The sequence below is a fragment of the Bradyrhizobium sp. SZCCHNS3016 genome (assembly GCF_032484535.1).
Lineage (GTDB): Bacteria > Pseudomonadota > Alphaproteobacteria > Rhizobiales > Xanthobacteraceae > Bradyrhizobium.
The window spans coordinates 319109-376555 of record NZ_JAUETE010000002.1 but is presented as its reverse complement, the minus strand read 5'-3'; the positions used below and the strand labels follow the sequence as shown (position 1 = coordinate 376555).

Sequence of the window (57447 nt, the reverse complement as noted above, 5' to 3'; positions counted from 1 at the left end):
GGCTCTCCGGCCGCCGCCGCGCGGAGATGACCCAGCGTCCCGACGTGAGCGCAGCCTCCGAGGCCTCCATGGCCGGCGCATCGTCCGAAGACGCGAAATTGCGCGACGTCTTGTGACCGGATTGCGCGCCTGCGGCGCTCAGGATCTGATCGAGGCCGATCGGCGTGAACGGCGACAGCTCTGCGCGCTGCTCCAGCACCTCGACCAGGCGGTCCGACCTGTCGCGCACGGCAAGCGCCGCGTCCGGTGCCACGGCATCCAGCGCCCTCAAATTGACGGCTGCGCCGACGAAGCGCGGCCGGACCCTGACCTCGGCATCCGGACGCGCGATGATCTCGATCTCGACCGCGCGCTCGAACAGCGGCAACTCGAATTCGCGCCCGCCCTGCCGCCACGATGACAGCGCGATGCCCCACAGGACCTCCATCGCCTGATCGGCGCGGGTCGCGGCGGCCATATCGCGCAGCCGCTGGTGGATCGCCATGGTACGGCGGCGCATGCGCTCGGTGTCGGCCCAGGCGGTCCATGGCCCGCTGATATAGCGCTCGATCCGCTGCACGAGGTCAGGGCGCTGCTCCAGGCGCAGCCGTCCGGTCCAGGCGCCCAGCGCCGGGGCCGGCGAAAAATCCTCGGGCCGTGCGTGGCGGGCAAAGGTGAGGCGGTTCTTCTCGATCTCGTCGACCGTGACCAGGATGCTCTCGTGCTGCGATGGACGACGGTCGGGGTCGGACGACGGCTCGACCCAGGTTTTGAGATCGTCGTCGATGGCGGGCGGCTCCGTCGCGGCGAGCGCCTCGACGGCGAGCCACACCGGGCCGTCGACGTCGAAGGTATTGAGCACCACGCCCGGCAGACCCGCCAGCTCCTCCTGGTCGAGCGTGAAGCCGTGATCGTCGGCGAATGGATGATCCGGCTGCCGCTCCGCCGGGGAGCCCTCGGCACGAATGATCTCGGTCAGACCGCCGAGCACGTCCTGCAACGGCTCGACGGCCGATCCCGTGCCGAGCACTTCGCTCGTCGAGAACGCCCAGGCGTCGGTCGGCGACTGCGGCTCCAGGGCCGCGGCGCCGATAGCACCAAGCAGCCGCATGCCGTGATCGGCTGCACTGTTCTGCGCCTTGCGATCGCCCGCGCCGGCCTCGTTGGGCCGCACATTCACCAGCTGGCTCATCGCGCAGATCCTTCTCTGAAGTCGGCCGCGACGTCGGCACGAGCGCGGCGAGAGGCTGACCGACAAGGATGGCCCTGCGCGTGATCACGGTGCGCCGGGCGATCGGAGAGTGGGTTCAGAGTGGACAAGCTTGCCTCGCTGCAACGTCGACGGAACTCCCGACTCGTTGCGGAGGCGTATGGCGAAGTGAGGTCACATCAATGACCCGACAGGTAGATGAATGTGACGATTCTCGCTCCCGTAGGAGAATCGGGAAAAAATCCCGGGTCATTCGATGAGGAAAATCGTGCGTAAGAAGTTTGTTGGTCTTGGCTTTTCGTGTAGCGCGGCGCGTGTGGCCGGCAACAAGCTTGGGTTGCGGACGAATACGCTGGAATGTGTCTAAGAATACTTCTAACGCTCAAGAAGAAATATCGGGACGCATGCCGAACGCCCGATCTCCCCGCCGCAGCGCGGCTGCGGTCCAAGTTCGGCCACTTACCTGCCGTGCATGCGGCTCGCTTGCGAGACAGGCGCCACAAGCATCGGTGCCGGCGTGCATTGCACTGCGTCGCTCCCTCCGCAGGTACCGTGATCGCATCGACGGAAGCGGCGCGGACAGGACGCGCGCGATGGCCCGACGAAGTCCGGGGATGTCGCTGGGTCCTATGCGGCGGCTCCCGGCCGGCGCTGCTTGAAACACCCTCGAAGCTGAAGTAGCTGTTGTCGCAATGACATCGACGTCGTCCAGACGTTTCCCCGATCGATGGGCCGGGACTGCATGGTGAGGCAACGGACGAGAGCTGCGGCCGCATGCGGTGCCATGCTGTTCACGCTGGTTTCCCTGTCGTCGCGCGCGCAGGCGCAGTCTGACGGCGCGGCAGGCCGTGAACCGGCAACGGTCAAGCTTTCTGCAACGCAACAGAAGCAGATCGGACTCCAGACCGCCGTGCTGGCTGCGGAATCCCATCCCGAGCAGTTTCGCGCCTACGGCACGGTGCTGGACGTCGGCAGGCTGACCGACCTGACCAACAACTACGCCAATGCCCAGGCGCAGCTGCAGACGGCGCAAGCGAAACTCGACGTCGCAAGGCTCGCATTCGAGCGCGCCCGCGACCTCGTGCAATCGGCGGCAATGCCGCGGAAGGACGCCGAAGCGGCGGAGGGCACGTTCCGGACTGATCAGGCCACCCTGGCTGCCGCGGAATCGCAAGTGAAGACCCTGATGGCGACGGCGCGGCAGGAATGGGGCGCGGTCATCGGAAAGGGCATCATCGAGCGCTCGCCGCAGGTCGTGCAATTGATCGAACGCGAGCAGCTGCTGGTGCAGGTCACGCTGCCGCCCGGCGTGACTCTGGCCGGGCCGCCGCGCGGCGCGCTGGCGCAGGCGCCCACCCGCAGCGCCAACATCGATCTGCGCTATTTGTCGGCTGCGCCGCGAACGGATCCGCGCATCCAGGGCGTGAGCTATTACTTCGTCGCCGCTGGCGACAGCGGGCTGCTGCCGGGGATGAACACCACCGCCTACGTGCCCTCGGGCAAGTCGTTCGACGGCGTCTTTGTCGAGGACACCGCGATCGTGCAATGGCAGGGCCGCTCGTGGGTCTATTTGCGCGCCGGTCCCGAGCTCTTCAAGCGCCATCCGATCCGCACCGACCAGCCGGTGTCCGACGACGACTATGTCGTGCAGGACATTCCGTCGGGCTCCGAGATCGTCCTGCGCGGCGCGCAGGTGCTGTTGTCGGAGGAGGCCAAGAGCGAGCTTCGCGGCGGCGGCGACGATGATTGACGGCGTTCGCGGCGCCGCGGCCGGCCCCCAGGCGGCGCTGATCTCGTTTGCCATCCGCTTCCGCGGCATCGTGCTGGGGGTGGCCTGCACCATTGTCGGCTACGGCATCTTCTCGCTGGGCAGCGCCAATTACGCGGTGTTTCCCGAATTCGCGCCGCCGCAGGTCTCGATCCAGACCGAGGCCCCCGGGCTCAGTCCGGAACAGGTCGAGGTGCTGGTCACGCAGCCGATCGAAATCGCGATCAACGGTCTCGCCGGCGTCGAGAGCATGAGGTCGTCGTCGATCCAGGGCCTGTCCGTCATTTCGGTTATCTTCCAGCCCGGCACCGAGGTCTTCCGGGCGCGGCAATTGGTGACCGAGCGACTCGCGGTCGTCGCCGGCAGCCTGCCACAGGGCGTGCGGGCGCCATCGATGACGCCGCTGGTGCCGGCGGCCGGCACCGTGCTGGCGATCGGGCTGACCTCCGAGCAGCGCTCGCTGATGGATCTGCGCACGATCGCCGATTGGACCGTGAGCCGACGGCTGCTGGCCGTCGCGGGCGTGGCGCAGGTCACGACCTATGGCCGGGACATCCGGTCGCTGCAGGTGCAGGTGCGGTCCGACGACCTTGTCCGCTTCGGCGTCGGCATGAACGACGTCGTCGCCGCCGCGCGCAAGGCCACCGGCGTGCGCGGTGCCGGCTTCGTCGACACCGCCAATCAACGGGTCATCCTGCAGACACAGGGCCAGTCGCTCACACCAGAGCAGCTGGCCCGGACGGTCCTGCTGCACCAAGGCGGCGCCAGCGTGGTGCTCGGCGACGTCGCGACGGTCGTGAACGCGCCGGAGCCGCCGATCGGGGGCGCGCTGATCAACGGCCAGCCCGGCATCATGATGATGATCAGCCAGCAGTTCGGCGCCAACACCCGCAACGTCGCGGCGCGCGTCGAGGCCGCGCTGCGGGAGCTGCGCCCGGCGCTCGACAGCGAGAAGGTCAGGCTGCACGCCGATCTGTTCCGCCCGGCGACCTTCATCGATGCAGCGACGCAGAACGTGCTGTACGCGCTGCTGATCGGCGGCGCCCTGGTCATCATCGTGCTGTTGCTGTTCCTCTATGACTGGCGCACCTCCGTCATCAGTTGCACCGCGATCCCGCTGTCGCTGCTCTCGGCCGTGCTGGCCCTGCAGTGGATGGGACAGAGCCTGGACACGATGACCCTCGGCGGCCTCGCCATCGCGATCGGCGAGGTTGTCGACGACGCCGTGATCGGCGTCGAGAACGTGGTGCGCCGGCTGCGCGAGAACCGCGGCCTGCCGTCGCCGCGCAGCGAAGCGCGCGTCGTCTATGATGCCATGCTCGAGGTGCGCAGCGCGGTCGCCTATGCGACCTTCGCCGTGCTCCTGGTGTTCGTGCCGATCCTTGCGCTGCCGGGTCTCGCCGGCCGGCTGTTCGGTCCGCTCGGCATCGCCTACATCCTCGCGGTGGTCGCCTCGCTGATCGTCGCGCTGACGGTCACACCGGCGCTGTCGATGCTGCTGCTGGCCGGCCGGACGCCGCGCGAGGAACGCGAGCCGCCACTGGTGCGCTGGTCGCGCGGCTCCTACGAGACGCTGTTGCGGCGGCTCGGCCGGTTTCCCAAGACGGTCATGCTGACGGCCGTGCTGGTGACCGCCGGCGGCGCAAGCCTGGTGCCGTTCTTCGGCGGCACCTTCCTGCCCGACCTGAAGGAAGGCCACCTGATCCTCCACGTCTCGACGCTGCCGGGGACCTCACTCGACGAATCGCTGCGGCTGGGCACGCTGATCGCCGAGGCCCTGAAGGGCGTGCCGGAGGTCCGCAGCGTGGCGCAGCATGCCGGCCGCGCCGAAGCCGGCGTCGATACCGCTGGCACGCATTCGAGCGAGATCGAGGTCGACCTGAAGCCGGGGCTATCAGGCGAACAGCAGGAGCTGGCGCAGCAGCGCATCCGTGCCGCGCTCGCCAACTTCGCCGGCATCAACCTGTCGATCAAGACCTACCTGACCGAGCGCATCGAGGAAACGCTGTCCGGCTTCAACGCCGCCGTGGTCATCAACGTGTTCGGCCCCGATCTCGACGATCTCGAGCGTACGGCGCGCGACATCGCGCGCGAGCTCGGCGAGGTCTGGGGCGCGATCGACATCCAGCAGCAGTCGCCGCCGGGCATGCCGCAGGTCAACGTGACCCTGCGCCCGACCGATCTGCAATCCTGGGGCCTGGATGCGGTCGAGGTGCTGGAATTGATCCGCACCGCCTATCAGGGCGACGTGGTCGGCCAGGCCTATGAAGGCAACGTCGTCTTCAATGTCATCGTCAAGCTCGATCCCGACGCGACGGCACGCCCGACCGAGATCGGCAACATGCCGATCCGGACGCCGAGCGGGGCCTACATCCTCCTGAAGCAGGTCGCGGACATCTACGGCACCGCGGGGCGCTACGTCGTGCTTCATCGCAATGGGCAGCGCGTCCAGACCGTGACCGCCAACGTGGCCGAGCGCGACCTCGAATCCTTCGTGGCCGCGGCCAAACGGAAGATCGCCAAGGAGGTCAAGCTGCCGCCGGGCGCCCATGTCGAGTTCACCGGCGCGGCCGAGGCGCAGGCCAAGTCGCGGCGCGACCTGCTCGTGAACTCGCTGCTGGCGACGATCGGCATCGTGCTGCTGCTGTCCTTCGTCACCGGGCACTGGCGCAACCTGGTGCTGGTGCTGATCAACCTGCCCTTCGCCTTCGTCGGCGGCGTCATCGCCGTCGCGCTCACCGGCGGCGTGCTGTCGCTGGGCTCGATGGTGGGCTTCGTGACGCTGTTCGGAATCGCGCTGCGCAACTCGATCCTGATGATCTCGCATTACGAGCATCTGGTCGTCGTCGAAGGCCGCGCCTGGACTCTGGAGACCGCGATCGCCGGCGCCGCCGACCGCCTGGTGCCGATCCTGATGACCTCGCTGGTGACCGGCCTCGGCCTGCTGCCGCTCGCCCTCGGCGCCGGCGAGCCGGGCCGCGAGATCGAGGGACCAATGGCCGTGGTCATCCTCGGCGGGCTGTCGACCTCGATGGCGCTGAACCTGCTGGTGCTGCCGACCTTGGCGCTGCGCTTCGGGCGCTTCGCGCGCGGCGTGCAGGCCCGTGGAGACGTCCCGGCGAGCTAATCGTGGGCGTGAGCCGTCCGCGACGTTCGCCGCACGTGCCTGCTCGACGCGTCACCGCGCGGGCGCCACAAGTTGGCAGCCATGGGCCAGAAGCAGACATGTTTCGGGTACTAGGGTCGAGTTGATTCCGGACCAATACCGGAGAGGCGGCACTCGCGGACGCCGAGTTCGTTTTTCTCGCACTTTGCGGCTTTAACAATTGCTACCTGTTTTGCAAAAAATTCTTTGGACCAGTCCCGCATATCGGCCTTCTGGATCGCCTCCAACATGATCCCCCGCTGAGGATCGTCCCGAAGCGTTCCGATCACGATGCCTCGCCCCACGCCAACGTGGCCGCAACTATTTGGGTGGACGAAAATACTGATATACTTGGTATCGACCGGTCCCTTGATCACGCGATCTACTCGCGCTTTCATCAGTGTGATAATATGCCCTCCCGAGTCGCTCACATCCGTTTCGTCGTAGATGGTCGCTTCGACTGCGACCGGCGCGTCGACATCGGTGGGGACTTGCTCGAAGAAGATACCTATAAGCGATGCTGGTGTACCCGGCAGCGTGCAGGCCACAGCGCTGGCGCAAGCAACGAAATAGGCGAGCGAACAGAGGCCCCATTTACGTATATCGGAAATCCAATTGCTGATCATGACGCGATGGGTGCCAATTCTTGGTAATTTCCGCAATGGGCCAGAAGCGGCCACCTCTACGATGACGGGCGCATCGACCTCCTCAGGGATATGGTCAAAGAGCACACCAGTCTGTGCGCTCGCCACCGCGCAGGCCTCTGCCCGGTCGAATAAAAGACAACCAGCAATCAAGTAAACCGCGCCGAGCCCTGTCATCTTCCATGTACGCATATTCGCACCCTGATCGCTAATAATCGCGACACGATGCCAAGACTTCTCAGGTCAGCAATGGGTCACAACCTGCCCTCAAGCGGCCGAGGGAGGCCGTTCCGCCGCACCTCAGAAAGCTGATATCGGCGGCTCCCGCCCGAGCCGTCGCCTCTGGGCCAGAACCGGACATCTTGCTCGACTGCACCTTTCGCCTTCTTCAGCTCATTATCTGGTTCGGAAGGACGAAATAAGCTGCGTATACGATCGCAAGCAGAGCGCCAAGTACTAAGCACTGCAAGCCGATCAAGAGCCAAAACAATGCCGGACTGTCATATCCTGACAGTACAACGCCCACGCCCATCTGTACCTGCATCGTGCGATAGGCTATTGAATAAACGCCACTACGGATAATAAAGATGTCACCTGCATCTGGGTGCGGGCTCGCTGAAATTACGTCTGATCATCGGCCGAATACGTCAATTGCAGACCCAGCGAAATGCTAAAATTTGAACGAGCGATGAGGTCGGCTTGGGGTCATGAGCGGAATTGGTCGAAACGAGACTATCCCTGGACGGTTTAAGCTGCTGCATGAAAAGTGGTATGCTATGAGCCGCGGGCTATGACAAGCGGTCGGTTTCGATGAAGTATGCACAGAGAGTAGTGCTCCACGCACCATCTTGGGAGTCGTCGAAGCTTTCGGCCTTTGTTGAACAGTGCATCCAAGACAGAGTTATATTGGTCTGCGTTGTTGGGCCAGACTGCCGCAGAGTGGAGGACGTGATTGATGAACTGGTTGTCGGTCTCGGTGATGATCCTATCCGATTCATAAACACGACCTCGCATCCAAGCGAGTCGGTTGAAGAAGTACGATCGTTTGCGGAAGCTTGGACTTTGGACGTCGATACAAATCTGCCAGTGCAGGTAGTCACGCTGTAGCGGCTCTGCGGCCGCGACCTTCTCCTTGCTATCGAAACGTGTCTGCTTCGGGTCACGAGCTGCCTTCCCGAACGAGCTAGCGTCACGGCCAGTGTACCTCAGATAGTTGCCGACTTGATGCAGCGCCGCAAGTCGGCAGGCTCCAGGCCATTCACGGCCCGGTCGCGCGGCCCTGTCACGTCCGCAATTCGCCCTTCTCGGACCTTCCGGCCGCCGCCAAAGACGTCGGCCTGCTGGGCTTGAGCGGATATGCTTCTCGAGACTCGTGCGGGCCCGGAGCCAGGCGCGCACGACCGACAAGTCAACCTCTGATGCGATGCGCCCAAAATCTGATTTCACTCACCGCCTCAAGCACATCACCCTTGTCCAGTCCTCCCACGGAAAATATTCTACTTTCGTTTTTCAGAAAAACATGATTGACTATGCGCATCCCGTCCCGCCATGAGGGGCGCTTCGCGATCGTCACGAGACGTGGGTGCGGGATGCGGTGGGTGCATTGGATCGCAGCGCGAGCAATCGTGCGGACGAACGAGCCCGATGCGCCGGCGAAATCGTAGGGTCCTGGCCTCCCGGTGCTGAGGCCAAGCGGACGGTGACGATGATCCGTTCGTGACGGGGGCAAGACAGCCGGTCCCCGGGGAGAGGACGTATAAGCCGCCCAACCATCGCGCGGGGAATGCCGGGAGGCGGGCTCAAGCGGTGGTCGCAACACCAAGTGTTTTCATTCGTGACAGCAGCTCGTCAAGCGCCTCTGCTGGAGTTTTCCATCCTAGCGTCTTTCTCGGTCGGGAATTGAGCGCTGCGGCCACGGCGGCGATCTCGTCAGCATCGTAGACGCTCAGATCGGTACCTTTCGGGAAGTACTGCCGCAGCAGGCCATTCGTGTTCTCGTTCGTGCCACGTTGCCAGGGGCTTCTTGGATCGCAGAAGTAGATCTGAAGGTCTGTATCGATCTTGAGGTCACTGTGTTGAGCCATTTCGGTCCCCTGATCCCAGGTTAGCGAGCGGCGGAGTTCTTTGGGCAAGGTGACGATGGTGCGCGTGATCGCATCGCGTACCGCTTCAGCTCCGTGTCCGGAGAGCGCAGGCCCATCCTTCGTACGTGGGCCGTCGTCAAACCCCGGCAACCGTGGAAGGTGTAGGAGCATTGTAAACCGCGTGCTGCGTTCGACCAGCGTGCCGATTGCCGAGCTGGCGGAGCCGACGATCAGATCTCCTTCCCAATGTCCCGGCACAGCTCGATCCGCGACTTCGGCCGGACGCTCACTGATCATGATCTCCGGCGATATGAAGCCTTTGCTGCGCTTCCGCGTACGCGCTCGGGGCACGCGCAGCGCACGTCCCGTTCGCAAACAGGACGACAACTCGCGTTTCAGCGCTCCTCGGCCCTGAACAAAAAGCGCCTGGTAAATGGCTTCGTGGCTGATGCGCATCGCCTCGTCATCCGGGAAGTCGATCGGCAAGCGCCGGGCAATCTGCTCGGGACTCCACGCTTTCGTCCACCCCTGATCCTGGCTAGAGCCCGCACGACCGGCCTTCCGCCGAACGCCGCCTGGAGGCGCGACAAACCCTGCAAGCCGCTCTTCAACATAAGCGCGCAAGGCGGCGTTGCTTGCAAGCTTGCTCGGCTTAGGACGCCGGGCCGATCGATCTGCATGCCACTGGGCGGCCGTCGCCCGATAGGCCATCTTGCCGCCGTGCGTGGCTGCATTGCGATCGAGTTCACGGGAGATGGTCGAGGGAGACCGATTGAGGCGCCGTGCTATCTCTCGTACAGAATGGCGCTGCGCATTCAGCAGCGCAATCTCTTCGCGCTCAGAAAAGGAGAGGTGCCGTCCGGAGAGCGGCTTCGCTGAAGGTCGGAACATTGCCGGTGCCACGCCGCCCGCTTTTCGAAATAATCGGGGGCCGACAGCATCCGATAATCCAGCAGCCAGCGCAGCATTCTCGCTGTTCAATCCAGCGGCAATCCCACGCCAAAATTTCTGCTGTTCCGCACGCCCCGCAACTGGTGGGCGCCCCAATGATCCCAGCTTGCCCCGCGTTGACCGTTTCTTTCGAATGCCCATCGCAACCTCCTCATCGAGTGTTGCGACGACCAATTGAATCCACCGGGATGTCTCGGCTGAACCTGTGGTACCTGCCGCCTGCATTTTTTTCGCAGGCGGGCCATGGGGGCGGCCAGCTCCCGGCATTCCCTGCGCCCTCTTCGTCGATGAGGGCGAAACGACCCGCACAACTCGGACGCACGGAGCGCCGCGAGGCCGAATGACTGCGTTCTAAGAAGCACTCATCGCAGATGTCGGCGCCCGCAGCGTCGAGGCGGTGGAGAGACGATGGACGTCCCGCATGACAGCGCGCACAAACGCCACGGCTGTCGACCATTGGCCCGGTGGATTTCGGCGCCGAGTTGCCTCAGGCGTTCAGCCGGTCGATGTGCACCTTGCCGGCCTTCATCACCAGCGGAATGTGATCGCCCTGGCCGAGCAGGCACGAGACGTCGCGCAGCGGATTGCCCTCGACCACGAGCAGGTCGGCGAAGGCGCCGGGCACGATCCGGCCGAGCTTGCCCTCCATGCCCAGCACCTCGGCGCCGATCACGGTCGCGCTGGCGATGACCTCGCGGGGACCAAGGATCTCGGCGCGGATCCGGAATTCATCGCTCTGCAGGCGCTGGGAGGGTCCCAGGAGATCGCTGCCGAAGCCCATCTTGACGCCGGCGTCGCGGTAGATGCCGAGCGAGCGCAGACCGGCATCGCGGACATCGGCGATCTTGGCGACGCTCTCCGGCGGCAGGCCATACTGCGCGCCTTCATTGGCGAGCGCCTCATAGGTGACGAGCGTCGGGACGACATAGACGCCCTTCTCGGCCATCAGGCGCGCGGTCGGAAGGTCGACCAGATTGCCATGCTCGATGGTGCGCACGCCGCAATGGACGGCGCGGGCGATGGCTTCCGCCGTGTAGGCATGCGCCAGGACGTAGGTCTGCCGCGCGCGGGCCTCGGCGACGATGGCGCGGATCTCGTCCTCCGAGTAGCCGAACGCACCGACGGGATCGGTCGGCGAGGCCACGCCGCCGGACGCCATGATCTTGATCTGGTCGGCGCCCATCTGCAGCTCCTCGCGTACCGCCTTGCGCACCGCATCGACGCCATCGGCCACCCGGGCCAACGCACCGACGCGCACGCAGCAGGGACAGGGTGCGTTGTCGGACAGGAAATCCGTGCGCGCCCGCATGTCGCCATGGCCGCCGGTCTGGCTGAGCGCGCGGCCGGAGACGAACAGCCGCGGGCCCTCGGTGAGGCCGGTGTCGACCGCCTGCTTCAGCGGATAGCCGGCGCCGCCGGCGTCACGCACCGTCGTAAAGCCCCGCCGCAGCATGCCCTTGAGCAGCAGCGCCGAGCGCAGGGTCACCAGCACGTTCGGCATCTGCACTTGCTGTGCGAGATTGAGTTCGACCGCGATCGCATGGACGTGCAGATCGATCAGGCCGGGCATCAGCGTCTTGCCTTGGAGATCGATGGTCTGGTCGACGCTGGTCTGCAGCGGCTTGTCCGACACCTCCTTGATCAGATCGTCCTCGACCAGCACGTGATGGCCTTCGCGCAGCTCCGGCTGCAGCGGGTCGAGCAGAGCGGCATTCTTGAACAGGATGGTCGGCATCAAGGTGTCCTCGATCGGAACGAAGCATACGTCAGCGCGCGGAGCGGGCCGGCGATGACGGTGTTCTCCCCTATCCTGTCCTGCGGCCTCGAGCCAGCCCGGGACGGAATACCTGTCTTCTCAGCCGATCGACATCAGGCTGGCATTGCCGCCGGCGGCCGCGGTGTTGGTGGAGAGACTGACTTCGGTGACCAGCCGGTCGAGATCGTAGCAGCCGTCGCTGGCGCGCGGCGTGACGAGCGGAACGATCGGTCCGGGGCGCGTGGCAAGGTCGCGACCGAGCGCGATCAATTCATCCGCCTCGCCGTCGGAAAGCACGGCCCCGAGATCGGGGAGAGCCCGCCAGCTATCGACGATCCGCAGGCGGCCGCGCAGCCGGCTGGTGAGCGGTCCCAACACGGCACAAGCAGGGCTGGCGCGTTCGACGAACGCGTCGTTTCCGGTCATCAGAATGACGCCGATCTGGACCAGCAACGCCTGCTCGCTTCTCGCCAGCGCAGCGACGACGCCGCGCGCGGTGATGCGATAGATGTTCTGTTCGCCGACGGGTCCTGGCAACTCGATCTCGAGCCCGGCCAGCACCTGGGGCCCATGCGCCTCGCATGCCAGCGCCGCCGCGGCATGTCCGCTGGCGCGCAACCCGTCGAGGTAAGAGCGCAAGACCGCGTCAGACTGCGACGCCATGAGCCGCTGGCGCGGCGGCGCCGCGAACAGCCGGCGCAGATACAGCGGACCGCCGGCCTTCGGCCCCGTCCCCGACAGACCGGAGCCGCCGAACGGCTGCACGCCGACCACCGCACCGATCACGTTGCGGTTGACGTAGATGTTGCCGGCCGCGCTGTGGCTCGAGGCGCGGGCAATTGTCTCCGTGATCCGCGAATGGATGCCGAAGGTCAGGCCATAGCCGGTGAGGTTGATCGCGTCGATGAGGTCAGCGAGCTGCTCGCGACGGTAGCGCAGGACGTGGAGGACGGGGCCGAACACCTCGCGCTCGACATCGAATATGTTGCCGATTTCGATGATGGTCGGCGCGACGAACGTGCCATGCGCCGCCTGCGGCGGCAGCGGCAGCCGCTCCACGGCATGGCCGCGCGCCTGCATCGTGGCGACATGCGCATCGAGCGTGTCGCGGGCCTCGCCGCTGATCACCGGGCCGACATCGACCGACAACGACGCGGGATTGCCGAGTTCAAGCTCGCGCAGCGCGCCGCGCAGCATCGACAGGATGCGGTCGGCGACGTCCGCCTGCAGGCAGAGGATGCGCAGCGCCGAACAGCGCTGGCCAGCGGAGTCGAAGGCGGAAGCGATGACATCGCCGACAACCTGCTCGGCGAGCGCCGAGGAATCCACGATCAGCGCGTTCTGGCCGCCGGTCTCGGCGATCAGCGGCACGGGCTGTCCATGGACGGTGAGGCGCTCGGCAAGCTGTTTCTGGATCAGCCGCGCGACGTCGGTCGATCCCGTGAACATCACGCCCTGCACGCTGTGATCGCCGACCAGCGCCGCGCCGACGCGGCCGTCGCCCGGCAGCAATTGCAGGACATCCGCCGGCACGCCGGCCTCATGGATGATGCGGACGGCCTCGGCGGCGATCAGCGGCGTTTCCTCGGCCGGCTTGGCCAGCACGGGATTGCCGGCCGCGAGTGCGGCCGCGATCTGGCCGGTGAAGATCGCGAGCGGAAAATTCCACGGGCTGATGCAGACCACGGGACCGAGCGGCCTGGGAATGTCGCCGTCGCGCAGCGCTTCGATCTCGCTCGCATAATAGCGCAGGAAATCGACGGCTTCGCGCACCTCGCCGACGGCGTTGGCAAAGGTCTTGCCCGCTTCGCGCACGATCAACCCGATCAGGACGAGGCTACGCGCCTCCATCGCGTCCGCCGCGGCGCGCAGGCATGTTGCGCGCACGCCTGCGCTGGTCGCGGCCCAGACCGTCCCGGCATTCACGGCCCGCGACAGCGCGACCTCGATCTCTGTCGCCGTCGCATCCCTGACCGCGCCGACGACGTCACGACGATCGGCCGGATTGCGAATGAGGCGCGCGCATGCGCACTCCGTCGCCCCGGACGGGACTGCCTTCCAGTCGCGGCGCTCGCTCGTTGCCAGCCCTGCGCCGAGACGCGCCAGCGCGCTCTCGTCGGAGAGATCGAAGCCGGCCGAGTTCACGCGGCCCGGGCCGAACAGGTCGGGCGGACGCCTGATCTTGTCGTGGGGGGCACCGGGGCGTTCCGACGCGCGAACGATGGCGACCGGATCTGCGATCAGATCGTCGACGGACACGGCCGGATCGGCGATGCGGTTGACGAAGGAGGTGTTGGCGCCGTTCTCCAGCAGCCGGCGCACGAGATAGGCCAGCAGCGTCTCATGCGAGCCGACGGGGGCGTAGACGCGGCATGGGCGGCCGAGCCGTGCCGGCCCGACGACCTCCTCATAGAGCGGCTCGCCCATGCCGTGCAGGCACTGGAATTCGTACTGGCCGCGCTCGTAGTTGGGGCCGGCCATCTCGACGATCGATGCCAGCGTGCGCGCATTATGCGTCGCGAACTGCGGGAACACGGCGTCGGGCGCGCCCAGGAGTTTGCGGGCGCAGGCGAGGTACGACACGTCGGTATGGTGCTTGCGCGTGAAGACCGGAAAGTCCTCCAGGCCATCGACCTGGGCGCGCTTGATCTCGCTGTCCCAATAGGCGCCCTTGACGAGACGCACCATCAGCCGGCGCTGCGAGCGCCGCGCGAGGTCGATGAGCCAATCGACGACGAAGGCGCAGCGCTTCTGATAGGCCTGGATGACGAAGCCGATGCCATTCCAGCCGGCAAGATCCGGATCGAGGCAGAGCGCCTCGAGCAGATCGAGGGACAGGTCGAGACGGTCGGCTTCCTCGGCGTCGATGTTGAGGCCGATGTCGTAGCGCCGCGCGAGCAGCACCAGCCGCTTCAGTCGCGGCAGCAACTCGTCCATGACGCGGCCGCGCTTGATGCTGACATAGCGCGGATGCAGCGCCGAGAGCTTGATCGAGATGCCCGGCCCTTCGTAGATGCCGGCACCGGCCGAATGGCGCCCGATCGCATGGATCGCCGTCTCGTAGGCCGCGAAGTAGCGCGCGGCGTCTTCCGCCGTCGTCGCCGCCTCCCCGAGCATGTCGTAGGAGTAGCGGAAGCCCAGCGCTTCCCACGGCCGGCCGTTGGACAACGCCGCGTCGATGGTCTGCCCGGCAACGAACTGCTCGCCCATCAGGCGCATGGCGAGCGTCACGCCCTTGCGGATGATCGGCTCGCCGCCGCGGGCGATGAGCCGCGTGACGGCCGAGGCCAGGCTATCCTCGCTCGTCGCGGCCGTCAGCTTGCCGGTGACGATCAGGCCCCAGGTTGCCGCGTTCACCAGCAACGACGGGCTGTGCCCGATATGGGCGCGCCAATCGCCGGTCGCGATCTTGTCCCGGATTAGCGCATCGCGCGTCGCCGTGTCCGGGATCCGCAGCAGCGCCTCGGCCAGGCACATCAGCGCGACGCCCTCCTGGCTCGACAGCGCGTATTCGTGGATCAGTCCCTCGACCCCGCCGGATTGCGCCTTGCCGCGCAGACGCAGGACGAGATCGCGCGCGAGATCGGCCGCTCGCGCCGACGATTCCTCCGGAAGCGCGGCGAGATCGAGCAGCGGCGCGATGCAGTCCGGCTCTGCGCGACGATAGGCCGAGGTGATCGCAGCGCGCAGCCCGATCTGGCGCTGAACCTGGGCATCGAACGCGGCGAACGGTCGTGGCGACGACTGCGACATGACCCGTCTCCTCTGAAGCGATCCCCGTCACTCGCCATGCTTACGCGGCGTTGGCGCACGTCGCGAGCGACGGATAGCGCTACCGCCCGATCAACTGATCGGCATAGTAGCCGATGGTCTTGCGATAGATCACCGCCCTGTTCCACTCGCGCATCGCCTCGAAATTGGCCGAGCCCTCGTCATAGGGCGCGCCCATCTTGAAGCCGTTGCTGTGCAGCAGGTTGGCGGTCGAGGCCAGCACGTCGGCGGTGGAGTGGCGCAGATCGACGCGGCCGTCGCCATCGAAATCGACGCCGTATTTGATGTAGGACGACGGCAGGAACTGGGTCTGGCCGATCTCGCCGGCGAAGGCGCCGACGAGGTCGCGCAAGGTGAGATCGCCGCGCTGCACGATCTTCAGCGCCGCGAGCAGCTCGCCCTGGAACAGCTCGGTGCGGCGGCAGTCATGCGCCAAGGTCGCAAGCGTGCGGATCACCGGCAGCTTGCCCATGTCGCCCTTGCCGAAATCGGTCTCCAGCCCCCAGATCGCGACCAGGATCTGGCGCGGCACGCCATATTGCTGCTCGATGCGCGACAGCAGCGCGGCGTGCCGCTGCAGCATCGCGCGCCCGCCATTGATGCGGCCGGCGCCGACGCGGGTCGAGACGTACTGCTCGAAGCTCTTGTTGAAGGTGTAGCGCTGGCGGCGGTCGAAGGCGAGCACGGCCGGATCGAGCGTCACGCCCGACAGCGCCTGGCTAATCGTGCCGCTTGAGACGCCGGCGCTCTGCGCCTCCGCCGAGACGCCCGCGATGAAGGTATTGAAGTCGCCGCCGCAGCGCGCGGCGAAAGCGGGAGAGGCAAAGGAGAGGATCGCGACGGCAACAAGGAATCGGACAACGGACATGAGGAGAAAGGTCCCTGCATGAGAGCATGATGACGGCAGGCCGGCGGCGGACGCCGTCACAATGCCTGATTTGGTGGTACCAGGCCAGCCGGTGAGCGACAGCCACCGAACCGCATCCTATCGTCATCTTTTTTTGAACGGTCGGCGGTCTCGTCGCCACTCATGCAGGGCGTGCCTCGTCCGACGTCGCGGCGTTTTCGCGCGCCGATCCAAGCACGCGTTCTGAAAACCACGAGCGTCGCCACTTTTCGGGAGAGGTCCCCATGACGATGATGTTCCGGCTCGGCACACTGGCACAGCTCACCTTGGTCGCGGCCCTGATGTGTCACGGCCTGGCGCCCGCGGCCGCTCAGCCCGGCGATGTGGCGGGCGCAAAGGATTACCCCGGGATCGGCCGCTTCGCCGGCAGCGTGATCACCGGCTATGTCGCCAAGGATTTCGATGCGGTGCGGCTGCAGGCGGCGCCGTTCAAGGCGGACAAGGCGACCGACGAGCGACGCCTGGAGGGTCACGTCACCCGCATCGCCTATCGCACCGCGCCGGGTCCCTCGATCCTCGAAGTGTCGCGCAATTTCGAAAACCAGCTCGCCAAGGCCGGCTTCGAGAAGCTCCTCGCCTGCGACACCGATGCCTGCGGCGGCATTCCCTTCACCGAGGCGATCGACCTGCTGCCGGTTCCGCAGATGTGGGCCGATGGCTTCGACTACCGCTATTTTGCCGGCCGCAAGGAGGCCGGCGGCCGCGAGACCTTTGCCAGCGTGCTGGTCAGCCAGAACAACCAGCAGATCTACGCCCAGCTCACCGTTGCCGAGCTCGGCGCGATGGAGAACAAGATGGTCAGCGCCGCCGAGATGGCGAAGGGCCTAGGCGACAAGGGCCACATCGCGCTCTATGGCATCTATTTCGACACCGACAAGGCCACGATGAAGCCGGAGAGCCGGCCGACGCTGGAGCAGATCGCGCAGTTGCTCGCCGGCCAGCCGCAGCTCAGCGTCTTCATCGTCGGCCATACCGACAACCAGGGCAGCTACGACTACAATCTCGATCTGTCGCGGCGCCGCGCCGAGGCGGTCGCCGCCGAGCTGGCGCGGAGCTACCGCATTGCGCCGGCGCGGCTGCGTACCGCGGGCGTGGGTTTGCTGGCTCCGGTCGGCAGCAATGCAACCGATGCCGGCCGCGCCCTGAACCGCCGCGTCGAATTGGTGGCGCCGTGAAGCGCAGGGCGATCGCATATGAGGATTGAGGCTCGTGCCAGATCTCTCCACTCCGTCATGCCCGGGCTTGACCCGTCATGACGACTTGGAAACAGACGGGCGCAAAACAAAGATCGCCATTGCGACCGCCCTGCCCTGAAGCGGGTGCCTGGGGCAAGGTGCCCTGGCGGACGTTTGATCCGGATCAAGACTGCGCCATCGTCGCTTTCTAAGCTGCTGAGAGGCAAAAGGAGATGACGCATGCTCGGAATAACCCTCTCCGCCCACCAGATCCGCTCGGCGCCACCTGAGGTGCGGCGCTGGATCGAGCATCAGGTGCTCGCAGGCCTCAGGCTCGGCCCGGAGGCGCAGGACGCGCCCACGCCCGCGCTCCCCGTGCCGGGCGCGCATCTCGTCGCCTGCACCGCCGACGACGCCGCCAATATCCTGGCGCAGATCCAGGGCGTGCTGCCGGCCGTCAACGTATTCTTCGAGTTCGGACGTCCCGGCATCGTGCTGGGGCAGCCCCCTGTCATGATGTTCCGCCTGATCGACCTCCTGTATCATACAAGGCTGCAGAACATCGGCCAGGTGATGGCGACGCTGGAGATGATCAACAGGGCGCTGATCGAGGCGAGGCGCGATCCCTCCGCACGCTTCTGCGGCTTCGACAATGAGGGCCATTGCCTGATCGTACCAGAGACCCAGCGCGCCATCGCCAGCGTCTGGCAGGCTGTGATCGCCAAACAGCACGGCGTCGCCGAGGGCGAGGCGGCGTGAGGCCGCGGCTCCGGTTTCAATGAGGCGTCATCCGGAGCGCGCGGGGGCCCGGAATGACGGAGCGAGATGTGCCGCGGGCGCCTCGTGCGCGCGAGGTCAGTGGACAAGAGAGGGCCGCCGGGACACTCCCGCCTCCTGTCCCAAATCGACGCGCCCGGCGCGGCGCAGCCATGCCCGCCCCGAGCGGCTCCGGCCTTGAGCCGGTCGCGGACGGTGCTACGATATCGTTGTCGTTCACGATCCCTCGGGAGATCGCCGATGCAGCACAATCAACGCAAGCGCCGATTGCTCCAGATCCCTCTGTTCCGCCTGCTCGCGATCAACCTCGCGCTCGGCCTCGGCATGGCCGTGGTGCTGGTCGGCGGATTGCTGCTGCTCGATCCCTGGGGCCTGCGTCACCTGATCTTCGCCGACCACTCGCCCGGCGTCGCGATCGGCCTCTTGCTCGGCTCGTTCTTCGTCACCTTCGGCTCGACCGCGATGGGCACCGCGATCATGGCGCTCGGCCGCAGTGATGATGAGGACGGTCCGAGCGGCGGCACGCGGGTGCATGCCCAGGTCAAGGTGCGGCGGCGTTAGAGTCGAACTGTTGCTGCACAGACGGTGCGCTCCCTCGCCCCGCTTGCGGGGAGAGGTGAAAAGCTGAGCTCGGCGCGAGATCCTCTCAATCGTCGCCTCACCAATGCCCCCTGCGCTTGTTCCAGGCGAACAGCACATCGGCAAACCGGTCGTAGCCGAAGCGCGTCAGCGGGCGCACCAGGCGGTTGCCGAACAGCGTGGCGAGCCAGCCCTCGCCGGGCGTCAGCGCCCACAGCAGCAGCGCCACGTCGGCGCCGGTGATCAGCTGCCCCTCCTCGTCGGTGGCGTGCAGGCGGCGGCGGACGTCGTCGACGTCGACACCGAACTCAGCCAGCGCCTGCGGCTCTTCGTTGATGTCCTTGAACACGACCCGCCCCGACTTCACCAGCGCCAGCAGCTTGTTGCGCTGCCAGTCGATGCCGGCGTCGCAGACCGGGCAGCGCGTGTTGTACCAGATGGTGAGTTGGGGCATCGACATGGGCTGCATTCGCGGCGGGGTGAGACGTCCACGATGAACGCACTTTCATCCGGCAAAATCGAGGAGTTTCGGGACCCCGCCGGCCGGTCCGTGATCGCTCTGGCCACCCCGCCGATTCCGCGAAAACCATATGACAAAAAAGTCAAATTCGGGCAGCGGATAAGCATTTTCTTGCATTGACCGGACCGGCCCCGCCGCCGTAAAGCGCCTCCATGGCGAAAAAACCCGGCTCCAATCCCAAAGGCGAATTCGCCTTCTTCAACGTGACCTACGAGGACGGCTCGCAGCGCTCCAACCGCCGCGTCCCGGCCGAGCTGCTCGGCGGCCTCGACGGCGACGAGCCGGCGCGCGGCTTCATCATGGAGCAGGACCGCGACATCGCAGAAAAATCCGGCCGCCCGCCGCTTCAGATCAAGTCGCTGGAGCGCGTCGGGGCGAAGAAGAAGTAGATCAGCCGCGCTGCCGTAGGGTGGGCAAAGCACGCAGCGCGTGCCCACCATCAGGTGCCTGCCGCGACACTCGGTGGGCACGGCGCGCCACACCGTCCCCAGCCTAACCACCGTACCAGCGCCTTTGCCCACCCTACGGCAGTGCGCTATGCCGCTTGCTTCTGGCGCTCCGGCAACAGAGCGCTGTCGCCAGCGTCCATCTCCCTCGGCCGGTTGATCAGGCTGACCAGCGTGTAGCTGATGATCAGCAGCAGAAACCACGAGCCGAGCTTGGCCGGCGACACCATGGTCCAGCCATGCGCCTGCTGCGGATAGAGCCAGACCCGCGTGAAGGTGCCGACGTTCTCCGACAGCCAGATGAACAGCGACACCAGGAAAAGCCCGAGCAGCAGCGGCATCGCGCGGTGCACGCGCCAGACCTTGAAGTGAACCGTCGCCGGCGCGAACAACAGCGCGGCCCAGCCGAACAGCACGAGCCTCAGATCGAGCCCATAGTGGTCAGTGAAGAAGTTCAAGTAGATGGCCGCGCTCAGGCCGATCAGCCCGCGCCGCGACGGATGGCCGGTGAAGCGAAAATCAAAGAGACGCCAGACGCGGCAGAGATAGCTGCCGATGCAGGAATACATGAAGCCGGAGAACAGCGGCACACCGCCGAGCCGGATGAGGCTCGGCTCGGGATAGATCCAGGAGCCGGTCGCGGTCTTGAACAGCTCCATCACTGTCCCGACGAGGTGATAGATCAGGATGATCTTCGCCTCCTCCCAGGTCTCGAGCTTTGTGGCGAGCAGCGCGGCCTGAACACCGAGCATGCAGAGAAAGAGGAAATCATAGCGCGCGAGCGGTGCGGTCGCCGGATAGAACTGCCACGTCAGCAGCATCAGCGCCACCGCGATGCCGCCAAACAAGCAGGCCCAACCCTGCTTCACGCCGAAGCGGAGGAATTCGTAGAGGAAGGTGGTCGAGGGCGTTTCAGCTGCGCGCGCGGCGAGACGTGCTTCAGCGGCGATGAAGGGACGCAGCGGCACCCAGATGGCGGCGGCGCTAGCGCGCGCTGCGGCCGATGAAAACGCGTCGTCATGCATGGGAATCGGCGTCCGGTGAGGCGCCGATTCCTAGCAGTCGATCGCCCAACGCCGTCTGCGCAAAGTTCGGCCTCTCGCGGCAAGGACACGGACATTTACGGACAAGACGTCGTGTCGGGCAACCAGGACACCACGGGGCCGCCTTTTTGCAGCGAAAGATTAGTGCACTTTCACCGTAACCTGTCTCGGCGATGCCTGACACTCCAACATCGCACTTTCGGCACGAAAGATTATTGCAGCCTCACCGTAACGTACTTCTACAGCATCTCCCCTATATGAATTGGAGAAACAATACCGCTCTTTACCAATTCCTGTACGTGACCATCGCCAACGTAATCTTCCGAACAGCCCAATAGCAGCGAGTGACGGGGCCTGCTAACCGCGACGTAAAGTTGATTTCTCCCCACAACTCCGGCTAAATCGAAGCAACTAAGATCAGGTACAATCACAACATCGAATTCAAGCCCCTTCGCCTCGCGCACTTCCGTGAAATGAACGTCGTTGCGCCTAGTTAGATCATCGCGACGCGACAATAGTGCTGGACGGTGATAGACATCCAAATCCGCACGCAATAGTTCATACCAGCGCCTAGCACTATCTTCGGACGACGTAATTACCGCCACGGTCGCATACGAATCAACGGCTTGCAGCTTCTCGACAATCAACTTTGACATCGAGCTACAATCCTTAAACGCATGCAGCGCGGCGGCGCATCCATTACCCAACACACATTTAATCTTATCATCCCCCAGCAGAACCGACCGCACTGCCGCACTGAATCGCTCTAGTTCAGATCGCTGACGGAAGTTCTTATCCAGAAAAACAGTAGAATTTCGCAGATTTCTGGGAACAAACGGAAATAGACGCTCAAAACCATCAACTCCCATTGCCTGAAGCTGCTGGTGACGATCACCGGACAGCGTGATTTGGTGGTAACTGTCGGTAACAACCATCCCCATGAGCAAAACCTCTGTTTCTCTAAAATCTTGCACTTCATCTATGAACGCAGCTGTCTTCGTACGCATCTGGTAAAGAAAAGACGGCGCATCTTGACGATCAAACCCGTCGGCAACCATCGCCGAGAGAACGATGAAGTTCACGAGATCAAGATCGGAAAAAGCTCGACTCTTCTCGTCCTCAACGGAAACTTCCGCCTGAAACGAATTTATCGTTTTCAACAACTCTTGCGCATCAACACCTTCACCTTCAAACGCCTCTGTTATGCACTCCGATAGATGCTTTGACTTAACCGAAGCTATGACAGAGTCCGCAACAGAAATCATACTAAGCAGCGATCGTCCAAGCGGAGAGACAATGCGCCGATCTCTTTCGTCGAGCATCTCCTTGAGCGCCTCACGCAGATCCTCCCGCACAACTCTGAGCGTTTCACGACTCATCCGAGATTCGATTTCTAGCTGGCGCGCCCTGTACTCCGCCTCCATTGCTGCATCGACCAACCTACTTGCAAGCTTATGCAGATTGAATCTCGTCTGAGATTTATCGATTTGAGCGTGCTTCAGCTCCTCGGCGACCAATCGAATAGCTTCACTAACTGCCGGTCGGAGACCCTTTTCCTGCGTTATGAAGCTAAGCAGGGTTTCCCCAATTGTTTTGGCAACGACGGCGTCCAATGCCAGTAACCACGCCAGCTTGGCGCGATAAGGCGAAACTGGCGCTTGGCTTCGCTTGAACTTCTTAGTCAAACCATATCGATTTGAGAGATCAGACCGAAAATCTTGAAAATCTCGTATCGGCAAGTGATCGAGCCCAAGCTCGGAAGCCGTCTCTTTTAGGTAGCGCCTTAGGCTATGACTGAGAACAAAGCCAACCATATTCGCGGGAGAAAAATCACGGGCAGGAGCCCCCCTCAGACCGTAGAAGGCCAACTCTTGGCCAGTCGCGAAATTTGCAAAGAACTTTAGTCGACCGAGCGCGATTGAGGTCTTACCCGAGCCTGCAATACCCTCCACGAAAGTAAGCCCTCTCGGCTTGTTTAGGGCACCTTCTTGCTTCGATGTTGTTCTGGTAAAGAATTGATGGCTAAGAGACGAGGTTTCAGAACTTCCTAAATATATGCCCTGCCATTTCTCGAGCCATACACTTGCCGATGGTAGAACCTGGGATACGGCGCTTGAAGCCTGCTTCCGCTCATCACTGACGAGCTCTCCTTCGGTCAACCCGCCAACAAAAGCTCGAAGATTTTCAACCGAGATCGCCTTCTTGTTCCCCAACAGCCTTAGCAGCATTAGTCGAAAGTTCGGTCGCTGCGTCGAAGACAGCAGACTCGTTGGGCCATCGAAGGTTCTGACTTCTGTGGCAACAAAGTATCGATACCCCCCGGGGGCCGACACCTCGCTTTCATCTCCTGGGTCCGCCGTGACAAGCGCTGAGGCAATCGGTGAGTTTCGCGCGAGAACATTGCAGCCGTCCTCGACAAAACCTACGTTTGCCTGAGAAATTCGGTACTCAAAGTTCTTTTTCGTTTTTCCGTTTTCGTCGATTTCCTCACCGATCACTGTCCTGCCGTAGCAATGTTTGGCAAGCTCCTCATATCCCTTACGTGTAGAATATTGTGATTCTTGGAGTGCTACTTCGACGTCTCGGTCCTGACGATCAACCATGGGCCTTCGGGTTAGGAGGGCACCTATAGTGGTTGATAGGCCGCGCGAAAGCTTTTCAAGAATACCGAACTCCTGCTTTGACGCTACTACTTCCGGCTTCTCCTGCTTTTTCGGAGTCTTTTGGACCGACATTCAATCCTCCAGCCGATTTTAGATGCGGAGCGCGCTACTGCGACCCCTGTATAGCCCTTCTACCCTTAGTGGACTCTAGTGATCTAGCACTACTAAATTGATGGTCCTACTTACGGACAAAAACGGCGGACCGTTCGGCCCGCCGTTTTGTTACCCTAGAAGCCCAAGCAGTGGCCGGGCGCAACAATACACGCTTTCAGTTATCCAAGAAGCTCCGCAGCTTCCTTGACCGGCTCGGATGCTTCAGCTTCCGCAGCGCCTTGGCCTCGATCTGACGGATACGTTCGCGCGTCACCGAGAACTGCTGGCCGACCTCTTCCAGCGTATGATCCGTGTTCATGCCGATGCCGAAGCGCATGCGCAGCACGCGTTCCTCGCGCGGGGTGAGCGAGGCCAGCACGCGGGTAGTGGTTTCGCGCAGGTTGGACTGGATGGCGGCGTCGATCGGCAGGATCGCGTTCTTGTCCTCGATGAAGTCGCCGAGATGAGAGTCCTCCTCGTCACCCACGGGGGTTTCGAGCGAGAGCGGCTCCTTGGCGATCTTCAGGACCTTGCGCACCTTCTCGAGCGGCATGCCGAGCTTTTCGGCGAGCTCCTCCGGGGTCGGCTCGCGGCCGATCTCGTTCAGCATCTGGCGCGAGGTGCGGACGATCTTGTTGATCGTCTCGATCATGTGCACGGGGATGCGGATGGTGCGGGCCTGATCGGCGATCGAGCGGGTGATCGCCTGCCGGATCCACCAGGTGGCGTAGGTTGAGAACTTGTAGCCGCGGCGATACTCGAACTTGTCGACCGCCTTCATCAGGCCGATGTTGCCTTCCTGGATCAGGTCGAGGAACTGCAGACCGCGGTTGGTGTACTTCTTGGCGATCGAGATCACCAGACGGAGGTTGGCTTCCACCATCTCCTTCTTGGCCTGACGGGCCTCGCGCTCGCCCTTCTGCACCGAGTGCACGATCTTGCGGAACTCGCCGATCTCGAGACCGGTGAGCGCGGCCATCGCCTGCACCTCCTGGCGCAGATCCTTGATGCGGTCCTTCTCGTAATGGACGAAGTTCTTCCAGCCTTTTGCGGAAAGCTTCGAGACGCGGTTGAGCCAGCGCGGATCGAGCTCCGAGCCCTGGTAGTTGCGCAGGAAGTCCTCGCGCGCGACGCCGTGGGAGTCGGCGAGACGCATCAGCCGGCTCTCGAACGAGACCAGCTTCTTGTTGATGTCGTAGAGCTGCTCGACCAGCGAGTCGATGCGGGCCTGGTTGAGGCGCAGCGACTTCACCTCGACGATGATCTCGTCCTTGAGCTTCTTGTACTTGCGCTCCTGCGACGGCGACAGCGACTCGCTCTGCAGCTGGTTGGCGATGTCCTGCTCCTGCAGGCGGCGCAGCTTCTTGTACTCGGATGCGATCTTGTCGAACGTCTCGACGACCTTCGGCTTCAGCTCGGCCTCGATGGCGGCGAGCGACATCTGGTTCTCGAACTCGTCGTCGTCCATGTCGGCTTCGGCCGCCGCCTCGCCGGGGTCCTTCTCCTCGGCGGGCGCGCCGTTCGGTGCGGCACGGAACGGGGTCGGCTGCTGCGGGGCGGCCGGCGGCGCGACCGCGGCCTGGACGTCGCCGCCCTCGGCCGGAGCGCCCTCGCCATTCACGGGCGCGGCGATCTGCGGATTCATGCCGCCCTTGGCCTCAGGGCCGGCATAGGTGGCTTCGAGATCGATGATGTCGCGAAGGAAGATCTTGCCTTCGTTGAGCTCGTCGCGCCAGATGATGATGGCCTGGAACGTCAGCGGGCTTTCGCAGAGGCCCGCGATCATCGCCTCGCGGCCGGCCTCGATGCGCTTGGCGATGGCGATTTCGCCCTCGCGCGACAGCAGCTCGACGGTGCCCATCTCGCGCAGATACATGCGCACGGGATCGTCGGTGCGCTCGCCGGGCTCCGACTTCTTGACCTCGGTGACGGCCTTCTGGGTGATCTCGACGAGCTCGTTGTCGGTCTCGTCCTCGCCGTCGTCCTTCTCGTCGGAGTCGTCGGCCTCCTCGGCCTCGGTCACATTGATGCCCATGTCGGAGAGCATCGACATGATGTCTTCGATCTGTTCCGGCGAGGTGGTGTCGGAAGGCAGGACCTCGTTGAGCTGATCAAAGGTCACGAAGCCGCGCTTCTTGGCCTGCTTGATCATCTTCTTGACGGCGGCGTCCGACAGGTCGAGCAACGGCGAAGGCGCATCGGCGGCGTCCTTCTCGGGAGCGTCGGCCGCCTTGTCGTCCTTTTCCTTGTCCTTCACCTGCAGCGTCTTTGCCTTCGTGGCCATTCATTGCTCCCGAAACGCGCCCGCTCCGCCCATGGCATCTTCGCCCTTGGCATCGCGGCGCCCGCCTGCTCTACTCAAACTGTTCTCGACGCGGAAAGGGCGGCGCACTTTTAACGTCGCCACCCCCTGAAGTCTGTCGCTGGTGTCGTCCCGTTTTCGGACCGGCGCGCGTTTCTTGCAAAAGCGATACCGGTTTTGCAATCGAATCCGGCGCCCGACATGCAGGCGCGGCGTCCGACAGCGAAACCAACCCATCTGCTGCAGAAAATGCCCCGGACCTCTTAAACTTCGATTAACCCTGTTTTTGCAGCCAAACCATGGATTTGGCGAGTCTTTTCGCGCGGACCTGATACCGCGCCGGCGGACCGGGCCGAAATGTGCTCAACTGGCGACTGGGCGCCGGGCGTCCAGTCTACACGTTGCGGTTGGTACGTCCGGACAGTTCCCCGAAGCCTTCGATCAGCGCTTCGGTACCGTCCATCTCGGCCATCCTGGCCTTCACGTCCCTCAACCAGCCCATGTTCGGCTCGCTCGGCTCCTCGCCCAGCGCCAGCTCGGCATCCTTCAATTCCCTAAGTAAGGAGTGCCATTGCCGATGCAAGGCAACAAGCTGATGCCAGGTCGCAAGAACGTCATCGCGCGCCGCCCCCGACTTGGTCGCCCACACCGCCGCGGTCGTGATCGCCCGCTCAACCCGTTGAAGAAGCTCAGAAAAGCCAGACTTCTCCAGATCGGCCCGCATCTTCTCGGCCTGCTCGTCCGGGTCCGGCGAATGGTGGTGGTCGTGGGCGAAGGCGGCGATGACGGCAGCGCGGAGTTTGTGCGCCTCGGGATGGGCCAGCTCCAGCGCGGCGACCTCCTCCAGGTGATCGTGCAGGAGCCAAGGGTGGTTGATCAGGCACTGCAGGATCAAGGCCTCCCGGCGCGAGATCGCCGAGCGCTGGCCGCGCATGATCGGGCTCATGGCGAGCTGCGGGCTGGCCGCCTGGTAGGGGCCGCGGGCCATCGCCGGGCCTGTGGATGGCGGTCCGCCGCGGCGGCCGCCCCCTGTGGATAACCGCCCCGATTGTCCGGAACCGGGACTGCGGGGGCCAAACCGCCGTCCTGATTCGGCACCGTAGCCGCGGCCAAAGCCCCGGCCGCCGTCCGGGGCGAACGCCCGGTACAACCGGTCGCTGAGGTCCTGCTTGTAGTAGCGCCGTACCACCTCGTCGGCGATGCCGCCGGTGAGCTGGCCGATCCGCGCCTCCAGCGCGGCGCGGCGCTCCGGCGTGTTGAAGCTGCCGCCCTCGACCTCGCGCGACCAGATCACCTCGGCCAGCGGCTTTGCGACTTTGAGCACCTCCTCGACCGCGCCGCGGCCGCCGGAGCGGACGAGGTCGTCGGGATCCTGTCCTTCCGGCAGCAGCGCGAAGCGGAGGCTCTTGCCGGGCTTGAGATGCGGCAAAGCAAGGTCCGCGGCACGATAGGCCGCCTTCTGGCCGGCGCGGTCGCCGTCGAAGCACAGGATCGGCTCGTCGACCATCTTCCAGATCAGCGAAAGCTGGCTCTCGGTGAGCGCGGTGCCGAGCGGCGCCACGGCGCCGGCAAAGCCGGCCGCCACCAGCGCGATGACGTCGACATAGCCCTCGACCACGATCAACGGCGCGCCATTGTGCGCGGCCTGGCGGGCGCTGGGGAGATTGTAGAGGTTGTCGCCCTTGTGGAAGAGCGGCGTCTCCGGCGAGTTGAGATATTTCGCCGGCACGTCCTTCTGCAGCGCGCGGCCGCCGAAGGCGATGACGCGGCCGCGGAGGTCGGTGATCGGGAACATCACGCGGTCTCGGAAGCGGTCGTAGGGCACCGGAATGTCGTCGCCACCGACCAGCAATCCCGCCTCGACCATGTCGGCCACCGGCACGCCCTGGCCGCCGAGATATTCCTTCAAGCCGAACCGATCCGGCGGCGCGTAGCCAAGCCGGAATTGGAGCTGCGTCTGCGGCAGGATCGCGCGATCGGCAAGATAACCGCGGGCGCGCGCGCCATGACGGGACGCCAACGTGTCAGAAAAGAACTTCGCCGCCAGCTCCATCACGTCGTACAGCGTCTTGCGCTGCCGCTCCTGGCGCGCCGCGTCGGGCGTCACCGCGGGCAGCGCCAGGCCGGCGATTCCCGCCAGCCGCTCGACGGCTTCGGGGAAGCTGCAGCCCTCGGTCTCCATCACGAAGTCGAAGATGTTGCCGTGCTTGCCGGACGAGAAGTCGTGATAAAAACCCTTCTGGTCGTTGACGTAGAATGACGGCGTCTTCTCCTGCTGGAACGGCGACAGCCCCTTCCACTCGCGCCCGGCCTTCTTGAGCTTCACGCGCTTGCCGACGACGTCCGAGACCGGAAGCCGGGCGCGCAGCTCATCGAGAAATTCCGGCGTGAAGCGGGCCATGAGCGGGGCGGAGGTCCTGTGGTGATGGCCTAGGCATATAGGCACCCGTGTACGAAATGTGAACTTCCTCCGGCTTGTCCGGGCTATTCACAGGCCAACTCGATCCTCCGGTCATTCCGGGGCGCCCGCAGGGCGAGCCCGGAATAACCGCGTGGAGAGACCGGGTCACGGCGCCAGGAAGCGCCCCGAGACGATGCGGCCGGCTTCGTCCACCGGCCAGTTGTAGACATAGGTCCAGGCTTGGCTGACGCTGCCGTCGGCCAGCGTCACGGCGAGGCACCGGCGCAGATATTCGGTCGGCGCGGTGAAGCCTTCGCCGCAGGCCTCGTACATGTCGAACTCGCGCAGCATCGGCTCGGGCTGGCGCAGCCGGAACAGCTCGCCATGGACGAGATCGGCCGCGTCATCGGACAGCACCAGGCCGGGATAATGCTGGATGCGGTAGAGCCGGGCGTGGCAGCTGGCCTCGGCGACGAAATCGGCATTGGCCGACAGCAGCCGCGCCATCGGATGGTCGAAGCCGCGCATCAGGGTGCCGTAGACGAAGAGCAGATCGGTGGTCATGGCCCGTCTATAGCGGCGATCGCCGGTGATGCGAAGCGGCCGGCCGCGCCCTGCTCCGCTCAGGCAGCCATGATCTCGTCGCTGACGACGTGAAATTTGGTCAGGGTCATCAGGCCAAACGAGGTCGACAGCGCGACGTCGGCGGCGTCCCGTCCGGTCGCCATCAGGATGCGACCGATGCGCGGGACGTTGTGGCGGGCATCGAACGTGTACCACCGGCCCGAGAGATAGACCTCGAACCAGCCCGAGAAATCCATCGGGACCGGATCCGGCGGCACGCCGATGTCGCCGAGATAGCCGGTGCAATAGCGCGCCGGAATGCCCATGCAGCGGCAGAAGGTCAGCGCGAGGTGGGCGAAGTCGCGGCAGACGCCGGCGCGCTGCTGATAGACGTCGTGCGCCGACTTCATGGCGTGGGCGTGCTCATAGCCGAAGGTGACGTGGCCGTGCACGAAGTCGCAGATCGCCTGCACGCGCGCCCATCCCGCCGGCGCACGGCCGAACAACGACCACGCGACCTCGGCCAGCTTGTCGGTCTCGCAATAGCGGCTCGGCATCAGATACAGCAGAAGCTCATCGGGCAATTGTTCGATCGGCAGTTGCTGCGCGCCGGGATCGTTTGCGTCCGGCCGCCCACTGTCGCGGACGATGGCGCTGCCATGGAAGGTGACCCCGCCGGCAGGCGCCACCAGGCGTCCACAGAGATTGCCGAAGCTGTCGTTGTAGAACTTGATCGGCACCTTCGGCTCTGTCGTGATCGTCTCGGTGCCGACGATGTCCGGAAAGCGCGACGGATGGATCGACAGCATGATCACCATCGGCGTCGCCGCCGGGGCCGCATAGGCGATCTCGAATCCAACCTTGATCAGCATGAAGCCTCCCTGCCTCGTTCGGGCGGCACGATGCGCCAGCCTCATCCAGCCCGGATCGTAGGCCCATTGCGAACTTCTGTCTTGTGAATGATCGCCAGAATCAGCATCGTTTGGGCGACCATCATGATGTCCGCCGGCCAAATCCTCATCTGTCTGCCCAATCCGAGATCGGTCTGCCGCTTCATGAAGCAACGAGAGGCAGCATGACCGTGTCCGGCACGAGCAACACTCATCTACTCCTTCAGCCAGACGAAGTTCCGCCTGTTTTCGAGCGCAACGCCGGTGGCGCGTCGGCATTGCTCTTCACGTGCGATCACTACGGCCGCCTGCTGCCGCGCGCACTCGGCGATCTCGGCCTGCCCGAAAGCGAGCTCGAGCGGCATATCGCCTGGGACATCGGCATTGCCGAGGTCGCGGAGCAAGTATCGCGGGCACTCGATGCGCATCTGGTGGCGCAGCGCTACTCACGCCTGGTGATCGACTGCAACAGGTCACCGAAGGCGCCAAACTCGATTCCGATGATCAGCGAGCGCACCACGATCCCCGGCAATGAGGGCCTGACGCATGAGGACGCCGAGCTGCGGCGGCGCGTCATCTTCGATCCCTATCACGACCGGATCACTGACGTGCTCGATGCGCGCAAGGCCGCCGGCCGGCCGACCATCCTCGTCTCGCTGCACAGCTTCACGCCAGTCTATGCCGGCATCGCGCGGCCCTGGCACATCGGCACGCTGTACCAGCACGACCGCGTGCTGCCGCCGCTGCTGTTGAGGGCGCTGCGGGCCGAGCCCGATCTCGTGGTGGGCGACAACCAGCCCTATGCGGTCGGCGATAGCACCGACTACACCATCCCCGTGCATGGCGAGGCGCGCGGGCTGATCAATTCCGGCATCGAGATCCGTCAGAACGAAATCGCCGAGCCCGAGGGCCAGCAGCGCTGGGCCGAGCGGCTGATCCGCATTCTCGGCGAGATCGAGGTCGAGCTGCGCAGCAAGGGTCTCGCGTAGATCATGATGCGATTCCACGGAATCGCATCATGATCTCATCTCTTTGTTTGAGCATGATCTCCGCGCAAACGCCTTCGGCGTTTGTCGCGAGGGAAAACCGGTTTCCACTTTTCCGGATCATGCTCTAGCTCGCTACTCCGTGATGTCGGAGGCGTCGTGATGCGCGAGCAGGCCGGCAAGCCGCCACAGCGCTGTCCGCAGATCGTCATGGCTCGGCAGGCCGAGCGCGAGCCGCACCGCATTCGGTGAATGGCCGTGCGCCACCGCGAACGCGCTCGCCGGTGTGATCGCGATGCCGGCGCGGGCCGCAGCGGCCGTCAAGGCTTCGGCGCGCCAGCCCTCCGGCAGATGCAGCCAGACATGGTAGGAGCGCGGATCGGCCTCGATGTGATGGCCGGCGAGGCACTCGGCGACGATCGCCTGCCGCACCAGCGCATCGGCGCGCTTGCGCCTGGTGATCTCGGCCGCCGTGCCGTCGGCGAGCAGCCCCATGCCGGCGGCCAGCGCCAGCGACGTCACCGACCAGGCCCCGGTGCGCACCGTGGCGGCGAATTTTTCGCGCATGCTTCCCGGCACGTAGAGAAAACCGACCGCAATCCCCGGCGCGAGCCGCTTGGCAAGGCTGTCGACAACGACGACGCGCTCCTCGGCCTGCGTCGCCAGCGAGACCTGATCGCTGAGGAAGCCGTAGACCAGATCCTCGATGATCATCAGCTCGTGCTTGCGCACCAGACGCACGATCTCCTCGCGCCTCGCCTCGCTCATCGTCAGGCCGAGCGGATTCTGCATCACCGGCTGGATGTAGATCGCGTTGAGCGCACTGCTGCGATGCGCCTTGGTCAGCGCGTCCGGGCGGACGCCCTCGCCGTCCATCGCGAGCGGCACCAGGGTCACGCCGAGCCGCGCCGCGATGCCCTTGATCATCGGATAGGTCACGGCCTCGACGCCGAGCCGGCCACCGACCGGCACCAGCGCCGAGATCGCCGCAGCCAGCGACTGCCGTCCGCTGCCGGCGAAGACAAAGTTCTCCGCGCGCGGGCGCCAGCGCTCGCTCGCGAAGAAGGCCGCGGCGGTGCGCCCGGCCTCGGCCAGCCGGCGCTGCGTGATCGGCGCCAGCACCGGCGCGAGCTTCTCCGGCCGCTGCCAGACCGCCATCGATTTCGCGATCATGGCCGCCTGGTCGGGCAGTGTCGGAAAATTGAACTCGAGATCTATGCGGCCGTCGAACGGCTCCAGCCGCAGCGAGGACGGCACCGGCACCGCCTCTCCTGCGACGAAAGTGCCGCGCCCGACCTCGCCCACGACCAGGCCCCTGCGCAACAATTCGGCATAGACACGGGCTGCCGTGGAGGCGGCAATTCCTCGCTCGTAGGCAAACTGGCGCTGCGGCGGCAGCCGGTCGCCGGCCTTCAGCCTGCCGTTGGCGATGTCCTCGGCGATGTCGTCCACCAGGACCGTATACGAAGCATTCATGCTATATTGCACCGAGAGCAATGTTTCGATTGCACCGAGATATGTACTGCGCGATTGCTCTTCGAACAACGCAATTGAAGAGCAATAGGTGACTCATGGCATATTCCCTGGCGCAGCGTTGGGCAACTCCGCAAGTTGCCCACGGAAAGAGCAATTTGCTCGGGGTGCCGCAACTCTGGCTGCAGCGCCTGTTCTGGCGGTCCGAACTGGCGATGCTCGATCGCGAACAGATGCGTGATTGCGGCCTTGATCCGGCGATCGTCCAGGAAGAGGCCAACAAGCCGTTCTGGCGCGACTGAAAACGAGACCTAAGAGGACACAGCCATGCCGACGCTTCCCTTCCATCAAGTCGACGTGTTCTCCAAGGTCGCCTTCAAGGGCAACCCGCTTGCCGTGATCGCCGAGGCCGACGGCCTCGACGATGCGGCGATGCGGGCGATCGCCAACTGGACCAATCTGTCCGAGACGACCTTCCTGTCACGCGCTCAGAATCCGGGCGCTGATTATCGCGTGCGCATCTTCACCCCGCAGCGCGAGCTGCCTTTTGCAGGCCATCCGACGCTCGGCTCGTGCCACGTATGGCTCGCGCTCGGCGGCCGGCCGAGGGGCGAGCATGTGGTGCAGGAATGCGGCGCGGGTCTCGTGCGCATCAAGCGTGACGGAGACCGGCTCGCCTTCGCAGCCCCGCCGCTCAAGCGCTCCGGCACCGTCGATGCCGAGCTGACGAGCAGGATCGCAGCAGCGCTCGGCATCCAATCGAGCACGGTGCGCGCCGTGCAGTGGGTCGACAACGGCCCGGGCTGGATCGGCGTGCTGATCGACTCGCGCCGCGCGCTGCTCGACATCCGCTTCAATCCGGCGGCGCTGCCGCAACAGCCGATCGGCGTGGTTGCGCCATGGGATCGGGCGCAGGATGGCCCGGAGGCCGACTACGAGGTCCGCGGCTTCATGTGGGGTGGCGGCGAGGACCCGGTGACGGGCAGCCTCAATGCAAGTCTGGCGCAATGGCTGATTGGAGCCGGAATTGCTCCGAAGCAATATGTCGCCTCCCAGGGCACGGTTCTCGGCCGCGCCGGCCGCGTCCATGTCGCGCAGGACGGCGAGACGATCTGGATCGGCGGTGACGTCGCGCCGGTGGTGAAGGGAACGATCAGCCTGTAACGCGACCGCCGCAGAACCTCGAGTCGGTCGCAGACCGGTCCGGTGTCAGCGCGGCCTCATTGTTCTCCCGGCGATGCGAAGCATCGTCCGGAGACGCGCCACGCGCGGCGCTCCTCACCAGGAGGTTTTTTGACTGCGCGGCGAATTTGCCCTCATCCTGAGGAGCCCGCCGAGGGCCGGCGTCTCGAAGGATGATGGAAGGAAGGCTGGGGCTGCGGAGGCGAGCTCGTCAGCGCGCCCGCGTCAGCGCCAGCCACACGCCGCCGCCGATCATGAAGCCGCCGGAGATGCGCGACACCAGCCGGGTCCGCCTGGCCGAAAACAGTTTTCGCGCACGGCCCGCGAGCAGCGCATAGATCGCGTCGGTGAGACCCGCAATCAACATGAAGGTGACGCCGAGCAAACCGACCTGCGGCACGTGATCCCGGCTCATGTCCATGAACTGCGGCAGGAAAGCGCCGAAGAACACCATCACCTTCGGGTTCGAGAGCAGCACCAGCAGCCCCTGCAGGAAAAAGCCGCCGCGCGGCGGCGGTGGCGGCGCCTCGCCCGCAGAGATCCCCTCGATCGGCGAGCGGATGAGCTGAATGCCGAGCCACACCAGATAGGCCGCACCGATCAGCCGCACCCATTCGAACCAATAGCCCATCGTGGCCATCAGCGACGTCAGGCCGACGGCGACGATGCCGATCGCGATCGCCAGCCCGGTCTGCACGCCGGCGATATTGATGAGCGCGGCGCGGGTCCCGTGGCGCAGACCGTTGGCGATCAGCAGCGTAACGACGGGACCCGGCAGCAGCGCGAGCCCGATACAGGCGGCGACGAAGGCGAGATAGACTTGCAGGGACATGAGGCGCCTCGATGCGAATGAGGCGCTCACTAATGCACGACATGTCTGCAGAGGGAAGCCCGCTTGTCCTCGCGCGATCCACACCGCAGCGCTCTTGACACGCAACCATTTGGTTGCCTATTCTTTCTCACATGGATGATGTCTTCAAGGCGCTTGCGGACGGCTCACGACGCGCCCTGCTCGACAGGCTCCACGCGCGGAACGGGCAAACCCTGACCGAGCTCTGCGACGGCCTCGCGATGACGCGACAGGCCGTGACCAAGCACCTTGCCATTCTGGAAGCGGCCAATCTGGTCGCGACCATCCGGCATGGCCGCGAGAAGCTGCACTATCTCAATCCGGTGCCGATCCATCACATCGGGGAGCGCTGGATCAAGAAATTCGAGCGCGACAAGCTCGCCGCGCTCAGCGAGTTGAAGCGGCAATTGGAGGAGCGCGATGAGTAAGCCCGAATTCGTCTACGTCACGTATATCGCGACGACGCCCGAGAAATTGTGGGAGGCGCTGACATCAAACGAATTCGCGAAGCGCTACTGGTTCGGCACCGAACTGCATTCCGACTGGCGCGTCGGCTCGCCGTTCGCGCTGGTGACCGACGGGATGACGACGGATGTCGGCCAGATTCTGGAGTTCGATCCGCCACGCCGGCTCTCCTACACCTTCCAGCACGTCCTGAAAGACGAGTTTCGCAACGAGCAGCCGACCAAGGTCGTGTTCGCGATCGAACAGCACGGCAACTCCGTCAAGCTGACCCTGACGCATGAAGGCTTCGAAGGGGCGGGGAGATTGCTCGATGCGGTTTCCAACGGCTGGCCCGCGATCATGTCCGGCCTAAAAAGTCTGCTGGAGACCGGAACCGCGCTGGCGATCCCGATGTCAGCGCTCGGCAAAGGAGGCTGAGCGATGGATCTTGCAAAGTTCAAGCCCGCCACCGTCTACACGATCTACATCGCCGCCAGCCCTGAGAAGGTGTGGCAGGCGCTGACCTCGGCCGAGTTCAGCCGGCAATATTTCTTCGGCTTCGCGGTTGAAGCCGAACTGAGGGCGGGTGGCGCCTTCATCGTGCGCGCGCCGGACGGCTCCGAACACATCAGCGGCCAGGTGATCGTCTGCGAGCCGCCGCACCAGCTGACCGTCACGTGGGACGTCAACTGGCCCGGCCTCGTCGAGGCACTGGGCCGCACGCTCGTGACCTATGAGATCGAACCGGCCGGCGACGCCGTCCGTCTCACGATGACTGAAGCGCACGAGCGGCCGCTCTCCGACGACATCCTGTCCGGCGGACGCCAGGGCTGGCCGGCCATCCTGTCGAGCCTCAAGAGCGTGCTCGAGACGGGCAAGCCGCTCGCGGTGAAGATGACGCCGCCGACGCACATGCTGGCGGCCCTGAAGGCGATGGGGATTGCAGTGCCTTAAACGACAAGGCCTGCTACGACACCGCGGCGATCTGTGGGATGCTGGCGAGGACGGCGCCGACCTGGACCGCATTGCTCAGCATGCCACCCCAATGCAGCCAGCGCAGCCGACGCACGGCCGTCGCATCGCCGGAATCCCTGTCGCGGATGCGCGCGTCCATCTGCCGCAGAAACCAGCGGCGCGAGAACAGCGCGAACGCCGCGATCAGGCCAATGCCCAGCCCCAGAACGGGGCGGCCGTCGGCCAGCACGGCGAGCGCGCCGATGCCGCCAGCGATCGAAAGCGCCACGAAGTAGGAGTCGAACATGCCGCGCAGGAGCCGGGTGACCGGCACGATGTCGAGCCGCACCAGCAGAAAGGCCGGCGCGGCCAGCAGCAGATAGAACATCGGCAGCAATAAGACGATCGTGGCAAACAACGCGATGTTGTCCGGCATCATCCTCCTCCGACATTGGGGCCGGCCGACGATTGGCGAGCCGCGGTTCGAACCAAACCCGTGCGATCGTCGCGACAGTCCTGGCCTTACGCCGGAGCTACGATCCGGCGGTACAGATGCCAGGTCGCATGGCCCAGCACCGGCACAGTGACCAGCAGCCCCAGGAAGTACGGCAATGCCGAGATGATCAGCAGCACGGTGATGACGGCGGCCCAGCCGATCATCGGGCCGGGACTGGTCACGACCGCGCGCACGCTGGTGATCATCGCCGTCACGAAATCGACGTCGCGCTCCAGCAGCAGCGGAAACGATACGACCGTGAGCGAGAACAGCACCAGCGACAGCGCGGCGCCGTCGAGATTGCCGATCGCCAGGAAGAGCAGACCCTCGTTGGTCGTCAGCACCACGGTCATGAACTCCTTGATGCTGGAGAACGAGGCATTGAGCCCGAGCAGCAGCGCGATCAGGAGGCGCACTTGGTACATCCAGATAATGAAGAAAAATAGCGTCACGAACGCCATCCAGGCAATCTCGCCGCGTGACGTGATCGTGCGCCAGATCGCGCCATAGGTGATCGGCTGGCCTAGCTCGCGGCGGCGACTGACCTCGTAGAGACCGATCGCGACGAACGGGCCGATCAGCGCAAAGCCCGCGGCCAACGGATAGGCCAAGTAGACCATGCCGAACGCGGTGACGCAGAGCACGATGCTGATGCCGCCGAGCACGTAGATCAGCCCGAAAGCAAGGCCGAACATGGGCTGAGCCTGAAAATCACGGAGGCCTTGCGTCAAGGCTTCGGCGATATCGGCCGTCGTGATGCGGCGCACCACGGGATCGGATCGTCCCGAGACGGATGCGGTCATCGGCGTACCCTCCTGACTGTTCTTGTTGGCGATGATGCTAACAGCGGTAGGGCGAGGATTTCAATTTCAACTTGTAGGCAGCGGACAGAGTCTAAGCCGTGGCGTCCCGTGAGGCGAGATGCGAAGCCGCGCGGCGCCGCAGGTCCTCTTCCCCGTCCTTACGAGGCGAGAGCTGGGGTCAGGCGCGGCCACATCCGACGCATGTTGTTGGACCCGTGCTCGTCACCAAGCGGGGGAGGCCTCGCAAGCCGCGCCATCGGGCTCGCACGGCAGCAAGCTCGCCCTACCCCCGCGCCCGCAACTCGCGCCTCAGCACCTTGCCGGTCGCCGTCATCGGCAGGGTGTCGGTGAATTCAACGTGGCGCGGGTATTCGTGCGCAGCGAGCTTCACCTTGACGAAGTCCTGGATCTCTCGCGATAGAGTGTCATTTGCAACGAAGCCGGGCCGCAGCACGATCCACGCCTTGATGGCCTCGGTACGCACCGGGTCGGGAATGCCGACGACGGCCGCCAACGCGACTGCCGGGTGCTTGAGCAGCGTGTCCTCGATCTCCGCCGGGCCGATGCGATAGCCGGCCGACGTGATGACGTCGTCCTCGCGGCTCGCATACCAGAAATAGCCGTCGTCATCCTGGGTGCCGAGATCGCCGGTCAGCAGCACGTCACGAGCGAACTTCTTCTGCGTCGCCTCCGGATTGCGCCAATATTCGATCATGGTGCAGGGATTGGGCTGGCGCACGCCGATGATGCCTCTCTCGCCGCGCGGCAGCTCCTCGCCCTTGTCGTTGACGATCAGCACCTCGAAGCCCGGCGTCGCCTTGCCCATCGAGCCCGGCCGGATCGGAAACAGCTTTGCATTGTTGCCGACGACGAGATTGCATTCGGTCTGGCCGTAGATCTCGTGCGCGTCGATGCCGAATGTCGCGCGCACCCAGTCGAGCAGTTCGGCGCCGAGCGACTCGCCGCCGGTGAGGATGCTGCGCAGCTTGACGCCCTCGTGCTTGACATTGGCCTGGCGCATCAACTTCAGCGCGGTCGGGGGCAGGAACACGTTGCGGACGGCGTAGTCCGCCATCAGTTGCATTGCGGCCTGCGGCTCGAATTTCCTGGCGCGATAACCGATCACCGGGATCGCGTGATACCATGCGGGAAACAGCGCATCGAACAGGCCGCCGATCCATGCCCAATCCGCCGGCGTCCACATGACGTCGCCGGGCTTCGGCAGGAAGCCGTGCACCATCTCGACATTGGGCAGGTGGCCGAGCAGTACGCGATGCGCGTGCAGCGCGCCCTTGGGATTTCCGGTCGTACCCGACGTGTAGATGATGATGGCAGGGTCGTCGCTCGACGTGGCGACGGTCGGGAATTGATCCGAGGCGCGCTCCAGCGTCGGCCAGAAGGCTCGGGCGCCGAGGCCGTCGCCGTCAGTGACATAGATCGTCTTGAGTTCCGGCAGGTGGTCGCGAATGCGCGCAAGCTTCGCTAGGCCCGTGGCGTCGGTGACGACGACCTTGGCGCCGGAATTCTGCAGCCGGAATTGCAGCGCGTCCTCGCCGAACAGCGTGAACAGCGGCACGGAGACGAGACCGGCGCGGAACGCCGCGAGATGGACGACCGGCAGCTCCAGCGACTGCGACAGGAACACCGCGACGCGGTCGCCCTGCGCGAGACCATCGGCCTTCAATACGTTGGCGAAGCGACAGGAGTAATCGCGCAGCTCATCGAATGAGACGCGCCGGGCGGCGCCGTCCTCCTCGACGACGATCAGCGCGAGGCGGGCGGAGCCATCGGCGTGGCGATCGCAGGTCGCGACCGCGATGTTGAACTGCGCGGGGATGTCCCAGCGGAAGTCGCGAGTGAGCTGTTCGTAGTCGGACGTTTCCTTGAGCATTGTTCTCTCCGTCATGGCCGGGCGAAGACCCGCCTGCGGGGCCGAAGCCCCTTCGGCGCGGCGACGGCCCGGCCATCCACGTCTTTACTCTTGATGATAGTCTTAAAGACGTGGATGCCCGGAACAAGCCCGGGCACGACGATGTGGGGCGGCTCGGCGCTTCGCGCGGCCTAGCCCGACAGCGCCGCCTTCACCAGTGCGCTCGCCTTGGCAAAATCCATCTGTCCCGTGTACTTCGCCTTCAGCACGCCGATCACCTTGCCCATGTCCTTCATGCCGGCGGCGCCGGTCTCAGCGACGGCGGAGGAGATGGCCGACTTCACCTCATCGTCGCTCATCTGCTTCGGCAGATAGGCCGAGATGACCGCGATCTCCTCGCGCTCGCCGGCGGCGAGCTCGGCGCGGCCGCCCTTTTCATACAGCTCGACCGACTCCTGACGCTGCTTGATCATCTTCTGCAGCACCGCGAGCACGTCGGCGTCGGTCAAGGGCGGCTTGCCTTCGCCGCGCGCGGCGATGTCGGCGTTCTTCAAGGTCGAGTTCACCATGCGAAGGGTGGACAGCTTGCGCTCGTCCTTGGCCTTCATCGCCTCCTTGACCGCATTGTTGATGTCGTCGCGCAGCATGATCTCGCCCTCTCAAAATCCATTGGCGCTGGTCTAGGCGGTTCGCCCACCCGAAACAACACGGTTCCGCATCCGTTCCGGTCGGATGCCTCGAAACTCCAGCCAAATTGACCGATATCGCGTGTGAATCGGCCGCTTCCCGCTTTGACGCCGCGCGCCAGGGGCACTATGTAGAGGCCTCATGACACACATCGATACTGACGCCGCCTGGCCGGACCATAAACCGACCGCGCTCCTCGTGCTCGCCGATGGAACGGTGCTGGAAGGCTACGGCCTCGGCGCCGAAGGCCATGCCGTGGGTGAGGTCTGCTTCAACACCGCAATGACCGGCTACGAGGAGATTCTCACCGATCCGTCCTATGCCGGCCAGCTCATCACCTTCACCTTCCCGCATATCGGCAATGTCGGCACCAACGACGAGGATATCGAGACGGTGAACATGGCGGCGACGCCGGGCGCGCGCGGGGTGATCCTGCGCACCGCGATCACCGACCCCTCAAATTATCGCGCGACGCGCCATCTCGACCAGTGGCTGCGCGCGCGCGGGATCATCGGGCTGTCCGGCATCGACACAAGGGCGCTGACCGCGCTGATCCGTGCCAAGGGCATGCCGAACGCCGTGATCGCGCATGCCAGGGACGGCAACTTCGATCTCGATGTGCTGAAGAAGGAAGCGCGGGAATGGCCCGGCCTGGAGGGCATGGACCTCGTGCCGATGGTGACCTCCGCCCAGCGCTTCACCTGGGACGAGACCCCCTGGGTGTGGAACGTGGGTTTCGGCCAACAGACCAATCCGGAATTCAACGTCGTCGCGATCGACTACGGCATCAAGCGCAACATCCTGCGCCTGCTCGCCGGCGTCGGCTGCAAGGTGACCGTGGTGCCGGCGACGACGCCCGCCGAGGACATCCTCGCGATGAAGCCGGACGGCGTGTTCCTGTCGAACGGACCGGGTGATCCCGCGGCGACCGGCAAATATGCCGTGCCGGTCATTCAGCAGGTGATTTCGTCGGGCACGCCGACCTTCGGCATCTGCCTCGGCCATCAGATGCTCGGGCTTGCGGTTGGCGCCAAGACCAAGAAGATGCATCAGGGCCATCACGGCGCCAATCATCCGGTCAAGGACGAGACCACCGGCAAGGTCGAGATCACCTCGATGAACCATGGCTTCGCGGTCGACCAGGACACGCTGCCATCGGGCGCGACGCAGACCCACATCTCGCTGTTCGACGGCTCCAATTGCGGCATCCAGCTCGAAGGCAAACCGGTGTTCTCGGTGCAGTATCACCCGGAAGCGTCGCCCGGCCCGCGCGACTCGCACTATCTGTTTCAGCGCTTCGCCGAGCTGATGCGCGAAAAGAAGCGCAGCGCAGCCTGAGGCCGCCAGCTCGACGACACTCGACATGCCCGGGCTGGTCCCGGGCATTTTTCTGTCCGCAATCTTGTGATCGCCGGCATCTGTTTTGCCCTCGATCTTTTCGCACCGCATTCATATGATGATCATCATACATTGGAGATCGACGATATGAGCGAGACGGATCTGCGCGGTGAATTCGGCGTGGTGCCCCTGGCGGTGCTGGCCTCGATGCCCGGGCTCGATTTCGTGCGCGGCATCTTTGCCGGGACTTTGCCGCAGCCGCCGATCATGCAGACGGTCGCGCCGTTCGACTGTAGCGCCGAGCCCGGCCAGGTCGTCATGCACAGCGTGCCGGCCTTGCGGCATTATAATCCGATCGGTTCGGTGCATGGCGGCTACGCCGCGATCCTGCTGGATTCCGCGATGGGGCTCGCCGTCCACACGATGTGCCCGCAGGGCAGCGGTTACACCACGCTGGAATTCAAGGTCTCCTTCATCAAGGCAATGACCGAGACCACCGGCATCGTGAGAACGGAGGGCAGGACGCTGTCGTTCGGACGCCGCGCCGCGACCGCCGAGGCACGCATCGCCGATTCGCAAGGGCGCCTGCTGGCGCACGCCACCACGACTTGCCTGGTGTTCGAGCTGCCCAAGGCGTGAGCCTGGAACGGCGGCCGCGCAGGCCGGTTGATAGGGCGAGGCCCCATCCTTTGTTCCGAGGTCGCCATGCCTGCCGCCCCCTCGCCCCGCGTCAAGTCGATCGAACCGCTCAGCATCGTGTTCGCGGATGACGGCCTGGTGCCCAACGATCCGATGCCGCTCCTGGTCTACAAGAGCGTCATCGATCTGGACGGCGCCGATCCGGCGGCCGACATCGAGCGCGTGTTCGCTGCCAACGGCTGGGGCAGCATGTGGCGCAACGGCGTCTACGACTATCTGCACTATCATGCGACGGTGCACGAGGCTCTGGGGGTTGCCAGCGGAACCGCGCGTGTCCGCTTCGGCGGCGATCGCGGTCGGGAGCTGGAGCTCAGGCCCGGTGACGTCGCCATCCTGCCGGCCGGCACTGGACATCAATGCATCGCTGCCAGCAGCGATTTCTGCATCGTCGGCGCCTATCCGCCCGGACCGAAGATGCAGGTCACGCGGCCGACGCCGGAGAACCACGCCCGCGCATCGAAAACCATTCCGGAGGTGCCGCTGCCCGCGACCGATCCCGTGCTCGGCGCGGGTGGCCCACTCACGCGCCTGTGGCAGCAGGCGCGCTGATCAGGCGCAATACAGCCGATACAGCGTCTGCAGGATCTCGCGGACCTCGCGGCTCGCCAGCCGATAGTAGATGGTCTGGCCATCGCGCCGGGTGGCGACGAGATCGAGCGCGCGCATCTTGGCGAGATGCTGCGACAGCGCCGCCTGTCGCAACCCGACCTGCTCGGCGAGATCGCCGACTGCGCGCTCGCCGTCGATGAGGTTGCAGAGCACCATGAGGCGCTTCGAATTCGCCATGGCAGCGAGCAGGCCGGCCGCCTCCTCCGCCTTGTCGTCGAGCGCCGCCACCATGGTCTCGCGGGTTTTGCGCCTGGCCTGTGTTGTCATCATTGTTACTTCTTCAATTTCGTATATATGCAATAATGCACATGATAGCCGATTGCAACATGCGCCCGACGAGGGAATCAAAGGGACGATATGATCACGGAGTATACGGCGGTTACGGCGCTCGCAGGCGGCGCCCTCATCGGCGCTGCAGCCGTCATGCTGATGGGCCTGACCGGCCGCATCGCCGGCGTCAGCGGCATTGCCGCGCGGCTGTTGCCGCCCTGGGACGGCGCGCTCGCTGGCCGGCTCGCCTTCATAGGAGGGCTGGTCGCGGCCGCCCTTGCAGTCCGCATCGTCAGCGGGAGCCTGCCGCCGCTGAAGCTGGAGGTCGGTCTGATCGATATGGTTGCAGCCGGGCTGCTCGTCGGCTTCGGGGCGGTCTGGGGCAACGGCTGCACCTCGGGTCATGGCGTCTGCGGCATCGCCAGCCTGTCGCCGCGCTCGATCGTCGCCACGCTGATATTCATGGCCACCGCGGTCGCGACCACCTTCCTCGTTCGCCACGTGCTGTGAGACATCATGATCATCTTCATCCAGTTCATCGTCGGCCTCGTCTTCGGTCTCGGGTTGCTGCTCTCGGGCATGTCCAATCCGGAGAAGGTGCTCAACTTCCTCGATTTCGGGGCGATCCGCTCCGGCGGCTGGGATCCGAGCCTGATCCTCGTGATGGCTGGAGCGGTCGGAGTCAGCTTCGCCGGCTTTCGATTGGTTTTGCGGCGCCGGCGTCCCGTGCTCGGTGACCAATTCCACCTGCCATCCTCGCAGACGCTGGATTGGCGGATCGCAACCGGCCCTGCCGTCTTTGGCATCGGCTGGGGCCTCGCCGGCATCTGCCCGGGCCCGGCCTTCGTGGCGCTCGGCTACGGCTCGCCTGCCATCGTCCTGTTTGTCACGGCCATGATGATCGGAATGGCCGCAGCCCGCATGCTCGCGAGCCGCCGGCCCTCGTTCGCGGCGGTCGCTTCAGAATGAGGGAGGCTTGAATGTCCGGCATTCCACATCCGGTCGACCTGTCGGTGAAACCCGAGGTCACACCGTTCTTCGATCCCGCCACCAACACCGTCAGCTACGTGGTCAAGGACCCAGGCTCGCGGGCCTGCGCCGTGATCGATTCGGTCATGGACATCGACTATGCCTCGGGTCGCATCGCGCCCCATTCCGCCGACAAGATCATTCGCCTGATCGAGGATCGCGGCTGGCAACTGGACTGGCTGATCGAGACCCATGTCCATGCCGACCATCTGTCGGCGGCGTCCTACATCCAGTCAAGGCTGGGCGGCAGGATCGGCATCGGCGCCAATATCAGGATGGTGCAGGAGACGTTCGGCAAGATCTTCAACGAAGGCACCGAGTTTCAGCGCGACGGCAGCCAGTTCGACCGCCTGTTCCATGATGGCGATACCTACCGGATCGGCGCAATGACTGCCTTCGCCATGCTTACGCCGGGTCACACGCCGGCCTGCATGACTCATGTGATCGGAGACGCCGCCTTCGTCGGGGACACGCTGTTCATGCCGGACGGCGGCTCGGCACGTGCCGACTTTCCCGGCGGCGATGCCCGCACGCTGTATCGCTCGATCCGCCGGGTGCTGGAGCTGCCTGACGCGACGCGGCTGTTCATGTGCCACGACTACGGTCCGAATGGCCGCGACATTCGCTGGGAAACGACAGTGGCCGAGCAGCGCGCGCACAACATCCACGTCCGCGACGGCATCACCGAGGAGCAGTTCGTCGCCGCCCGCGAGGCGCGCGACCGCACCTTGAACATGCCCAAGCTGATCATCCCGTCGTTGCAGGTGAACATGAAGGCGGGACGGCTGCCGACGCCCGATCAGGACGGCCGGCGCTTCCTGAAAGTGCCGCTCAACGCGCTCTAAGTCACCCCGTCCCACCGAGCACGCGGCAGACGTCGCGGCTCGGCTTTCCCATTTGGCAGCGTCCGCACCCCGGCGCGGCATGCCATGCCGGAGCATCACAGGATGACGTTGTCCGCTGCCGAGCTTGCGCTCGGCTCGCTGTCCGGCTCTTTCGTCGGATTCACGCTCGGCCTGATCGGCGGAGGCGGATCGGTGCTGGCCGTGCCGCTCATGGTCTATCTGGTGGGCGTCGGCAATCCCCACGTGGCGATCGGCACGAGCGCGGTCGCCGTGGCGATCAACGCGGCGGCCAATCTCGCCAATCATGCCCGCTCCGGCAACGTCAAATGGCGTTGCGCGCTGGTGTTTGCTGCAACGGGCGTGGTCGGCGCCTTCGCGGGCTCGACGCTCGGCAAGATGGTCGACGGCCAGAAGCTGCTGCTGCTGTTCGCCCTGGTCATGATCGTGATCGGCCTCTTGATGCTGCGCAAGCGCGGCACGGACAGCCAGCTGGACGTCAAGCTTTCACGCGACAATCTATTGCCGCTATTGGCATTCGGCTTCGGCACGGGAATGCTGTCCGGCTTCTTCGGCATCGGCGGCGGTTTCCTGATCGTTCCGGCTCTGATGTTTGCGACAGGCATGCCGATCCTCTACGCGATCGGCTCCTCGCTCGTGTCCGTCACGGCGTTCGGACTGACGACCGCAGCAAACTACGCGCTGTCGGGACTGGTCGACTGGGCGCTGGCGGCGACCTTTCTCGTCGCCGGCATCGCCGGTGGCCTGGTCGGTGCGAAGCTGGCCGCTCGCCTGTCCGGTACGCGCGGCACCCTGAACAAGGTGTTTGCCACCGTGGTGTTCGTGGTGGCGGCTTACATGATCTATCGGAGTTGGTCGGCACTCGGCCACTTCGGATAGTGCGGCGTGGATATGAGCCGGAGCCGGCATCGAGGCCGGACCGGCGCCCCACGTCCTCGCAGGGCGCCTGGAGCTCAACTCAACGCGGGCCCGCTTATGCCGCGTTGCTGCCTTCCTGGCGGCTCGCTTCGAACAAGAACCAGGTGCGGCGTTCGGTCTCGTCGATGAAGGTCTCCAGCAATCCCGCGGTGGCCGGATCGTCATTGTCGTCGCACAGCCCGTGCGCCTTCCGCATCGCAGCCGCGACGTGCTTATTGTCCTCCATCAACTCCCGCAACATCTCGCGCGGCGGCACATACTCCTCGTTGTTGTCCTTGATGGTCTGCAGCTTGCTGATCTGGCTGATCGATTTCAGCGTGGTGCCGCCGAGCTTCCGCACCCGCTCGGCCAGTTGGTCCGTGGTGGCAAAGATCGCGTCCGACTGCTCGTCCAGCATCTCATGGTAGTCATGGAAATGCCGTCCGCTGACGTGCCAGTGGAAGTTCTTGGTCTTCAGATAGAGCGCAAAGGCATCCGCAAGCAGCGTGTTCAATGCCGTCGAGATCTTGTTCACGGCGTCCGGGGACAGATCGGTCGGGGTATCGAGCTCGGGGGCGGTCTTGTCGGTCTTTGCTTTACTCACGGCCTAACCTTCCTGTTAGAAGCAGCGATGGACACGGGTGATCGGACCCGTTAACGCTCGCTGACCCCTCCAGTTCCGATCAAGGAACTGTGTTTGCCGGAACACGCCATGGACGACTGGATCGACTATTACGATTCCACGCACACGATCTATGCGAGCAAGCTGCATCGCGACCTGCACTTCCAGGGGATTGCGCGCGACATCGTCGGCTATATTCCCTCGCCCGACGCGGTCGTTCTCGACTATTCCTGCGGAGAGGCCTTATCGGCCGCCAAGGTCGCCGACGCATGCATGACGCTGATCCTGGCCGAGCCGGCGCCGGGCGTGCGCGGCCGGCTGATCGCGCGTTTCGCGCCCAACACCAAGATCCGCGTGCGCTCGCTGGACGAGCTGCGCAACATGCAGGAAGGCTCGATCGACCTCGTCGTCATGAACTCCGTGGCGCAGTACATGAGCGAGGCGGAATTCGACGCGGCCCTTGCCGTGATCAGGCGGCTGCTGAAGCCGTCGGGAAAGTTCATCCTCGGCGACGTCCTGCGTCCGGACGTTGGCATGGGCCGTGACGTGCTCGCGCTGCTGATGTTCGCCGCACGGGACGGCTTCCTCAAGGATGCCCTGGTCGGGCTGGTCGCCACGGCGCTGTCGGATTACCGGCAACTGCGCACCAAGGTCGGCCTGCAGCACTACAGCGAGGCCGAGATCCTGGCGAGGCTGAAGAAGGCCGACCTCAGCGCCGTCCGGGCGCCCAAGAATATCGGCCACAATCCCTGGCGGATGACCTTCGTGGCTCGGCCGATGACGGGAACCGGGTGACCGCGTGGGCCGACCAGCCCGCCGCAACTGCCAACATCAAGCAACTGGATTAGGGTTAACTGAAACACGGGCTGGCTCACGCGGCCGTGAGAGGTAAGATCACCCTCGGCCCGGTGGCGGAAGCTACGACGCGAAGAGCGGTGCAACGCTCTTGAACCTGGTTCAAGTCCAGGCCGGGCCTCCAGCCTTCGCTGCTGCGCAGCTTCGGCTCGGCGAGCCAGCGACGGCAGGGCGCCCCTCCGCCCCTCTCCGCCAAATTGGCCGTTGATTTCGGCCCAAAACCCTTTTCGCTCAGAGGAAACTGGTCTAAAGACCGCTCGCGCGCGAGCACTGGTCGCGCCTGGGCCTTACGGGGACGCGCGATACGCGCGCCCTTTTTTTGTGCCCAATTCCTGCCCGTTCCTTGCCCGTGAGCTTGAATGCCGAAACGAACCGACATCTCGACCATCCTGATCATTGGCGCCGGTCCGATCGTGATCGGCCAGGCCTGCGAATTCGACTATTCCGGTACGCAGGCGGTGAAGGCGCTGAAGGAGGAGGGCTATCGCGTCGTCCTCGTCAACTCCAATCCGGCCACGATCATGACCGATCCGGAGCTGGCCGATGCGACCTATATCGAGCCGATCACGCCCGAGATCGTCGCCAAGATCATCGAGAAGGAACGCCACGTCATCCCCGGCGGCTTCGCACTGCTGCCGACCATGGGCGGGCAGACCGCGCTGAACTGCGCGCTGTCGTTGCGCCGGCAGGGGACACTGGAGAAGTTCGACGTCGAGATGATCGGCGCCACGGCTGATGCGATCGACAAGGCCGAGGACCGCCAGCTATTCCGCAACGCGATGGAGAAGATCGGGCTGCAGACGCCGAAGTCGCGGCTCGCCAACGCCTCCGCGCTGAAGAAGCAGTACCGCGACAAATATCTCGCCGAGCGCGAGAAGCTGTCCGGCGCCGAGCGCGACGAGCTCGACCGGCAATGGACGCTTGGCGAGAACGAGCGCCGCAAGCGCTACCAGGAGCATGCGCTCGGCCAGGCGCTGATGGCGCTGTCCGAGATCGGCCTGCCCGCGATCATCCGTCCCTCCTTCACGATGGGCGGCACCGGTGGCGGCATCGCCTACAACAAGGAAGAATATCTCGACATCATCGAGCGCGGTCTCGACGCCTCCCCCACCAACGAAGTGCTGATCGAGGAATCGGTGCTCGGGTGGAAGGAGTACGAGATGGAGGTGGTCCGCGACAAGAAGGACAACTGCATCATCATCTGCTCGATCGAGAACCTCGATCCGATGGGCGTGCACACCGGCGACTCGATCACCGTCGCGCCGGCGCTGACGCTGACCGACAAGGAATACCAGATCATGCGCGACGCCTCGCTGGCGGTGCTGCGCGAGATCGGCGTCGAGACCGGCGGCTCCAACGTGCAGTTCGGCGTCAACCCGGCCGACGGCCGCATGGTCGTGATCGAGATGAATCCGCGCGTATCGCGCTCCTCGGCGCTGGCCTCCAAGGCGACCGGCTTCCCGATCGCCAAGGTCGCGGCCAAGCTCGCGGTCGGCTACACGCTGGACGAGATCGCCAACGACATCACCGGCGGCGCGACCCCGGCCTCGTTCGAGCCGACCATCGACTACGTCGTCACCAAGATCCCGCGCTTCGCATTCGAGAAATTCCCGGGCGCCTCGACCACGCTGACGACCTCGATGAAATCTGTCGGCGAGGTGATGGCGATCGGGCGCACCTTCCAGGAGAGCCTGCAGAAGGCGCTGCGCGGTCTCGAGACCGGCCTCACCGGCCTCGACGAGATCGACATCGAGGGACTCGGACGCGGCGACGACAAGAACGCGATTCGTGCCGCCTTGGGCACCCCGACGCCGAACCGCCTGCTCCAGGTCGCGCAGGCGATGCGGCTCGGCTGGTCGGACGAGGACATCTTCAACTCCTGCAAGATCGATCCCTGGTTCCTGGCGCAGATGCGCGGCATCGTCGAGATGGAGGACAAGGTGCGCCGGCACGGCCTGCCGCCGAACGCGACCGGCATGCGCTCGCTGAAGGCGATGGGCTTCTCCGACGCACGGCTCGCGGTGCTCGCCGACACCACGGAAGCCGAGGTCGCCGCCAAGCGGCAGGCACTCGGCGTCCGCCCGGCGTTCAAGCGCATCGATACCTGCGCGGCGGAGTTCGCTTCGCCCACCGCCTACATGTATTCGAGCTACGAAACGCTGTTCGCAGGCCAACTCGCCGACGAGAGCGCGCCGTCCGACAAGAAGAAGGTGATCATTCTCGGCGGCGGTCCGAACCGGATCGGCCAGGGCATCGAGTTCGACTATTGCTGCTGCCACGCCTGTTTCGCGCTGTCCGACGCCGGCTTTGAGACCATCATGGTCAACTGCAATCCGGAGACGGTCTCGACCGACTACGACACCGCCGACAGGCTCTATTTCGAGCCGCTGACCTCCGAGGACGTGCTGGAGATCATCGCGACCGAGCGCAAGAACGGCACCGTGCACGGCGTCATCGTGCAGTTCGGCGGCCAGACGCCACTGAAGCTGGCGCGTGCGCTGGAGGCGGCCGACGTGCCGATCCTCGGCACCTCGCCGGAGGCCATCGACCTCGCCGAGGACCGCGACCGCTTCAAGCGCGTCCTCGACAAGTTGCATCTGAAGCAGCCGAAGAACGGCATCGCCTATTCGGTCGAGCAGGCCCGCCTGGTGGCGGCCGATCTCGGGCTGCCGCTGGTGGTGCGCCCGTCATACGTGCTCGGCGGCCGCGCGATGCAGATCATCCGCGAGGACAACCAGCTCAGCGACTACCTGCTCGGCACCCTGCCCGAGCTGGTGCCGGCCGACGTCAAGGCGCGCTACCCGAACGACAAGACCGGCCAGATCAACACGGTGCTGGGCAAGAACCCGCTGCTGTTCGATCGCTATCTGTCGGACGCGACCGAGATCGACGTGGACTGCCTTTCCGACGGCAAGGACACCTTCATCGTCGGCATCATGGAGCACATCGAGGAGGCCGGCATCCACTCCGGCGATTCGGCCTGCTCGCTGCCGCCGCATTCGCTCGACGAGGCGACCATCGCCGAGCTGGAGCGGCAGACCCGCGAGCTGGCGCTCGGGCTCGACGTCGTCGGCCTGATGAACGTGCAATATGCGATCAAGGACGGCACGATCTACGTGCTCGAGGTCAATCCGCGTGCCTCGCGCACGGTGCCCTTCGTCGCCAAGGTGGTCGGCACGCCGGTCGCCAAGATCGCCGCCCGAATCATGGCCGGCGAGAAGCTCGCCGATTTCGGCCTGAAGAAGCGCGCGCTCAAGCATGTCGGCGTCAAGGAATCGGTCTTCCCGTTCGCCCGTTTCCCGGGCGTCGACACCGTGCTCGGCCCGGAGATGCGCTCGACCGGCGAGGTGATGGGCATCGACCGCTCGTTCGCCGTGGCGTTCGCCAAGAGCCAGCTCGGCGGCGGCACACGCGTGCCGCGCAAAGGCACGGTGTTCGTGTCAGTACGTGAAAGCGACAAGGCGCGCATCACCGAGGTGGTGCGGATGCTGTACGAGCTCGGCTTCAAGGTGGTGGCGACATCCGGGACCCAGCGCTTCCTGACCGACCAGGGCGTGCCGACCGAGAAGATCAACAAGGTGCTGGAGGGACGGCCGCACATCGTGGACGCCATCACCAACGGTGACATCCAGCTGGTCTTCAACACCACCGAAGGCCCGCAGGCGCTGGCCGACAGCCGTTCGCTGCGGCGCGCTGCCCTCTTGCATAAAGTGCCGTATTACACCACTCTTTCGGGTGCCGTGGCGGCCGCGCAAGGCATCCGTGCCTATCTCGGGGGAGACCTTGAGGTCCGCACCCTGCAGAGTTACTTTTCCGAAAACTAATCGCAGCGCGCGGGCGAACGCCCGCTAAGCGGTTGGCAACAATCGGCAATAGAAGCTTTCAGGAACCCGCCGCCCCGTTCGATGTTGTACCGGCCTTTGACGGGACGGTCTTGCCGGGCCTTCAGGCTTTGCTTTGAGCCGCAAAGGCCTATTCTGAAGCTGCTGATCGTGCGCGCCCCCGCCCGCACGACTGAAGGACGAGAAGAGATGGTGGAAAAGGTTCCCATGACTTCGATGGGCTACGCCGCGTTGGAGAACGAGCTCAAGCAGCGCCAATCGGTGGACCGTCCGCGCATCATCGAACATATCGCGGAAGCGCGTTCGCATGGCGACCTGTCCGAGAACGCGGAATATCACGCCGCCAAGGAAGAGCAGTCTCACAACGAGGGCCGCATCGCCGAGCTCGAGGACAAGCTCGCGCGCGCCGACATCATCGATGTGACCAAGCTCTCCGGCGACACGATCAAGTTCGGCGCGACGGTGACCCTGATCGACGAGGACACCGAGAAGAAGGCGGTCTGGCAGATCGTCGGCGAGGTCGAGGCGGACGCCAAGAAGGGCAGGATCTCGATCACCTCGCCGCTGGCGCGCGCGCTGATCGGCAAGAAGATGGGCACCACCGTCGAGGTCATGGCGCCCGGCGGCGCCAAGTCCTACGAGATCGCCAAGGTCGAGTGGCGCTGAGGACCCGAGGCACCGGAGCGGTGCCTGTGACCGTTCGGACGAAACCAAGGGCTGCGCGAAGGCGCGGCCCTTCGTCGTTTGGCCGGCCGCACTGCGGCACAATGGCGTTCGGCAGCACACGGTCAATTCATCGGGCTGTAGGCCACACGCCGGTGACGGGCTTTCGGGAATGAGCTAGTGCAGAACCGACGAGCCGTGCCGGGAGGATGGGTCCGGTCCGTCGCATCATGATGGCTTTGATTGGGGGATGATCGACATGGAGCAGATGTTCTCGAAATGGCAACCGGCTGTGCTCAGCCTGTTTCGCTTCGTCACGGGCCTGTTGTTGTTTCAATATGGCGTGGCGAAGATCTTCAAGTTTCCGGTGATTCCGTATTTCGCAAACATTCCGCCGCTCATCTATACGGCCGGCCTGATCGAGCTCGTGCTGGGCGGATTGCTGATGGTGGGTCTGCTCACGCGGCCCGTCGCGTTCATTCTGTCGGGTCAGATGGCCTTCGCCTATTTCCTCGGTCACATGTTCAAGACAGGTGAACCGGTGTGGCTGCCGCTCCTGAACAACGGCACCGCGGCAATCGCATTCTGCTTCTCGTGCCTTTATCTCGCGACGGCCGGCGGCGGTCCGATCAGCCTCGACACGATGCTGCGGAAGAAGGCGTAGGCTTTCACTCGTGGTCATTCCGGGGCGCCTCGAAGAGGCGAACCCGGAATGACGGCGGGCCTAGCTCCGCCCCTTGACCTCGAGCGGCACCGCCGCCTCGTATTTCGAGTTGTGCAGCACCAGGGACGTCCGCACGTTGCGGACGTGGGGCGCCGCCGTGAGGTGCGTGACGAACTCCTGGAAGGTCGCCATGTCCGGCGCTACGCATTTCAGGATGAAGTCCACCTCGCCGGACAGCATCCAGCATTCCCGCACCAGCGGCTCGGACCGCACGAACTCTTCGAACGCCTTCAGGTCTGCGTCCGCCTGGCTCGACAGGTGGACGGAGGCGAACACGGTCACGTCGAAGCCGAGCTTGCGCGGGTCGAGCAGGCCCCGGTAGCCGGTGATGTAGCCTTCCTCCTCCAGGGTCCGCACCCGGCGCAAGCAAGGCGGCGGCGAGATGCCGACCCGCTTGGCGAGCTCGACATTGGTGATCCTGCCGTCGGCCTGAATTTCACTCAGGATTTTGAGATCGATCTCATCAAGATTCTTGGACACGGGGATTGTGGGCTCTGGCGGAACAGGAGGAGGCGCAGGGCGCCGGGGAGACGATGGGCAACTCTCTTAGCGCAAGCCGGTCAATTCGCGCAATTTTATTACTTTAGATTTCCCCTGTTGACCGGGTCGTGAAGGGAAAATTCGCCGAGATGCGTTGCAATTCTTGCATAGCTTGCCAGATGGCTTAGACTTGGATTTGACATTTTCGATGGGGCTTCGGAGCGTTTCTTCCGCGCATTCCGCTCGCTGCGTCGTTAATCCTCCCTTTTCCAGCGAGTCTTCGGCCACATGCAAGCTCCGATCCATGCCAAAGTCGTCATCATCGGTTCCGGCCCTGCCGGCTATACGGCGGCGATCTACGCGGCACGAGCTATGCTGGAGCCGGTGCTGATCCAGGGCATCCAGCCCGGCGGCCAGCTCACCATCACCACCGACGTGGAAAACTATCCGGGATTTGCCGACGTCATCCAGGGTCCCTGGCTGATGGAGCAGATGGAGAAGCAGGCGACGCATGTCGGGGCCCAGATCAAGACCGACCTCGTGACCAAGCTGGAGCTGGGACAGCGTCCGTTCCGCCTGACCTGCGATTCCGGTGACGTCTACCTCGCCGAGACCGTCATCCTGGCGACCGGCGCCCAGGCGCGCTGGCTCGGGCTGCCGTCGGAGGAGACCTTCAAGGGCTTCGGTGTCTCGGCCTGCGCGACCTGTGACGGCTTCTTCTATCGCGGCAAGGAAGTCATCGTCGTCGGCGGCGGCAACACCGCAGTCGAGGAAGCGCTGTTCCTGACCAATTTCGCCTCGACCGTCACCGTCGTGCACCGGCGCGACCATTTCCGCGCCGAGCGCATCCTGCAGGAGCGGCTGTTCAAGCATCCCAAGATCAAGGTCGTGTGGGACAGCGCCCTCGATGAGATCTGCGGCGCCAGCTCGCCATCCAAGGTCACGCATGTCCGACTCAAGAACGTCAAGACCGGCGCGCTCACCGAGCTGCCCGCCGACGGCGTCTTCGTCGCGATCGGCCACGCGCCGGCAACCGAGCTGGTCGCGGGGCAACTGAAACTGAAACCGTCCGGTTATGTCGAGGTGATGCCGGGCTCGACCGCGACCTCCATTCCCGGCGTGTTTGCAGCCGGCGACGTTGCCGATGAAACCTATCGGCAGGCGATCACCGCAGCCGGCATGGGCTGCATGGCCGCCCTGGAGGCCGAACGCTTCCTCGCCCACGCCGCGAGCGAACGCGCCGCGGCGGAATGAACTGACGATGCCACGATCACGGGATGGATTTACGGATATGGATTGGGACAAGCTGAAGGTGTTTCACGCAGCGGCGGAAGCAGGCAGCTTCACGCATGCCGGGGAGCAGCTCGGGCTGTCGCAATCGGCGGTGTCGCGCCAGGTCAGCGCGCTCGAGCAGGAGCTCGCAGTCTCTCTGTTCCACCGCCACGCCCGCGGACTGATCCTGACGGAGCAAGGCGACCTGCTGTTCCGAACCGCGCATGACGTCTTCATGCAGCTGCAGGCGGCGCGCGCCAAGCTGACCGACAGCCGTGAGCGCCCGAGCGGCGACCTGAAGATCACGACCACGCCGGGCGTCGGCATCAACTGGCTGATCCCGCGACTCGGCGAATTCACCGCGCTCTATCCGGAGATCCGGATCTCGCTGATCGTCACCGACGAGGAGCTCGATCTGTCGATGCGCGAGGCCGACGTGGCGATCCGCACCCGCAAGCCGACCCAGCCCGATCTGATCCAGCGCAAGCTGTTCGCGATCAGCTTCCACGCCTATTGTTCGCCGGAATATGTCAAGCGCTTCGGCACGCCGCGCACCCTCGACGAGCTCGATGATCATCGCATCATCATGCTGGCCGACGGCCAAGTCGCCCCGCATCTCCAGAACCGCAGCTGGCTGGTCGATGCCGGCCGCAACGGATCCGGTCCGCGCGAGGCCTATTTCAGGGTCAACAACATCCTCGGCCTGGTCCGCGCCTGCCAGCAAGGCCTCGGCATCGCCGCGCTGCCGGACTACCTCGTCGAGGAAAACAGCCGTCTCGTGCAATTGTTCGGAGAGTCGGATTCGATCCAGCTCGACACCTACTTCGTGTATCCGGAGGAATTGAAAACGGTCGCACGCGTTCAAGTGTTCCGTGACTTCGTCGTGAGCAAAGCGCAGCGCTGGCCGGCGTGAGATTGTGCATGTCTGACATGCGGCTTGCATGGTTGCTGCGACGCCATTGAGCCCATACTGAGGTTGTGCTGAGCGTTGGCGTTGCGCATTGTCCCCCTCCTCCAGTGGCGCGAGCGTTCAGAAATCCCTCTTGGAAGGTGATTGTGTCGGCCTCGTTGGCCAGTACCTCCAGCCGGGCTCATTTGGGCCCGGCTATTTTTTTGCCGACTGTTTCCGTGTCAGGCCCGATGCGGCGTTGACAGCATCGCCCGCACCGCGCATCTAGATCGCATGTCCACGTCTTCGCACGCCAAGCTGTCGTCGAAAAAAGCTCCCCTCCCGGGGACATGTGGACGCGCGCGCTAGAATCTCTCGAATTCACCGCCGCATCACCAGCCCCGCCGCGAGGACGGGGCTTTTTTGCGTGTCCCGTCTCCGGCTCCTGCCCGCCCAAGGAGATGGACCATGACCAACATTACGACCCGACTGCAGGGCCTCTGGCTGCCCCTGATCACGCCGTTCCGCGATGGAGCGCTCGACGAGCCATCCTTACGCAATCTGGTTCGGCACTACGCCGCCGAGCCGATCGATGGACTGGTGCTCGGTGCCACGTCAGGCGAAGGACTGGCGCTGTCTTGGGACGAGCGCGCCCGCCTGATCAGCGTGGTCCGGGATGAGCTCGACGCCACCGGCCGGTCGCTGCCGATCTGTCTCGGTGTCGGCGGCGTGGCGACGGCCGAGGTGAGCGAATCGCTCGACCGAACCGCGTCATGGCCGATCGATTTCTATCTGATCTCGAGTCCGCCTTACGTGCGCCCGTCTCAGCGCGGCCTGCTGGCGCATTTCACCGCATTGGCTGACCGCACCACCCATCCGATCGTGCTCTACAACATTCCCTATCGCTCGGCGGTCGGCCTCGACAACGAGACGCTGCTGCGGCTCGCGCAACATCCGGCCGTCGCAGGCCTCAAGGATTGCTGCGCCAATCGCATGCAGACGCGCGACTTGATCGCACGCCGACCGCCCGGATTTCGCATCCTCACCGGCGAGGACTCCCAGAGCTTCGATGCGCTGCAGGCCGGTGCCGACGGCGCCATCCTGCTCTCGGCGCATCTGGAGACCGAGACGTTTGCCGCAATCCTGCAGCACGTGAAGGCCGGCCGTCACGACGCGGCAGCAGCGTGCTGGGCGCAGGTCGAAGATCTCACGCGGCTGCTGTTCACCGAGCCGAGCCCGGCCCCGGCCAAGTACTGGCTGGCGCGGACCGGCATGATCGCGAGCCCCGACGTGCGACTGCCGATGGTGGAGATCGGTGCCGGCCTTGCCGTACGCCTCGACCAGGAGATCGAGCGCCGCAAGGCGACAAGGACGCAGAGCTGCGTCGCCTGAGCGCTCCCCGAAACGATCGTCGGACCGAGAGACGAAGCCGCAGCGCGGCCGCGGGCCAGATCGGAGACCACGGAGGCCGACACCTCCGTGGTTAATGCGAGCTAACAAACGCGATCAAAAGCGGCGCAGTCCGCAACCTCGTGTTTAAAGATGTTCCGCTATGGATGTTGAAAACGTCGAAGAGCGCGGGGGCGTCGTGGCTTTGCAGGATCATCCATACCCTGAGCATCAGGGATTCAGCGTCGAAGACATTCTCTGGGCGGTCGGGATCTGGTCCGTGATCCTGACCCTGACGCCGGCTATCGCCTTCTATTTCCTGATGGTCGCCTGACCTCGCCGCGCCCTCTCGCGCGGCGCGAAATCGGCACTCACGCGAGATCGTGTGACCCGACGCAAAAAACGCGCGGAAGACCGCGCGTCGATGCCTCATCTGATGCCGCGATCAGGCCGCCTGCTTGTGCATGGCGCCGTTAGCCGACACGGTCCCGCGAATCGCCCGCACCGAGCGCTCGATCGCAGCCCAGAGGCGCGCGATCTCGGCTGCGGCACGCCCTTCCGCATAATATTCACGCACGCCTTCGCCCTGGCCCAGCGCCATCAGCAGATCGGCGCGGTTGGTGATCTGGCCGCCCCACACCGGTGCCTTGAACTTCGCCAGCGCCTCCCGGGCGATGGTCACGATCGGGCTTTCGGCATCGTCGCGGCGCGCCGGTGCGCCATTGAGAACGACCGCGTAGGGCTTGCGCGCGGCGCGGCAGGTCTGGATCGTCTCCTGCACCGCATTGACGTCGAACACGCCGGGGCGGGCCGGGATGATCACCATGGTCGCGTTCTTGATCGCATCCTCGACGACGGCCGAGATGGTCGGCGGCGTATCGATCAGCACCCACTCGACGCCGTCACGGCGGGCGGCGGACACGATCGCGCTCACCGAGTTCACGGCCGTCTTGATCGGCGGCTCGTTGGTGCCGCGCAGCTTGTGCCAAAGCGTCAGCGACCCCTGAGGGTCGGCATCGATGAGCAGACTAGACTTGCTCGACTTGATCTGCGCAGCGAGATGGGCGGCCAGGGTGCTCTTGCCTGAGCCGCCCTTACGCGATGCGAAAACAATGACGTTCATACCTTGGCCTCCAGATTGACCCCGGCAGCGAAAATGAATCAGCGGACTGATTCGCGGAAGAAAAATTTAGCGATCAATAAGACGTAACTCCTGATTGCCGAAACGGATTGGTTTTTGAGTCACACCAAAGCAGGCAAAACAGCAGATCCGGCCGCGGATGTTCGACAACATCCGGTCATGCCCCATCGCATTTACATGTTGAGGCTGCGCATCGAGGTGCGCATCCAAGGACCTCGGTCATTCCGAGTGCCGCCAAATGCGGCCATCGGCATCGCTCAAGTCGCGTCCGGTCGCGTCGACTTCTTCGCTTTGCCGGCACGCGCAGCGACCGGCTTGGTGACAGGACGAATGCTCATCGGCCGTTCCGCGCGGCCAGATGACGCTGCCTGGCGCTGCGGTGGCCCGAATTGGGCGCGGCATGGCGGCGACAGCTCGGCCTTGCGGCGGACCATGCAGGCAGTGACACGATC

The 57447-nt window shown here is 64.7% G+C and carries 51 protein-coding genes and 1 tRNA gene (2 of these 52 only partly in view); 28 read left to right on the top strand and 24 right to left on the bottom strand.

Annotated elements, in window-relative coordinates; genetic code table 11:
• Positions 1-1171, bottom strand: partial view of an AAA family ATPase gene (locus tag QW881_RS05975; RefSeq protein WP_316158360.1) — the start only. The gene continues 4112 nt to the left of window position 1, outside the view; the window shows 1171 of its 5283 coding nt (coding positions 1-1171); it begins with the start codon at positions 1169-1171; its stop codon lies off the left edge, out of view.
• A gap of 760 nt (positions 1172-1931) precedes the next feature.
• Between QW881_RS05975 and QW881_RS05970 the strand changes: the two genes are divergently transcribed.
• The gene (locus tag QW881_RS05970) at positions 1932-2939 is read left to right on the top strand and encodes an efflux RND transporter periplasmic adaptor subunit (protein WP_409997647.1); all 1008 of its coding nucleotides are present in this window, start codon (positions 1932-1934) and stop codon (positions 2937-2939) included.
• Entirely contained in the window at positions 2932-6084 is a 3153-nt protein-coding gene (locus QW881_RS05965; RefSeq protein WP_316158359.1) for an efflux RND transporter permease subunit, read from the top strand. The genes QW881_RS05970 and QW881_RS05965 overlap by 8 nt, the downstream gene beginning before the upstream one ends.
• 110 nt (positions 6085-6194) lie before the next feature.
• Here the strand turns inward: QW881_RS05965 and QW881_RS05960 are convergent, their stop codons facing one another.
• The 5 genes from QW881_RS05960 to QW881_RS05940 form a co-directional block, all read right to left on the bottom strand.
• The gene (locus tag QW881_RS05960; protein WP_315758769.1) at positions 6195-6938 is read right to left on the bottom strand and encodes a hypothetical protein; all 744 of its coding nucleotides are present in this window, start codon (positions 6936-6938) and stop codon (positions 6195-6197) included.
• 1607 nt (positions 6939-8545) lie between these two features.
• Positions 8546-9922, bottom strand: a complete 1377-nt coding sequence (locus tag QW881_RS05955) for an IS30 family transposase (protein WP_315715219.1) — start codon at positions 9920-9922, stop codon at positions 8546-8548.
• 346 nt (positions 9923-10268) lie between these two features.
• Entirely contained in the window at positions 10269-11516 is a 1248-nt protein-coding gene (locus tag QW881_RS05950; RefSeq protein WP_316158358.1) for an amidohydrolase family protein, read from the bottom strand.
• 120 nt (positions 11517-11636) lie between these two features.
• Positions 11637-15290: a trifunctional transcriptional regulator/proline dehydrogenase/L-glutamate gamma-semialdehyde dehydrogenase gene (gene putA, locus QW881_RS05945; RefSeq protein WP_316158357.1), complete on the bottom strand. Its 3654-nt coding sequence runs from the start codon at positions 15288-15290 to the stop codon at positions 11637-11639.
• Between the two features lie 79 nt (positions 15291-15369).
• Complete coding sequence (locus tag QW881_RS05940) at positions 15370-16176, bottom strand: lytic murein transglycosylase (protein ID WP_316158356.1); 807 nt, start codon at positions 16174-16176, stop codon at positions 15370-15372.
• A gap of 269 nt (positions 16177-16445) precedes the next feature.
• On the opposite strand from QW881_RS05940, the gene QW881_RS05935 reads away from it, so the two are divergent.
• From QW881_RS05935 to QW881_RS05925, 3 genes are all read left to right on the top strand, one after another.
• Complete coding sequence (locus tag QW881_RS05935; RefSeq protein ID WP_315758817.1) at positions 16446-17390, top strand: OmpA family protein; 945 nt, start codon at positions 16446-16448, stop codon at positions 17388-17390.
• A gap of 240 nt (positions 17391-17630) precedes the next feature.
• On the top strand, positions 17631-18149 hold the full coding sequence (locus tag QW881_RS05930) for a hypothetical protein (protein ID WP_315758773.1): 519 nt from the start codon (positions 17631-17633) through the stop codon (positions 18147-18149).
• Positions 18150-18407: 258 nt separating this feature from the next.
• Positions 18408-18728 carry a hypothetical protein gene (locus QW881_RS05925; protein ID WP_316158355.1) on the top strand — a complete coding sequence of 107 codons (321 nt, stop codon included), beginning with the start codon at positions 18408-18410 and terminating at the stop codon, positions 18726-18728.
• Positions 18729-18825: 97 nt separating this feature from the next.
• Here QW881_RS05925 and QW881_RS05920 read toward each other — a convergent pair whose 3' ends face one another.
• Positions 18826-19200, bottom strand: coding sequence for a thiol-disulfide oxidoreductase DCC family protein (locus tag QW881_RS05920; protein ID WP_315758818.1), 375 nt, complete (start codon positions 19198-19200; stop codon positions 18826-18828).
• Positions 19201-19418: 218 nt separating this feature from the next.
• On the opposite strand from QW881_RS05920, the gene QW881_RS05915 reads away from it, so the two are divergent.
• Entirely contained in the window at positions 19419-19655 is a 237-nt protein-coding gene (locus QW881_RS05915; protein ID WP_008963614.1) for a hypothetical protein, read from the top strand.
• A 146-nt stretch (positions 19656-19801) separates the two neighbouring features.
• Here the strand turns inward: QW881_RS05915 and QW881_RS05910 are convergent, their stop codons facing one another.
• From QW881_RS05910 to QW881_RS05885, 6 genes are all read right to left on the bottom strand, one after another.
• Positions 19802-20737, bottom strand: coding sequence for a DUF817 domain-containing protein (locus tag QW881_RS05910; protein WP_316158354.1), 936 nt, complete (start codon positions 20735-20737; stop codon positions 19802-19804).
• A 257-nt stretch (positions 20738-20994) separates the two neighbouring features.
• The gene (locus tag QW881_RS05905; protein WP_316158353.1) at positions 20995-23490 is read right to left on the bottom strand and encodes an ATP-binding domain-containing protein; all 2496 of its coding nucleotides are present in this window, start codon (positions 23488-23490) and stop codon (positions 20995-20997) included.
• 196 nt (positions 23491-23686) lie between these two features.
• A complete protein-coding gene (gene rpoD / locus QW881_RS05900; RefSeq protein WP_315736396.1) occupies positions 23687-25795 on the bottom strand; it encodes an RNA polymerase sigma factor RpoD in 2109 nt (702 codons plus the stop codon).
• A 412-nt stretch (positions 25796-26207) separates the two neighbouring features.
• Positions 26208-28214 carry a DNA primase gene (dnaG, locus tag QW881_RS05895; protein ID WP_316158352.1) on the bottom strand — a complete coding sequence of 669 codons (2007 nt, stop codon included), beginning with the start codon at positions 28212-28214 and terminating at the stop codon, positions 26208-26210.
• A 165-nt stretch (positions 28215-28379) separates the two neighbouring features.
• Positions 28380-28778 (bottom strand): gamma-glutamylcyclotransferase family protein, encoded by a 399-nt coding sequence (locus tag QW881_RS05890; protein WP_316158351.1) that lies wholly within the window; start codon positions 28776-28778, stop codon positions 28380-28382.
• A 59-nt stretch (positions 28779-28837) separates the two neighbouring features.
• Positions 28838-29650 carry a transglutaminase family protein gene (locus QW881_RS05885; protein ID WP_315758779.1) on the bottom strand — a complete coding sequence of 271 codons (813 nt, stop codon included), beginning with the start codon at positions 29648-29650 and terminating at the stop codon, positions 28838-28840.
• A gap of 203 nt (positions 29651-29853) precedes the next feature.
• On the opposite strand from QW881_RS05885, the gene QW881_RS05880 reads away from it, so the two are divergent.
• Positions 29854-30657 (top strand): N-formylglutamate amidohydrolase, encoded by an 804-nt coding sequence (locus QW881_RS05880; RefSeq protein ID WP_315758780.1) that lies wholly within the window; start codon positions 29854-29856, stop codon positions 30655-30657.
• A gap of 132 nt (positions 30658-30789) precedes the next feature.
• On the opposite strand, the gene QW881_RS05875 is transcribed toward QW881_RS05880, so the two are convergent.
• The gene (locus tag QW881_RS05875; protein ID WP_315758781.1) at positions 30790-32199 is read right to left on the bottom strand and encodes a PLP-dependent aminotransferase family protein; all 1410 of its coding nucleotides are present in this window, start codon (positions 32197-32199) and stop codon (positions 30790-30792) included.
• A 26-nt stretch (positions 32200-32225) separates the two neighbouring features.
• On the opposite strand from QW881_RS05875, the gene QW881_RS05870 reads away from it, so the two are divergent.
• On the top strand, positions 32226-32429 hold the full coding sequence (locus tag QW881_RS05870) for a hypothetical protein (RefSeq protein ID WP_315758782.1): 204 nt from the start codon (positions 32226-32228) through the stop codon (positions 32427-32429).
• Between the two features lie 25 nt (positions 32430-32454).
• Positions 32455-33291, top strand: coding sequence for a PhzF family phenazine biosynthesis protein (locus tag QW881_RS05865; protein ID WP_315758783.1), 837 nt, complete (start codon positions 32455-32457; stop codon positions 33289-33291).
• A 229-nt stretch (positions 33292-33520) separates the two neighbouring features.
• On the opposite strand, the gene QW881_RS05860 is transcribed toward QW881_RS05865, so the two are convergent.
• The gene (locus tag QW881_RS05860) at positions 33521-34141 is read right to left on the bottom strand and encodes a LysE family translocator (RefSeq protein ID WP_315736389.1); all 621 of its coding nucleotides are present in this window, start codon (positions 34139-34141) and stop codon (positions 33521-33523) included.
• A gap of 131 nt (positions 34142-34272) precedes the next feature.
• On the opposite strand from QW881_RS05860, the gene QW881_RS05855 reads away from it, so the two are divergent.
• The 3 genes from QW881_RS05855 to QW881_RS05845 are packed head-to-tail and all read left to right on the top strand — an operon-like array spanning position 34273 to position 35557.
• Positions 34273-34587, top strand: a complete 315-nt coding sequence (locus tag QW881_RS05855; RefSeq protein ID WP_315758784.1) for a helix-turn-helix domain-containing protein — start codon at positions 34273-34275, stop codon at positions 34585-34587.
• Positions 34580-35041: an SRPBCC family protein gene (locus tag QW881_RS05850; RefSeq protein ID WP_315758785.1), complete on the top strand. Its 462-nt coding sequence runs from the start codon at positions 34580-34582 to the stop codon at positions 35039-35041. The genes QW881_RS05855 and QW881_RS05850 overlap by 8 nt, the downstream gene beginning before the upstream one ends.
• A gap of 3 nt (positions 35042-35044) precedes the next feature.
• Complete coding sequence (locus tag QW881_RS05845) at positions 35045-35557, top strand: SRPBCC family protein (protein WP_315758786.1); 513 nt, start codon at positions 35045-35047, stop codon at positions 35555-35557.
• 13 nt (positions 35558-35570) lie between these two features.
• Here QW881_RS05845 and QW881_RS05840 read toward each other — a convergent pair whose 3' ends face one another.
• The 4 genes from QW881_RS05840 to QW881_RS05825 form a co-directional block, all read right to left on the bottom strand.
• A complete protein-coding gene (locus tag QW881_RS05840) occupies positions 35571-35993 on the bottom strand; it encodes a hypothetical protein (RefSeq protein ID WP_315758787.1) in 423 nt (140 codons plus the stop codon).
• Between the two features lie 86 nt (positions 35994-36079).
• Positions 36080-36856 carry a DUF2189 domain-containing protein gene (locus QW881_RS05835; RefSeq protein ID WP_315758788.1) on the bottom strand — a complete coding sequence of 259 codons (777 nt, stop codon included), beginning with the start codon at positions 36854-36856 and terminating at the stop codon, positions 36080-36082.
• A 283-nt stretch (positions 36857-37139) separates the two neighbouring features.
• Complete coding sequence (locus QW881_RS05830) at positions 37140-38747, bottom strand: acyl-CoA synthetase (RefSeq protein WP_315758789.1); 1608 nt, start codon at positions 38745-38747, stop codon at positions 37140-37142.
• Between the two features lie 170 nt (positions 38748-38917).
• A complete protein-coding gene (locus tag QW881_RS05825; RefSeq protein ID WP_315736383.1) occupies positions 38918-39373 on the bottom strand; it encodes a GatB/YqeY domain-containing protein in 456 nt (151 codons plus the stop codon).
• 181 nt (positions 39374-39554) lie between these two features.
• Here QW881_RS05825 and carA point away from each other — a divergent pair, with 181 nt between their 5' ends.
• The 3 genes from carA (at position 39555) to QW881_RS05810 (ending at position 41999) form a co-directional block, all read left to right on the top strand.
• Positions 39555-40751, top strand: a complete 1197-nt coding sequence (gene carA / locus QW881_RS05820; RefSeq protein ID WP_315758790.1) for a glutamine-hydrolyzing carbamoyl-phosphate synthase small subunit — start codon at positions 39555-39557, stop codon at positions 40749-40751.
• Positions 40752-40898: 147 nt separating this feature from the next.
• Positions 40899-41390 carry a PaaI family thioesterase gene (locus QW881_RS05815; protein WP_315758791.1) on the top strand — a complete coding sequence of 164 codons (492 nt, stop codon included), beginning with the start codon at positions 40899-40901 and terminating at the stop codon, positions 41388-41390.
• A 66-nt stretch (positions 41391-41456) separates the two neighbouring features.
• Positions 41457-41999: a cupin domain-containing protein gene (locus tag QW881_RS05810; RefSeq protein ID WP_315758792.1), complete on the top strand. Its 543-nt coding sequence runs from the start codon at positions 41457-41459 to the stop codon at positions 41997-41999.
• On the opposite strand, the gene QW881_RS05805 is transcribed toward QW881_RS05810, so the two are convergent.
• Positions 42000-42326: a metalloregulator ArsR/SmtB family transcription factor gene (locus QW881_RS05805; protein WP_315758820.1), complete on the bottom strand. Its 327-nt coding sequence runs from the start codon at positions 42324-42326 to the stop codon at positions 42000-42002.
• A 90-nt stretch (positions 42327-42416) separates the two neighbouring features.
• On the opposite strand from QW881_RS05805, the gene QW881_RS05800 reads away from it, so the two are divergent.
• The 4 genes from QW881_RS05800 (at position 42417) to QW881_RS05785 (ending at position 45100) form a co-directional block, all read left to right on the top strand.
• Complete coding sequence (locus tag QW881_RS05800; RefSeq protein WP_315758793.1) at positions 42417-42839, top strand: YeeE/YedE family protein; 423 nt, start codon at positions 42417-42419, stop codon at positions 42837-42839.
• A gap of 6 nt (positions 42840-42845) precedes the next feature.
• Complete coding sequence (locus QW881_RS05795) at positions 42846-43298, top strand: DUF6691 family protein (RefSeq protein WP_315758794.1); 453 nt, start codon at positions 42846-42848, stop codon at positions 43296-43298.
• An 11-nt stretch (positions 43299-43309) separates the two neighbouring features.
• Positions 43310-44203, top strand: a complete 894-nt coding sequence (locus tag QW881_RS05790) for an MBL fold metallo-hydrolase (RefSeq protein WP_315758795.1) — start codon at positions 43310-43312, stop codon at positions 44201-44203.
• 102 nt (positions 44204-44305) lie between these two features.
• Positions 44306-45100, top strand: a complete 795-nt coding sequence (locus tag QW881_RS05785; protein WP_315758797.1) for a sulfite exporter TauE/SafE family protein — start codon at positions 44306-44308, stop codon at positions 45098-45100.
• Between the two features lie 94 nt (positions 45101-45194).
• Here QW881_RS05785 and QW881_RS05780 read toward each other — a convergent pair whose 3' ends face one another.
• The gene (locus tag QW881_RS05780) at positions 45195-45722 is read right to left on the bottom strand and encodes a DNA starvation/stationary phase protection protein (RefSeq protein ID WP_315717516.1); all 528 of its coding nucleotides are present in this window, start codon (positions 45720-45722) and stop codon (positions 45195-45197) included.
• A 108-nt stretch (positions 45723-45830) separates the two neighbouring features.
• Here QW881_RS05780 and QW881_RS05775 point away from each other — a divergent pair, with 108 nt between their 5' ends.
• The 5 genes from QW881_RS05775 (at position 45831) to QW881_RS05755 (ending at position 51764) form a co-directional block, all read left to right on the top strand.
• A complete protein-coding gene (locus QW881_RS05775) occupies positions 45831-46535 on the top strand; it encodes a class I SAM-dependent methyltransferase (RefSeq protein ID WP_315736374.1) in 705 nt (234 codons plus the stop codon).
• Positions 46536-46642: 107 nt separating this feature from the next.
• A tRNA-OTHER gene (locus QW881_RS05770) sits at positions 46643-46719 on the top strand.
• A gap of 235 nt (positions 46720-46954) precedes the next feature.
• Positions 46955-50419 (top strand): carbamoyl-phosphate synthase large subunit, encoded by a 3465-nt coding sequence (gene carB / locus QW881_RS05765; RefSeq protein ID WP_315758798.1) that lies wholly within the window; start codon positions 46955-46957, stop codon positions 50417-50419.
• Positions 50420-50626: 207 nt separating this feature from the next.
• Positions 50627-51103, top strand: a complete 477-nt coding sequence (greA, locus tag QW881_RS05760) for a transcription elongation factor GreA (protein WP_315758799.1) — start codon at positions 50627-50629, stop codon at positions 51101-51103.
• Positions 51104-51359: 256 nt separating this feature from the next.
• On the top strand, positions 51360-51764 hold the full coding sequence (locus tag QW881_RS05755; protein WP_315758800.1) for a DoxX family protein: 405 nt from the start codon (positions 51360-51362) through the stop codon (positions 51762-51764).
• A gap of 60 nt (positions 51765-51824) precedes the next feature.
• Here QW881_RS05755 and QW881_RS05750 read toward each other — a convergent pair whose 3' ends face one another.
• Positions 51825-52304, bottom strand: coding sequence for an Lrp/AsnC family transcriptional regulator (locus QW881_RS05750; protein ID WP_015664493.1), 480 nt, complete (start codon positions 52302-52304; stop codon positions 51825-51827).
• A 288-nt stretch (positions 52305-52592) separates the two neighbouring features.
• Here QW881_RS05750 and trxB point away from each other — a divergent pair, with 288 nt between their 5' ends.
• The 4 genes from trxB to QW881_RS05730 all read left to right on the top strand — a co-directional run bounded on the left by trxB (position 52593) and on the right by QW881_RS05730 (position 56188).
• Entirely contained in the window at positions 52593-53558 is a 966-nt protein-coding gene (gene trxB, locus QW881_RS05745) for a thioredoxin-disulfide reductase (protein WP_316158350.1), read from the top strand.
• A 7-nt stretch (positions 53559-53565) separates the two neighbouring features.
• Positions 53566-54489, top strand: coding sequence for a LysR family transcriptional regulator (locus tag QW881_RS05740; protein WP_315717522.1), 924 nt, complete (start codon positions 53566-53568; stop codon positions 54487-54489).
• A gap of 444 nt (positions 54490-54933) precedes the next feature.
• Positions 54934-55857, top strand: a complete 924-nt coding sequence (locus QW881_RS05735) for a 4-hydroxy-tetrahydrodipicolinate synthase (protein WP_315758801.1) — start codon at positions 54934-54936, stop codon at positions 55855-55857.
• Positions 55858-56017: 160 nt separating this feature from the next.
• Positions 56018-56188, top strand: coding sequence for a hypothetical protein (locus QW881_RS05730; protein WP_315758802.1), 171 nt, complete (start codon positions 56018-56020; stop codon positions 56186-56188).
• 111 nt (positions 56189-56299) lie between these two features.
• Here QW881_RS05730 and QW881_RS05725 read toward each other — a convergent pair whose 3' ends face one another.
• Together QW881_RS05725 and QW881_RS05720 are read right to left on the bottom strand one after the other, a co-directional pair.
• Entirely contained in the window at positions 56300-56977 is a 678-nt protein-coding gene (locus QW881_RS05725; RefSeq protein ID WP_315736367.1) for a ParA family protein, read from the bottom strand.
• A 275-nt stretch (positions 56978-57252) separates the two neighbouring features.
• Positions 57253-57447: the 3' portion of a hypothetical protein gene (locus QW881_RS05720; protein WP_315758803.1), read on the bottom strand. The gene runs 156 nt beyond the window's last position; only the last 195 of its 351 coding nucleotides appear in the window; its start codon lies off the right edge, out of view; it ends in the stop codon at positions 57253-57255.

Bases quoted from the DNA above. Each gene is read 5' to 3' on its own strand.
- QW881_RS05970 (WP_409997647.1), top strand. From the start codon at position 1,932: ATGGTGAGGCAACGGACGAGAGCTGCGGCCGCATGCGGTGCCATGCTG.
- QW881_RS05965 (WP_316158359.1), top strand. From the start codon at position 2,932: ATGATTGACGGCGTTCGCGGCGCCGCGGCCGGCCCCCAGGCGGCGCTG.
- QW881_RS05960 (WP_315758769.1), bottom strand. From the start codon at position 6,938: ATGCGTACATGGAAGATGACAGGGCTCGGCGCGGTTTACTTGATTGCT.
- QW881_RS05955 (WP_315715219.1), bottom strand. From the start codon at position 9,922: ATGGGCATTCGAAAGAAACGGTCAACGCGGGGCAAGCTGGGATCATTG.
- QW881_RS05950 (WP_316158358.1), bottom strand. From the start codon at position 11,516: ATGCCGACCATCCTGTTCAAGAATGCCGCTCTGCTCGACCCGCTGCAG.
- putA (WP_316158357.1), bottom strand. From the start codon at position 15,290: ATGTCGCAGTCGTCGCCACGACCGTTCGCCGCGTTCGATGCCCAGGTT.
- QW881_RS05940 (WP_316158356.1), bottom strand. From the start codon at position 16,176: ATGTCCGTTGTCCGATTCCTTGTTGCCGTCGCGATCCTCTCCTTTGCC.
- QW881_RS05935 (WP_315758817.1), top strand. From the start codon at position 16,446: ATGATGTTCCGGCTCGGCACACTGGCACAGCTCACCTTGGTCGCGGCC.
- QW881_RS05930 (WP_315758773.1), top strand. From the start codon at position 17,631: ATGCTCGGAATAACCCTCTCCGCCCACCAGATCCGCTCGGCGCCACCT.
- QW881_RS05925 (WP_316158355.1), top strand. From the start codon at position 18,408: ATGCAGCACAATCAACGCAAGCGCCGATTGCTCCAGATCCCTCTGTTC.
- QW881_RS05920 (WP_315758818.1), bottom strand. From the start codon at position 19,200: ATGCCCCAACTCACCATCTGGTACAACACGCGCTGCCCGGTCTGCGAC.
- QW881_RS05915 (WP_008963614.1), top strand. From the start codon at position 19,419: ATGGCGAAAAAACCCGGCTCCAATCCCAAAGGCGAATTCGCCTTCTTC.
- QW881_RS05910 (WP_316158354.1), bottom strand. From the start codon at position 20,737: ATGCATGACGACGCGTTTTCATCGGCCGCAGCGCGCGCTAGCGCCGCC.
- QW881_RS05905 (WP_316158353.1), bottom strand. From the start codon at position 23,490: ATGTCGGTCCAAAAGACTCCGAAAAAGCAGGAGAAGCCGGAAGTAGTA.
- rpoD (WP_315736396.1), bottom strand. From the start codon at position 25,795: ATGGCCACGAAGGCAAAGACGCTGCAGGTGAAGGACAAGGAAAAGGAC.
- dnaG (WP_316158352.1), bottom strand. From the start codon at position 28,214: ATGGCCCGCTTCACGCCGGAATTTCTCGATGAGCTGCGCGCCCGGCTT.
- QW881_RS05890 (WP_316158351.1), bottom strand. From the start codon at position 28,778: ATGACCACCGATCTGCTCTTCGTCTACGGCACCCTGATGCGCGGCTTC.
- QW881_RS05885 (WP_315758779.1), bottom strand. From the start codon at position 29,650: ATGCTGATCAAGGTTGGATTCGAGATCGCCTATGCGGCCCCGGCGGCG.
- QW881_RS05880 (WP_315758780.1), top strand. From the start codon at position 29,854: ATGACCGTGTCCGGCACGAGCAACACTCATCTACTCCTTCAGCCAGAC.
- QW881_RS05870 (WP_315758782.1), top strand. From the start codon at position 32,226: ATGGCATATTCCCTGGCGCAGCGTTGGGCAACTCCGCAAGTTGCCCAC.
- QW881_RS05865 (WP_315758783.1), top strand. From the start codon at position 32,455: ATGCCGACGCTTCCCTTCCATCAAGTCGACGTGTTCTCCAAGGTCGCC.
- QW881_RS05860 (WP_315736389.1), bottom strand. From the start codon at position 34,141: ATGTCCCTGCAAGTCTATCTCGCCTTCGTCGCCGCCTGTATCGGGCTC.
- QW881_RS05855 (WP_315758784.1), top strand. From the start codon at position 34,273: ATGGATGATGTCTTCAAGGCGCTTGCGGACGGCTCACGACGCGCCCTG.
- QW881_RS05850 (WP_315758785.1), top strand. From the start codon at position 34,580: ATGAGTAAGCCCGAATTCGTCTACGTCACGTATATCGCGACGACGCCC.
- QW881_RS05845 (WP_315758786.1), top strand. From the start codon at position 35,045: ATGGATCTTGCAAAGTTCAAGCCCGCCACCGTCTACACGATCTACATC.
- QW881_RS05840 (WP_315758787.1), bottom strand. From the start codon at position 35,993: ATGCCGGACAACATCGCGTTGTTTGCCACGATCGTCTTATTGCTGCCG.
- QW881_RS05835 (WP_315758788.1), bottom strand. From the start codon at position 36,856: ATGACCGCATCCGTCTCGGGACGATCCGATCCCGTGGTGCGCCGCATC.
- QW881_RS05830 (WP_315758789.1), bottom strand. From the start codon at position 38,747: ATGCTCAAGGAAACGTCCGACTACGAACAGCTCACTCGCGACTTCCGC.
- QW881_RS05825 (WP_315736383.1), bottom strand. From the start codon at position 39,373: ATGCTGCGCGACGACATCAACAATGCGGTCAAGGAGGCGATGAAGGCC.
- carA (WP_315758790.1), top strand. From the start codon at position 39,555: ATGACACACATCGATACTGACGCCGCCTGGCCGGACCATAAACCGACC.
- QW881_RS05815 (WP_315758791.1), top strand. From the start codon at position 40,899: ATGAGCGAGACGGATCTGCGCGGTGAATTCGGCGTGGTGCCCCTGGCG.
- QW881_RS05810 (WP_315758792.1), top strand. From the start codon at position 41,457: ATGCCTGCCGCCCCCTCGCCCCGCGTCAAGTCGATCGAACCGCTCAGC.
- QW881_RS05805 (WP_315758820.1), bottom strand. From the start codon at position 42,326: ATGACAACACAGGCCAGGCGCAAAACCCGCGAGACCATGGTGGCGGCG.
- QW881_RS05800 (WP_315758793.1), top strand. From the start codon at position 42,417: ATGATCACGGAGTATACGGCGGTTACGGCGCTCGCAGGCGGCGCCCTC.
- QW881_RS05795 (WP_315758794.1), top strand. From the start codon at position 42,846: ATGATCATCTTCATCCAGTTCATCGTCGGCCTCGTCTTCGGTCTCGGG.
- QW881_RS05790 (WP_315758795.1), top strand. From the start codon at position 43,310: ATGTCCGGCATTCCACATCCGGTCGACCTGTCGGTGAAACCCGAGGTC.
- QW881_RS05785 (WP_315758797.1), top strand. From the start codon at position 44,306: ATGACGTTGTCCGCTGCCGAGCTTGCGCTCGGCTCGCTGTCCGGCTCT.
- QW881_RS05775 (WP_315736374.1), top strand. From the start codon at position 45,831: ATGGACGACTGGATCGACTATTACGATTCCACGCACACGATCTATGCG.
- carB (WP_315758798.1), top strand. From the start codon at position 46,955: ATGCCGAAACGAACCGACATCTCGACCATCCTGATCATTGGCGCCGGT.
- greA (WP_315758799.1), top strand. From the start codon at position 50,627: ATGGTGGAAAAGGTTCCCATGACTTCGATGGGCTACGCCGCGTTGGAG.
- QW881_RS05755 (WP_315758800.1), top strand. From the start codon at position 51,360: ATGGAGCAGATGTTCTCGAAATGGCAACCGGCTGTGCTCAGCCTGTTT.
- trxB (WP_316158350.1), top strand. From the start codon at position 52,593: ATGCAAGCTCCGATCCATGCCAAAGTCGTCATCATCGGTTCCGGCCCT.
- QW881_RS05740 (WP_315717522.1), top strand. From the start codon at position 53,566: ATGCCACGATCACGGGATGGATTTACGGATATGGATTGGGACAAGCTG.
- QW881_RS05735 (WP_315758801.1), top strand. From the start codon at position 54,934: ATGACCAACATTACGACCCGACTGCAGGGCCTCTGGCTGCCCCTGATC.
- QW881_RS05730 (WP_315758802.1), top strand. From the start codon at position 56,018: ATGGATGTTGAAAACGTCGAAGAGCGCGGGGGCGTCGTGGCTTTGCAG.
- QW881_RS05725 (WP_315736367.1), bottom strand. From the start codon at position 56,977: ATGAACGTCATTGTTTTCGCATCGCGTAAGGGCGGCTCAGGCAAGAGC.